Origin of the sequence: Sulfurimonas sp., from assembly GCF_041563495.1 — a bacterium.
In the GTDB taxonomy this organism is placed as follows: Bacteria; Campylobacterota; Campylobacteria; order Campylobacterales; family Sulfurimonadaceae; genus Sulfurimonas.
Genome location: NZ_JBFFMZ010000007.1, coordinates 56,489 through 113,746, shown reverse-complemented (window position 1 = coordinate 113,746; position 57,258 = coordinate 56,489). Strand labels below are relative to the sequence as shown.

At 35.8% G+C, this 57,258-nt stretch carries 60 protein-coding genes and 1 pseudogene (2 of these 61 only partly in view); 42 read left to right on the top strand and 19 right to left on the bottom strand.

Features of this window, described 5'->3' with window-relative positions; genetic code table 11:
- The 6 genes from glmM to def all read left to right on the top strand — a co-directional run.
- A protein-coding gene (glmM, locus tag ABYK18_RS08855) for a phosphoglucosamine mutase (protein ID WP_373036309.1) crosses the window boundary here: on the top strand, positions 1-1,296 show its 3' portion. The gene continues 45 nt to the left of window position 1, outside the view; 1,296 of the gene's 1,341 nt are visible here — the last part of the coding sequence; its start codon lies off the left edge, out of view; its stop codon occupies positions 1,294-1,296.
- Complete coding sequence (lspA, locus tag ABYK18_RS08850) at positions 1,289-1,744, top strand: signal peptidase II (protein ID WP_373036308.1); 456 nt, start codon at positions 1,289-1,291, stop codon at positions 1,742-1,744. Before glmM ends, lspA begins: the two co-directional genes overlap by 8 nt.
- A 75-nt stretch (positions 1,745-1,819) precedes the next feature.
- Positions 1,820-3,121, top strand: a complete 1,302-nt coding sequence (gene tig, locus ABYK18_RS08845; RefSeq protein WP_373036307.1) for a trigger factor — start codon at positions 1,820-1,822, stop codon at positions 3,119-3,121.
- Between the two features lie 2 nt (positions 3,122-3,123).
- A complete protein-coding gene (gene clpP, locus ABYK18_RS08840; protein WP_373036306.1) occupies positions 3,124-3,714 on the top strand; it encodes an ATP-dependent Clp endopeptidase proteolytic subunit ClpP in 591 nt (196 codons plus the stop codon).
- Between the two features lie 9 nt (positions 3,715-3,723).
- The gene (locus ABYK18_RS08835) at positions 3,724-4,791 is read left to right on the top strand and encodes a GGDEF domain-containing protein (protein ID WP_373036305.1); all 1,068 of its coding nucleotides are present in this window, start codon (positions 3,724-3,726) and stop codon (positions 4,789-4,791) included.
- A 10-nt stretch (positions 4,792-4,801) separates the two neighbouring features.
- The gene (gene def, locus ABYK18_RS08830) at positions 4,802-5,326 is read left to right on the top strand and encodes a peptide deformylase (RefSeq protein WP_373036304.1); all 525 of its coding nucleotides are present in this window, start codon (positions 4,802-4,804) and stop codon (positions 5,324-5,326) included.
- Between the two features lie 8 nt (positions 5,327-5,334).
- On the opposite strand, the gene ABYK18_RS08825 is transcribed toward def, so the two are convergent.
- From ABYK18_RS08825 to ABYK18_RS08815, 3 genes are all read right to left on the bottom strand, one after another.
- Positions 5,335-6,243, bottom strand: coding sequence for an HU family DNA-binding protein (locus ABYK18_RS08825; RefSeq protein ID WP_373036303.1), 909 nt, complete (start codon positions 6,241-6,243; stop codon positions 5,335-5,337).
- A complete protein-coding gene (locus ABYK18_RS08820; RefSeq protein WP_373036302.1) occupies positions 6,240-6,545 on the bottom strand; it encodes an HU family DNA-binding protein in 306 nt (101 codons plus the stop codon). Before ABYK18_RS08820 ends, ABYK18_RS08825 begins: the two co-directional genes overlap by 4 nt.
- Before the next feature lie 160 nt (positions 6,546-6,705).
- Positions 6,706-6,915, bottom strand: a complete 210-nt coding sequence (locus ABYK18_RS08815) for a penicillin-binding transpeptidase domain-containing protein (protein WP_373036301.1) — start codon at positions 6,913-6,915, stop codon at positions 6,706-6,708.
- A gap of 166 nt (positions 6,916-7,081) precedes the next feature.
- On the opposite strand from ABYK18_RS08815, the gene proB reads away from it, so the two are divergent.
- Positions 7,082-7,846, top strand: coding sequence for a glutamate 5-kinase (gene proB, locus ABYK18_RS08810; protein ID WP_373036300.1), 765 nt, complete (start codon positions 7,082-7,084; stop codon positions 7,844-7,846).
- A 31-nt stretch (positions 7,847-7,877) separates the two neighbouring features.
- Here proB and ABYK18_RS08805 read toward each other — a convergent pair whose 3' ends face one another.
- Together ABYK18_RS08805 and ABYK18_RS08800 are read right to left on the bottom strand one after the other, a co-directional pair.
- On the bottom strand, positions 7,878-8,555 hold the full coding sequence (locus ABYK18_RS08805; protein ID WP_373036298.1) for an isoprenylcysteine carboxylmethyltransferase family protein: 678 nt from the start codon (positions 8,553-8,555) through the stop codon (positions 7,878-7,880).
- 27 nt (positions 8,556-8,582) lie between these two features.
- On the bottom strand, positions 8,583-8,972 hold the full coding sequence (locus ABYK18_RS08800; protein WP_373036297.1) for a hypothetical protein: 390 nt from the start codon (positions 8,970-8,972) through the stop codon (positions 8,583-8,585).
- Positions 8,973-9,044: 72 nt separating this feature from the next.
- On the opposite strand from ABYK18_RS08800, the pseudogene ABYK18_RS08795 reads away from it, so the two are divergent.
- A pseudogene (locus tag ABYK18_RS08795) lies at positions 9,045-9,377 on the top strand (DUF2986 domain-containing protein); the annotation flags it as partial.
- Here the strand turns inward: ABYK18_RS08795 and ABYK18_RS08790 are convergent.
- Together ABYK18_RS08790 and ABYK18_RS08785 are read right to left on the bottom strand one after the other, a co-directional pair.
- The gene (locus ABYK18_RS08790; protein WP_373036296.1) at positions 9,297-9,635 is read right to left on the bottom strand and encodes a hypothetical protein; all 339 of its coding nucleotides are present in this window, start codon (positions 9,633-9,635) and stop codon (positions 9,297-9,299) included. The pseudogene ABYK18_RS08795 and the gene ABYK18_RS08790 overlap by 81 nt on opposite strands.
- Positions 9,632-9,823 (bottom strand): hypothetical protein, encoded by a 192-nt coding sequence (locus ABYK18_RS08785; RefSeq protein ID WP_373036295.1) that lies wholly within the window; start codon positions 9,821-9,823, stop codon positions 9,632-9,634. The genes ABYK18_RS08790 and ABYK18_RS08785 overlap by 4 nt, the downstream gene beginning before the upstream one ends.
- Before the next feature lie 206 nt (positions 9,824-10,029).
- On the opposite strand from ABYK18_RS08785, the gene ABYK18_RS08780 reads away from it, so the two are divergent.
- Positions 10,030-11,538 (top strand): YifB family Mg chelatase-like AAA ATPase, encoded by a 1,509-nt coding sequence (locus ABYK18_RS08780; protein WP_373036294.1) that lies wholly within the window; start codon positions 10,030-10,032, stop codon positions 11,536-11,538.
- 91 nt (positions 11,539-11,629) lie between these two features.
- Here the strand turns inward: ABYK18_RS08780 and metH are convergent, their stop codons facing one another.
- Complete coding sequence (gene metH / locus ABYK18_RS08775; protein ID WP_373036293.1) at positions 11,630-15,121, bottom strand: methionine synthase; 3,492 nt, start codon at positions 15,119-15,121, stop codon at positions 11,630-11,632.
- A 214-nt stretch (positions 15,122-15,335) separates the two neighbouring features.
- On the opposite strand from metH, the gene ABYK18_RS08770 reads away from it, so the two are divergent.
- The 4 genes from ABYK18_RS08770 (at position 15,336) to ABYK18_RS08755 (ending at position 23,866) form a co-directional block, all read left to right on the top strand.
- Positions 15,336-17,498 carry a nitrate- and nitrite sensing domain-containing protein gene (locus ABYK18_RS08770; RefSeq protein WP_373036292.1) on the top strand — a complete coding sequence of 721 codons (2,163 nt, stop codon included), beginning with the start codon at positions 15,336-15,338 and terminating at the stop codon, positions 17,496-17,498.
- A gap of 150 nt (positions 17,499-17,648) precedes the next feature.
- Complete coding sequence (gene ccoG, locus ABYK18_RS08765) at positions 17,649-19,082, top strand: cytochrome c oxidase accessory protein CcoG (protein ID WP_373036291.1); 1,434 nt, start codon at positions 17,649-17,651, stop codon at positions 19,080-19,082.
- Positions 19,083-19,158: 76 nt separating this feature from the next.
- On the top strand, positions 19,159-22,743 hold the full coding sequence (locus ABYK18_RS08760; protein ID WP_373036290.1) for a DUF748 domain-containing protein: 3,585 nt from the start codon (positions 19,159-19,161) through the stop codon (positions 22,741-22,743).
- A 58-nt stretch (positions 22,744-22,801) separates the two neighbouring features.
- On the top strand, positions 22,802-23,866 hold the full coding sequence (locus tag ABYK18_RS08755; protein ID WP_373036289.1) for a YeiH family protein: 1,065 nt from the start codon (positions 22,802-22,804) through the stop codon (positions 23,864-23,866).
- Here ABYK18_RS08755 and ABYK18_RS08750 read toward each other — a convergent pair.
- Together ABYK18_RS08750 and ABYK18_RS08745 are read right to left on the bottom strand one after the other, a co-directional pair.
- Positions 23,856-24,374, bottom strand: coding sequence for a cyclic nucleotide-binding domain-containing protein (locus tag ABYK18_RS08750; RefSeq protein ID WP_373036288.1), 519 nt, complete (start codon positions 24,372-24,374; stop codon positions 23,856-23,858). The two genes, ABYK18_RS08755 and ABYK18_RS08750, sit on opposite strands and share 11 nt — an antisense overlap.
- Complete coding sequence (locus tag ABYK18_RS08745; RefSeq protein WP_373036287.1) at positions 24,371-25,078, bottom strand: hypothetical protein; 708 nt, start codon at positions 25,076-25,078, stop codon at positions 24,371-24,373. The genes ABYK18_RS08750 and ABYK18_RS08745 overlap by 4 nt, the downstream gene beginning before the upstream one ends.
- 95 nt (positions 25,079-25,173) lie before the next feature.
- Between ABYK18_RS08745 and ABYK18_RS08740 the strand changes: the two genes are divergently transcribed.
- Genes ABYK18_RS08740 through aroC form a run of 5 tightly spaced genes read left to right on the top strand, consistent with a single transcriptional unit; the run spans position 25,174 to position 28,863 of the window.
- Entirely contained in the window at positions 25,174-25,641 is a 468-nt protein-coding gene (locus ABYK18_RS08740) for a hypothetical protein (RefSeq protein WP_373036286.1), read from the top strand.
- Between the two features lie 3 nt (positions 25,642-25,644).
- A complete protein-coding gene (locus ABYK18_RS08735) occupies positions 25,645-26,691 on the top strand; it encodes a tetratricopeptide repeat protein (protein ID WP_373036285.1) in 1,047 nt (348 codons plus the stop codon).
- Positions 26,666-27,097 (top strand): ribonuclease HI, encoded by a 432-nt coding sequence (gene rnhA, locus ABYK18_RS08730; RefSeq protein ID WP_373036284.1) that lies wholly within the window; start codon positions 26,666-26,668, stop codon positions 27,095-27,097. Before ABYK18_RS08735 ends, rnhA begins: the two co-directional genes overlap by 26 nt.
- An 11-nt stretch (positions 27,098-27,108) precedes the next feature.
- Complete coding sequence (gene rnc, locus ABYK18_RS08725; protein WP_373036311.1) at positions 27,109-27,789, top strand: ribonuclease III; 681 nt, start codon at positions 27,109-27,111, stop codon at positions 27,787-27,789.
- A complete protein-coding gene (aroC, locus tag ABYK18_RS08720) occupies positions 27,790-28,863 on the top strand; it encodes a chorismate synthase (protein WP_373036283.1) in 1,074 nt (357 codons plus the stop codon).
- A gap of 76 nt (positions 28,864-28,939) precedes the next feature.
- On the opposite strand, the gene ABYK18_RS08715 is transcribed toward aroC, so the two are convergent.
- A complete protein-coding gene (locus ABYK18_RS08715; RefSeq protein WP_373036282.1) occupies positions 28,940-29,305 on the bottom strand; it encodes a cytochrome c in 366 nt (121 codons plus the stop codon).
- Between the two features lie 571 nt (positions 29,306-29,876).
- Between ABYK18_RS08715 and ABYK18_RS08710 the strand changes: the two genes are divergently transcribed.
- The 15 genes from ABYK18_RS08710 (at position 29,877) to ABYK18_RS08640 (ending at position 44,560) form a co-directional block, all read left to right on the top strand.
- The gene (locus ABYK18_RS08710) at positions 29,877-30,479 is read left to right on the top strand and encodes a DUF2231 domain-containing protein (protein WP_373036281.1); all 603 of its coding nucleotides are present in this window, start codon (positions 29,877-29,879) and stop codon (positions 30,477-30,479) included.
- Between the two features lie 100 nt (positions 30,480-30,579).
- On the top strand, positions 30,580-30,849 hold the full coding sequence (locus ABYK18_RS08705) for a hypothetical protein (RefSeq protein ID WP_373036280.1): 270 nt from the start codon (positions 30,580-30,582) through the stop codon (positions 30,847-30,849).
- 179 nt (positions 30,850-31,028) lie between these two features.
- Positions 31,029-32,504 carry an NAD(P)/FAD-dependent oxidoreductase gene (locus ABYK18_RS08700; protein WP_373036279.1) on the top strand — a complete coding sequence of 492 codons (1,476 nt, stop codon included), beginning with the start codon at positions 31,029-31,031 and terminating at the stop codon, positions 32,502-32,504.
- Positions 32,505-32,625: 121 nt separating this feature from the next.
- The gene (locus tag ABYK18_RS08695; RefSeq protein WP_373036278.1) at positions 32,626-33,081 is read left to right on the top strand and encodes a hypothetical protein; all 456 of its coding nucleotides are present in this window, start codon (positions 32,626-32,628) and stop codon (positions 33,079-33,081) included.
- 1 nt (position 33,082) lies between these two features.
- Positions 33,083-33,328, top strand: a complete 246-nt coding sequence (locus ABYK18_RS08690) for a hypothetical protein (RefSeq protein ID WP_373036277.1) — start codon at positions 33,083-33,085, stop codon at positions 33,326-33,328.
- A gap of 262 nt (positions 33,329-33,590) precedes the next feature.
- Positions 33,591-34,892 carry a sulfite dehydrogenase gene (gene soxC, locus ABYK18_RS08685; protein WP_373036276.1) on the top strand — a complete coding sequence of 434 codons (1,302 nt, stop codon included), beginning with the start codon at positions 33,591-33,593 and terminating at the stop codon, positions 34,890-34,892.
- The gene (locus tag ABYK18_RS08680; protein ID WP_373036275.1) at positions 34,873-36,111 is read left to right on the top strand and encodes a c-type cytochrome; all 1,239 of its coding nucleotides are present in this window, start codon (positions 34,873-34,875) and stop codon (positions 36,109-36,111) included. The genes soxC and ABYK18_RS08680 overlap by 20 nt, the downstream gene beginning before the upstream one ends.
- A 21-nt stretch (positions 36,112-36,132) precedes the next feature.
- On the top strand, positions 36,133-36,591 hold the full coding sequence (locus tag ABYK18_RS08675; RefSeq protein ID WP_373036274.1) for a thiosulfate oxidation carrier protein SoxY: 459 nt from the start codon (positions 36,133-36,135) through the stop codon (positions 36,589-36,591).
- 62 nt (positions 36,592-36,653) lie between these two features.
- Complete coding sequence (soxZ, locus tag ABYK18_RS08670; RefSeq protein WP_373036273.1) at positions 36,654-36,956, top strand: thiosulfate oxidation carrier complex protein SoxZ; 303 nt, start codon at positions 36,654-36,656, stop codon at positions 36,954-36,956.
- An 8-nt stretch (positions 36,957-36,964) separates the two neighbouring features.
- Entirely contained in the window at positions 36,965-38,029 is a 1,065-nt protein-coding gene (locus ABYK18_RS08665) for an MBL fold metallo-hydrolase (RefSeq protein ID WP_373036272.1), read from the top strand.
- A 199-nt stretch (positions 38,030-38,228) separates the two neighbouring features.
- Positions 38,229-38,666, top strand: a complete 438-nt coding sequence (locus ABYK18_RS08660) for an MOSC domain-containing protein (protein ID WP_373036271.1) — start codon at positions 38,229-38,231, stop codon at positions 38,664-38,666.
- A 38-nt stretch (positions 38,667-38,704) separates the two neighbouring features.
- On the top strand, positions 38,705-39,643 hold the full coding sequence (locus tag ABYK18_RS08655; protein ID WP_373036270.1) for a DUF302 domain-containing protein: 939 nt from the start codon (positions 38,705-38,707) through the stop codon (positions 39,641-39,643).
- A 28-nt stretch (positions 39,644-39,671) separates the two neighbouring features.
- Positions 39,672-41,015, top strand: a complete 1,344-nt coding sequence (locus ABYK18_RS08650) for an FAD-dependent oxidoreductase (protein ID WP_373036269.1) — start codon at positions 39,672-39,674, stop codon at positions 41,013-41,015.
- Between the two features lie 52 nt (positions 41,016-41,067).
- Complete coding sequence (locus ABYK18_RS08645; RefSeq protein ID WP_373036268.1) at positions 41,068-41,658, top strand: DUF302 domain-containing protein; 591 nt, start codon at positions 41,068-41,070, stop codon at positions 41,656-41,658.
- A 115-nt stretch (positions 41,659-41,773) separates the two neighbouring features.
- Complete coding sequence (locus ABYK18_RS08640) at positions 41,774-44,560, top strand: EAL domain-containing protein (protein ID WP_373036267.1); 2,787 nt, start codon at positions 41,774-41,776, stop codon at positions 44,558-44,560.
- Between the two features lie 6 nt (positions 44,561-44,566).
- Here ABYK18_RS08640 and ABYK18_RS08635 read toward each other — a convergent pair whose 3' ends face one another.
- Genes ABYK18_RS08635 through ABYK18_RS08610 form a run of 6 tightly spaced genes read right to left on the bottom strand, consistent with a single transcriptional unit; the run spans position 44,567 to position 48,740 of the window.
- Complete coding sequence (locus ABYK18_RS08635) at positions 44,567-45,622, bottom strand: DUF6781 family protein (protein WP_373036266.1); 1,056 nt, start codon at positions 45,620-45,622, stop codon at positions 44,567-44,569.
- A gap of 22 nt (positions 45,623-45,644) precedes the next feature.
- Complete coding sequence (locus tag ABYK18_RS08630) at positions 45,645-45,914, bottom strand: YbeD family protein (protein WP_373036265.1); 270 nt, start codon at positions 45,912-45,914, stop codon at positions 45,645-45,647.
- Positions 45,895-46,365 carry a cyclic pyranopterin monophosphate synthase MoaC gene (gene moaC, locus ABYK18_RS08625; RefSeq protein ID WP_373036264.1) on the bottom strand — a complete coding sequence of 157 codons (471 nt, stop codon included), beginning with the start codon at positions 46,363-46,365 and terminating at the stop codon, positions 45,895-45,897. The genes ABYK18_RS08630 and moaC overlap by 20 nt, the downstream gene beginning before the upstream one ends.
- A 54-nt stretch (positions 46,366-46,419) precedes the next feature.
- Entirely contained in the window at positions 46,420-46,848 is a 429-nt protein-coding gene (locus tag ABYK18_RS08620; RefSeq protein WP_373036263.1) for a hypothetical protein, read from the bottom strand.
- Between the two features lie 58 nt (positions 46,849-46,906).
- Positions 46,907-47,479 carry a molybdenum cofactor guanylyltransferase MobA gene (gene mobA, locus ABYK18_RS08615; RefSeq protein WP_373036262.1) on the bottom strand — a complete coding sequence of 191 codons (573 nt, stop codon included), beginning with the start codon at positions 47,477-47,479 and terminating at the stop codon, positions 46,907-46,909.
- Between the two features lies 1 nt (position 47,480).
- Positions 47,481-48,740, bottom strand: coding sequence for a 3-isopropylmalate dehydratase large subunit (locus ABYK18_RS08610; protein WP_373036261.1), 1,260 nt, complete (start codon positions 48,738-48,740; stop codon positions 47,481-47,483).
- Positions 48,741-48,900: 160 nt separating this feature from the next.
- Here ABYK18_RS08610 and ABYK18_RS08605 point away from each other — a divergent pair, with 160 nt between their 5' ends.
- Entirely contained in the window at positions 48,901-49,734 is an 834-nt protein-coding gene (locus tag ABYK18_RS08605; RefSeq protein WP_373036260.1) for an AraC family transcriptional regulator, read from the top strand.
- 4 nt (positions 49,735-49,738) lie between these two features.
- Positions 49,739-50,482: a GGDEF domain-containing protein gene (locus tag ABYK18_RS08600; RefSeq protein ID WP_373036259.1), complete on the top strand. Its 744-nt coding sequence runs from the start codon at positions 49,739-49,741 to the stop codon at positions 50,480-50,482.
- On the opposite strand, the gene ABYK18_RS08595 is transcribed toward ABYK18_RS08600, so the two are convergent.
- Positions 50,479-50,928, bottom strand: a complete 450-nt coding sequence (locus tag ABYK18_RS08595) for a hypothetical protein (protein ID WP_373036258.1) — start codon at positions 50,926-50,928, stop codon at positions 50,479-50,481. The two genes, ABYK18_RS08600 and ABYK18_RS08595, sit on opposite strands and share 4 nt — an antisense overlap.
- 204 nt (positions 50,929-51,132) lie before the next feature.
- On the opposite strand from ABYK18_RS08595, the gene ABYK18_RS08590 reads away from it, so the two are divergent.
- From ABYK18_RS08590 to ABYK18_RS08580, 3 genes are all read left to right on the top strand, one after another.
- Complete coding sequence (locus ABYK18_RS08590; RefSeq protein ID WP_373036257.1) at positions 51,133-52,347, top strand: NifS family cysteine desulfurase; 1,215 nt, start codon at positions 51,133-51,135, stop codon at positions 52,345-52,347.
- 23 nt (positions 52,348-52,370) lie between these two features.
- Positions 52,371-53,345 carry an iron-sulfur cluster assembly scaffold protein gene (locus tag ABYK18_RS08585; RefSeq protein ID WP_373036256.1) on the top strand — a complete coding sequence of 325 codons (975 nt, stop codon included), beginning with the start codon at positions 52,371-52,373 and terminating at the stop codon, positions 53,343-53,345.
- A gap of 111 nt (positions 53,346-53,456) precedes the next feature.
- Entirely contained in the window at positions 53,457-54,053 is a 597-nt protein-coding gene (locus tag ABYK18_RS08580) for a 2OG-Fe(II) oxygenase (protein WP_373036254.1), read from the top strand.
- Here ABYK18_RS08580 and ABYK18_RS08575 read toward each other — a convergent pair whose 3' ends face one another.
- Positions 54,054-54,623 (bottom strand): cytochrome b/b6 domain-containing protein, encoded by a 570-nt coding sequence (locus ABYK18_RS08575; protein ID WP_373036253.1) that lies wholly within the window; start codon positions 54,621-54,623, stop codon positions 54,054-54,056.
- A gap of 32 nt (positions 54,624-54,655) precedes the next feature.
- Here ABYK18_RS08575 and ABYK18_RS08570 point away from each other — a divergent pair, with 32 nt between their 5' ends.
- The 4 genes in view from ABYK18_RS08570 to dbpA are tightly spaced (at most 56 nt apart) and all read left to right on the top strand, a layout consistent with a single transcriptional unit that may run on beyond the window.
- A complete protein-coding gene (locus ABYK18_RS08570; RefSeq protein WP_373036252.1) occupies positions 54,656-55,435 on the top strand; it encodes a TrmH family RNA methyltransferase in 780 nt (259 codons plus the stop codon).
- Positions 55,436-55,491: 56 nt separating this feature from the next.
- Positions 55,492-56,736, top strand: a complete 1,245-nt coding sequence (locus tag ABYK18_RS08565) for an EAL and HDOD domain-containing protein (protein ID WP_373036251.1) — start codon at positions 55,492-55,494, stop codon at positions 56,734-56,736.
- A gap of 44 nt (positions 56,737-56,780) precedes the next feature.
- Positions 56,781-56,972 (top strand): YwbE family protein, encoded by a 192-nt coding sequence (locus tag ABYK18_RS08560; RefSeq protein WP_373036250.1) that lies wholly within the window; start codon positions 56,781-56,783, stop codon positions 56,970-56,972.
- Positions 56,972-57,258: the beginning of an ATP-dependent RNA helicase DbpA gene (gene dbpA, locus ABYK18_RS08555; protein WP_373036249.1), read on the top strand. Its footprint extends 1,075 nt past the window's final position; only the first 287 of its 1,362 coding nucleotides appear in the window; its start codon is at positions 56,972-56,974; its stop codon lies beyond the right edge, outside the window. Before ABYK18_RS08560 ends, dbpA begins: the two co-directional genes overlap by 1 nt.

The following is a 57,258-nucleotide window of genomic DNA, read 5'->3' as shown; positions in this document are numbered from 1 at the left end:
TTTTTAAGTGCACCCTTGGCAATGAAAGTGGCGATGGCTGCCGGAATATATTTTAAAGCTCATTCAACAACAAATAGAATTTTAATAGGTAAAGATACACGCAGAAGCGGTTACATGATAGAAAATGCGATTGTAAGTGGTCTTACCGCAATCGGTTATGATGTAATAGAGATCGGTCCAATGCCGACTCCTGCAATAGCTTTTATTACGGAAAATATGAGATGCGATGCCGGTATTATGATCAGCGCATCTCACAATTCATATGAAGATAACGGGATTAAATTTTTTGATGGACACGGAGATAAGCTTTCTCATGAAGTAGAAGCTGAGATAGAAGCTATCTATGCAGACGATGAAAGATTGCAAGAGGCTCAGGTGACCGCTAAAAAAATAGGAAAAGCAAAAAGAATAGATGATGTGATAGGCCGATATATCGTTGCTCTTAAAAATTCTTTTCCAAGAGAACTTTCTCTCAGCGGTATGAGAATAGTTCTGGATGCGGCAAACGGAGCAGGTTATATAGTAGGACCGACGGTACTTGAAGAGCTTGGCGCAGAAGTTGTCGTTTTACATAATAAACCTGATGGATTTAACATTAATGAAGGATGCGGAGCACTTCATACAAAAGACCTTTGTGAGAGTGTCGTAAAGTATAGAGCAGATTTGGGAATTGCTTTAGATGGAGATGCTGACAGGCTTGTCGTGGTTGATGAAAACGGAGAGATTGTAGACGGAGACCAACTTTTAGGGGCTTTGGGTTCATACATGAATGACAGAGGTAAGTTAAAAGGTGGTGCAATAGTATCAACCGTTATGAGTAACAAAGCTTTAGAGGATTATATGATCTCTAAAGGTTTGAAGCTGTTTCGCTCGAACGTGGGTGATAAAAATGTTCTAGAGGTTATGAAAAAAGAAGGCATTAATTTTGGTGGAGAACAAAGCGGACATGTTATAGTAAGTGATTTTGCTAAAACAGGAGATGGACTCGTAACAGCTCTTCAAACTTTAGCACTTCTGATAAACACAAAAACTAAAGCATCAACCGCCCTTCGTCCGTTTACTCTTTATCCTCAAAAATTAGTAAACATAAACATTAAAAATAAATTGCCACTAAATAAGATTGACGGTCTGGAAGCAAAACTAAAAGAGTTGGATAAAAAAGATATTCGTCACCTAATAAGATACTCAGGAACAGAAAACAAACTAAGGGTCCTGCTAGAATGTAAAGATGCAAAAGAGATGAACTCAAATATGGATAATCTGTTAGAGTTTTTTCAAAAAGCTTTAAATGCCTAATACATTTCTAAGACTAAATGCCATTTTATTTCTTACAATGGCCGGAATATTTATAATTGACCAGAATATTAAGACTCTGTTTGTGGAAGGTTTTCGTTACTATACGGAATGTATAGATTTGATTTTGGTATACAATAAAGGTGTCGCATTTTCTATGCTCGCCTTTTTAGAAGAGTGGCTTAAGTATATTCAACTGGTTTTAGTAACAGGAATCTTAATCTATATAATAAGCCTTAAAAAAGTTTGTTTTGCTTTCCCGGCAGGGCTGATGCTCGGCGGTGCTTTTTCAAATGTTTATGACAGGTTTATTCATGGCGGTGTTGTAGATATGGTCTATTGGCACTGCGGGTTTGACTTTGCGGTGTTTAACTTTGCTGATGTGATGATAGATGTAGCTGTTGTCTGGTTTTTGGTTTTAAATTTTAAGCCTAAACTGTGCAAAAGCTAACTAAAAGCAGATTTTAGGTATTATTGCTCAAAATAATAGTTAAAAATGTAACTAAAGACATAAAAAAGGAAATTGATGGAAATCAAATCAAATAAAATCGATAGCGCTAATGCTGTTATAGAAGCGACAATTTTAAAAGAAGTTATTGATTCTAACTTAGAAAAAATTGCTAAAGAATTAGCAAAGACTGCTAGTATTCAAGGTTTTCGTAAAGGTAAAGTACCTGTTGCAATCGTTAAAAAACAATATGGTGAAAAACTTGTTCAAGATGCTGAAGCGGAAGCTCTTCGTGAAGTGTTAAACAAAGGTTTAGAAGAGTTAAGTATTGACAACAGTGCTTTAATCGGTGAACCAAATATTTCTAAATTTGAAAAATCTGATGATAAAATCGAAGTAGCCGTAAAAGTTGCTATGAGACCGGAAATCGAACTTGGTGATTATGCTTCAATGATTAAAGAGTTTGACAAGCCTGTCGTATCTGATGCAGATGTTGAGAAAAGAATCAAAGAGATTGCAGAATCACAAGCGCCACTGACAGATATCAAAAGAAATCGTAAAATGAAAGAGGGCGATACTGCTGTTATTGACTTTGAAGGTTTTGTTGACGGTGAAGCATTTGAAGGCGGTAAAGCGGAGAATTTTGAACTGCGTTTAGGTTCAGGTCAGTTTATTCCTGGTTTTGAAGACCAGCTTATCGGCGTTAAAAGAGATGAAGAAGTTGAGATAAACGTAACTTTCCCCGCGGAATATCAAGCTAAAAATCTTGCAGGTAAAGATGCAATGTTTAAAGTAAAAGTTAACGGCATCAAAGTTAAAGATGAAGTGGCAATTGATGACGAGTTAGCTAAAAAATTGCTTCCAGGTCAAGAAGATGCAACTTTAGAAGAACTTCAAAAACAAGTTAAAATTCAAATCGAAAATGAAGAGTTAGCTAAGCTTTATAATGATGATTTAAAACCGGAGTTATTAGAGGCTTTTGTTGAAGGTATTAAATTTGACTTACCTGAGTTTGTTGTAGATCAAGAGATTGATATGGCACTGAACAAAAAAGCTCAAAGCATGAGTGAAGAAGAGATTCAAGAACTTCGTGATAACGCAGATAAGCTCAACGAGCTTCGCGACACTTTTCGTGAAGAAGCGCAAAGAAGTGTAAAAGCTACATTTATCATAGATGCACTTGCTGCTGCTGAAAATGTAAAAGTAGAAGAGCAAGAAGTTATGCAAACTATATATTACGAAGCAATGCAAATGGGTCAAGATCCTCAAAAAGCTTATGAGCAGTATAAAGATTCAGGTTACTTACCGGCAATTCAGATGTCAATGGTAGAAGACAAAGTTCTTAGCCAACTTCTTAACTCAAAGATAAAAGAAGCGTAATCATGAGCTATATTCCTTATGTTGTAGAAAAAACAGGTCGTGGCGAACGTTCTTATGATATCTACTCTCGTCTTTTAAAAGATAGAATAATTATGCTAAGCGGAGAGGTCAACGATGCAGTTGCCTCTTCTATAGTTGCACAAATGCTATTTCTTGAAGCAGAAGATCCAGAGAAAGACATCTATTTCTACATAAACTCTCCCGGTGGAGTTGTTACTGCGGGAATGGCTATTTTTGATACAATGAACTATATTCGTCCGCATATTACGACTATATGTATAGGACAAGCTGCATCTATGGGTGCATTTTTACTTTCATCAGGTGAGAAGGGCAAAAGATATGCTCTTCCTCATGCTCGTATCATGATACACCAACCTTTAGGCGGTGCTCAGGGACAAGCAACAGATATAGCGATTCAAGCAGAAGAGATTCTTCGTATGAAAGCGGAATTAAATGCGATACTGGCAAAAAATACCGGGCAAAGCATTAAGAGAGTAGAAAAAGATACCGATCGTGACAACTTTATGAGTGCCAAAGAAGCACAAGAGTATGGAATGATTGATGAGGTTTTACTTAAAAAAGAAAAAGAGTAGGGGGATAATATGGCAGGATCTTTAAGAAGTAGAAATCGTCGCGATGCTACTAGTGCACCCAAAGAACCGACTATCGGTGCATTGGATATGGATGAACCTACAAGTGATTTAGAGATATACTCTAAGGAAGTTTTGAGCGCGCTTATTACAGACAATCTGCCGCCAACCCCAAATAACTTTTCACTCTATTTTGACAGGTTACTCGAAGACAAGAGTGAAAATCTTCGTAAGCAGATACAATCAATGCTTGAGCTTGAAGAGAGCAATGATGATGAAAATACAATCATGCTTGAACAAAGTCTCAAACAAGGTTTTACATCTGTAAAAAGTATTTTAAGCGTTACTGCCAACCTTTACAAAAACATGGCATTAATGACAAAAATACTAGACAAAAGAAAAAAAGAATTAGAAGAAAATACAGAGATTCAAGCTGCAGCCGCTATTGCCGCTTCTTTAGAAAATGATGTTGCAAAGCTAAACAGCATTCTCAAAAAGCAAAGTACACAGATGAAAGCTTTGTATGATGATACTGCTAAAATCGTTAAAAATGTAGAGAATGAAACTATTTTTGATAACAAGTTTGGTGTTTATAACAAGCGCTATCTGATGACAAAAATAGAGCAAGAAGTAGAGTTAATAACTGAGTTTAAACACAAAAGTTCTCTAATAATGATAGAACTCTCTCGTGAACTTACATCAAGTGTGAACAACGAAAAAGCCATAACATTAATGACAAGAACTATTGCTAGACTTCTTCTAAAAACTTCAAGAAGAAGCGATACTGTAGCACATTACGGTAACGGTGTATTTGCGATGTTATTAAAACATACGGATATACCAAGCGCACAAAAAGCAAGTGAGAGACTTTGTGAATTAGTCTCTAACTCTAACTTTTTCCTAGCTGACCGTGAAATACAACTAAAGATATCTATAGGTATTACAGACATTGCAACACTCTATAGTGTTGAAGAGATTGTAGTAAGTGCAATGGATGGAATCGAAAAAGCGTATGCTGACAAAAAAATGGATTACGCCGTTTCGCTAAGAAGACAAGATGCAGAGTCGGTAGAAGAGTAAAAATATATAGATGAATTTAAGTATAGTAGAATATCCGGATAAAAGATTAAGACAAATATCAAAAAAAATTGAAAAGTTTGATAAGGATTTACATAATCTTTTAGATGCTATGTATCCGATTATGATGGGGACAAACGGTATCGGGTTGGCCGCTATACAGGTCGCTCACCCCGTTCAGGCTCTTATCTTGAACATCCCCGAAGAAGACGGTGAACAGCCGATAGAAAATCTTATAGAGATGATAAATCCCATTATTACCAAAAAAGACGGTGAGATTATCTACCAGGAAGGCTGTCTTAGCGTTCCCAGTTTTTACGAAGATATAACTCGTTTTGAAAACATAACCGTCAACTACCAAGACAGAGACTCTAATACAAAAGTATTGGAAGCGGATGGACTCTTAAGTGTGGCAATTCAGCACGAAATAGATCACTTAAACGGCATACTCTTCATAGACAAGCTATCATACTCAAGAAGAAAAAAGTTTGAAAAAGAGTATAAGAGAATGCAAAAAGAGAAAAAAGGCTCTAAGTAACTACCCCTTTATTTGTTAAATCCTCGTGTAGCAACCATCTCATACTCTTTAGCTCGTGGATTGTCGAGTCTCCGGTAATCGTCGGCGACGATTCGGTATGCATCTGCTTTTAGCTGGAGGTCTGCGGCCTTTGGGTTGTTCACGCTACCGACTAGAGTTGGTATCTGCAGTGTGATTCCGACATCAATAAGATCAGGGTTTTGATGGGATAGCTCTGATCTGTTTTGTGCATAGATAACCGGCCACCAAAAAGGATCTCCCCATGTGGTTGCAGCAATCGTCCACAGTGTATCGCCGGAGGACACGGTAACCACTGTCTCTGTAGCTTTTGTCATTGTAACCTTTGTCGTGGCAGGAGGTAACTCTGCGGGAACACTGGTTAGAGTAGCTGGTACATTGGCATCTTTAACGGGAGCTTCGTGAACTGGGCGTGTCAGTTTTACTTCACTTGGGGGCTGTTCTGGTTGCACCAAGGATGCCTTTTGAGTTGATAACCGACTTTTTATATCGATGCCAAATAAGATAAGCAACACTATAAGTATCGCCAGCAAGATTAAGGCAGCTGTTCTTACACGCCATGCAGTTTTGTCTTCAGTGAGTTCTTTTATTCGCAACTGACGAAAGGGCGCATTGACAGCGAAACGCAGTGCGCTGTATGGGCGAAAGTGGACACGCGTGTGCTCTGGGATTGTTAAGGGCTCGCCAGAGTTTGGGTTGTGTCCCATCTGTTCACTGACATGGGTCGTATGAAAACGCCCAAAGTGATACAGATGAATGTAACTATCTTTCTCTAGCTCCTCACTCATAGTAAGTGCTAGTTGGTGAATATAGGCATCTGCCTCTACACGACTAACCCCGGCACGCTTTGCTACTAATTCTGTAAAAGCGTGAAATGTGATTTTATTATTGTCGCTCATGTCTGTGTACCATCTTCGTCCGATTCGATATTGTAAACATCTTCACGGAGCAGTGTTCCTGTGCGAAACACGGGGACACGTCGTTTTGGAAAAAGTGCAAAATTATTGCTACTAGGCAAATAACCGCGGTGTTCATCGTATGTTGCCGTGTCAAAGGTGCCCAAGTGAGGCAGGGTTACAGCATGTCCGACTCTAAGTAGGTCTCGAATTTCCCGTAGTGTTGCTTTAAGCAATCGTTTCGACTCGGCATTTGAGATATCCAACTCTTTTGCAACGTTTTCAATAAGTTCAGTTTGGTCCATAAGTGCTCCTTAGCTGGTGCATTTTCTATAAACAAATCTCTCTCAATCCCATCTGATGTTAACTGCCGCAGATAGCATAACTATGTAATTAACAACCATTCTATCGTAAAAAATTAAAAAATAACATATTAAATTAAATTTATTGTTTCTGTTAAATAGACTATATTAACCCTAAGAGTTTCAAACTTGCTTTTCCCAGTTTGGTGCGTTCAGTGGAATCTGAAGGCTTATTGATATCGATGTTTAAAGCAAAAACATAGAAGCGTCCTTCTTTTTCTACCCATCCGATCCACCAGCCGATGCCCTTGTTTGGTGCATTTTGCCAGCCGGTTTTACCGTAGAGTTTCCAGTCTTTTCCATGCTCAAGCAAAACAATTTCTCGCCGACTTCTTGGTTGCCGTAATGTAATGTGGCGAGTCCTTTGCGCATACGTTTTAGGTAGATTCACTCACATGGGTGGTAACTTTAGCTTTATTAATAAGAGAAGGCATTACACATGTTATAATGGGTGGTATACCCGTTTAAAGGAATTTTATATGAAGCGTATAGTTATTAAAGTTGGTAGTAGCGTTTTAATTGATGATGGTCATATTGCAAATGAGAGGATGTTGAACCTTGTCTCTCTTATTGTAGACTTGCGAAAAAAGCATGAAGTTATTTTAGTCACATCTGGAGCTGTCGCAGCTGGATTTACCGCGGTGAAACTCAATAAACTTGTTCCAACAAGTAAAAAAGTGTTGGCTTCATTGGGACAGCCTATTCTTATGAGTTCATATAAGAACCTGTTTGATATTTTTGACGTTACAATCTCTCAGATTCTTATGACAGAAGATGATTTCAATTCAAGACCACATACAGAAATTTTTCAAGACATCATAGAAAGAATATTTAAAAATGACATATTAGCCATTGTTAACGAAAATGACATCTCTACGACACCGGAGCAGCTTTTTGGGGATAATGACCAACTTTCAGCTCATGTTACCCACTATGCAAGAGCAGATATGCTTGTGATATTAAGTGACATCGATGGTTATTATGATTCAAATCCAAAAGATAATCCAAAAGCGAAATTACGAAAGCAAGTAAACGAGTTAACCGAAGAGGAGCTAAACCAAGAGTTCACACCGAATTCTAAATTTGCATCGGGCGGTATAGTAACAAAACTAAAGGCAGCTCAATATATAATAGAAAACAATCTAGAAATGTTTTTATGTAATGGTTTTGATCTAACTTCAGTGAGAAGTTACCTACTAGATGATGTTCATGAACAAGGTACGCTCTTTACAAGTAAAAAGTAAAAGTGACTACCTGAGCTAATAGTTTTTTAAATTAATATATTCCGGGAATCAATCTATATCGTACCTGTTGTACATACTCTTTGTATCCCCTCAACTCTTCTTGTAGTGTCCTGTCTTCTAGTTCCGTTCTTATCACGGCAATTATTATGGCTATGAGTACAGGAATCAATGTCCACACTGAACCTAAGGCAAGAACAATTCCCGGAAGTGCAAAAATATTTCCTGCGTAGCCCGGATGCCGCACGATTTTGTAAGGACCACTACTGCACACTTCATGTCCTCTCTCTTTTTGGATACGCACAAAAGTTGAAAAGAAACGGTTCTCTATCAGTGCCCATGAGGCGAAAGTGTATCCAAATGCAATGAGAACAAATCCGAGTAAATTCATCCAGATAGGCAAAAGAGGAGACCATGCAAAACGGTGATCTAGACCTGCTACTATGGCAAGCGGAAATGATAGGCTTATTGCCATCAACGGGGCAGTGATTTTATCCCAAGACTTTACATTTTGAGCCTTAATATTAAACCGTTCAGCCAGAATACCGGGATGTCTATGTTCTGCCCATATGCGCCCACCAATGCCGGCCGCAACGATGAGCACAAAAAAGACCCACGCTTGCCACCAACTGAGATCCCATCCGCAAACCAACAGAGTTACGGGTATGGAAATGTAAGTTATGATTGTACTGAGCCATTGTTTAACTATCATACATACCTCATTTTTCTATGCAGTAAATTATATCTCAAAATGTGCAAATGCACCTTCTACGCTTAATACATTTTTATAGCTGGTATTTGTAATTCTTACATTTTTTGTAGTTAAGTCACATACTGCGATGCGAAAGTTTTGACCCATATGTGGCTCAACAATGCAAATGATTTTATCCTCGATCTGTCTTGTTGCGTGGATGATTCCTTTTAGAGTGTGAAAAAAATACTTCGGGTAACTAAGCGGTGTAATCTCAATAACATCTGCAGTTCTTTTTTTGTCAAGACTTTGTGCAACAATATTAGCATCTTCAAAGCTGTCAAACTGAACACACCAGTCATCAAACTCTTTATTAAAGCGTTTTAAATCTTCATCTAAAAAGCCACCCGCAGGTGATTGTAGGGCAAATATACTCACTTGTTAAACCTCGTATGTATGTTCATAATTATATTTTACCATTTTTATTTGAACGTATAAAAGAAGAATGATAAACATCTCCGTGCAAAGTTAAAGAATTTTTCTAAGGAACGTTATGTATCAAAGGCAGATAGAGCGAAAACGGAATCAGAAAACTACGCAGTAGAGTCTAATGCTGAAAAAAGTGAATCACTTTTGGCGGCTGAGCAGGAGTATCAGAAATTCTGTGTTGGTTTGATAACGACTGTCTTGAGAAATACTCACCCGCGCTTTGGGTTCGTATTTCTCTCCAAGTTCTTGTTATGTACTTTTTATAGTTATCTGTTACTTGACTTTAATAACAGTGTCTGCATCTTTTTCAAGCGCTTGAGCAGTGCCACCTTGTTTTACACATTTAAAATGTAATTCAGTAGAACCAAGTCTTCCTGGTGCAGCAGGAATGAGTGTTTCTCTTAATGTCATTACTTCAAGACCTTTTTTTATACAAAAAGCATTTGCTTCTTGATAAACTTCTGCTTTATTACTTAGCGATACTCCAATTCCAGGATAGCCATCTTTTTTACCAATAAAGTATGAGTCTTGACTCATAGGAATAACCCCCGTACTTGAGCAACTAATAAGTAAGAGGCTTAAAGCAATTGTTAAAATTATTTTTTTCTTCATAATGTTCCTGTGGCTTTATACAAATTATTTAAATATGTCGTTAAATTTGTTTGATGTTGTGGTTGATTTGCTTGAGTGACTACACTATTTAATGCTGTTATGACATTTTGAAAATGAGTTACTGTCTTTAATTTAGAGTTTTCTTCCACTAAATCTTTTGCTAGTTTATGTATGGTCTCTACATTCATTCATATTCTTTGTATTTTGTATAACTATTTATTCAACATCATTGTATATAAAATAACCTTAATTAATATAAATAATCATCAAGTTAAATGATCGTTAAAAATGAAAATTTATTAAAAAATATGACAAAATGCAATTGTTTTTGCTTTTTTATCAAATACGTCATATTATTCTTAAAGAAAAGATGAGTGTTAAAAGGAAAAACATCATGAAAAAAGTCTCCTGTGCTACATACGAAGGTATAGATGCTAAAGTTGTGCATGTTGAGTCTACGCTTACGAAAGGTTTACCATCTTTCTCCATAGTTGGCATCGCATCTGCATCTATTACTGAAGCGAAAGAGCGTGTGAAGTCTGCACTTTTAAGTAACGAGTTTTCTTTTCCTCCAAAACGCATCACGATAAATCTTGCTCCGAGCGACGTTAAAAAAGAGGGCAGTCAGTTTGACCTTAGCATCGCACTTTTGGTTGCACTTGACTACCTCGAAGATGATTTGAGTGAGTGGTTTGTTTTTGGTGAGCTTGGCCTTGATGGAAGTGTGAAGGAAAACATCCAACTCTATCCGCTTATGTTATCTTTGGCAAACCAAAAAGTAATCTCTAAAGCTATCGTTCCATATGAGAGTCTGCAAAAACTCTCTAAGATTCCAGGTGTAGAATTTTACGGCGTGAAGAATCTGCAAGATGCGATAGAAGTGCTTAAAAACCAAGAGAGCATAACTCCAAATATAGAACAGACAGATATTGCATATCCGCATTATGAGATAAAAGGAGAGAAGTATTACTACGTAAATGATTATGATGAAGATTTCAGCGATGTAAAGGGGCAAGAGGTCGCAAAGAGAGCTGCGTTAATATCAGCAGTCGGCTTTCACAACATTCTCTTTGAAGGCTCTCCAGGCTGCGGTAAAAGTATGATAGCAAAAAGGCTTAGATATATCTTGCCGCCCATGAAATCAGACGAGATACTCGATGTAGCGAAACTTCAAGCTTTAGAGTTAGTAGAACCAGAGTTTAAACCTCATAGGAACATGCGTTCACCTCACCACTCGTCCACCCTTGCCAGCGTGTTTGGAGGCGGTTCACATAAAGCTATGATAGGTGAAGTAGGTTTGGCACATCGGGGTATTTTATTTTTCGATGAACTGCCTCACTTTTCCAAAAACATACTTGAAGCTCTAAGAGAACCGATGCAAGATAACCGCATCAGAATCTCCAGAGTAAACTCAAAAGTAGAGTATCCAAGTGATTTTCTATTCATCGGGGCAATGAACCCGTGTCCGTGCGGAAATCTTTTAAACGAGCATCTCGAATGCAGATGCAATGAGATGGAAATACAAAGATATAAAAACAGACTATCAGACCCGTTTTTAGACAGAATAGATATGAATGTAGTTATGCAAAACGTCAAGGCAGATGACAAGCCGAGCTTTACGTCAAAAGAGCTGCATCGCAAAGTGGTTGAAGCTCATATCTTTTCAAAAAAAAGAGGACAAGAGAGTTTCAATGCAAAACTAAGCGATGCGGATGTTGAGAAGTTTTGCATCTTAGAGAGTGAAGCACAAGATGTTTTGGATATGGCGGTGAGCAGATTTTCACTCACGTTTAGAAGCATAAAAAAGATTCAAAAAGTAGGGCGTACTATTGCTGACTTAGATGCAAGCGAGATAGTAAAAAAAGAACATATTTTAGAAGCACTTAGTTATAGAAGAAGATAGAATCAATTTTTACATTTTTTTCACATTATTCATAAGTAGAATATCCCATTAAAAGAGATATTCAAGCCCGAGACACTTGAACTATCTCTTTTTATACATTGTAATATGTGGCGTTTGGATGGTAAACAACCAAGGCGCTTGTTGATTGTTCTGGATGAATTTGAAAAGTTTCACTCAGTTCAATCCCAAATTCCTCAGGTCTTAAAAGATCAAAAAGAGGGCGGTTAAGTTCCAAATCAGGACAAGCCGCATAACCAAACGAGTATCTGCTTCCCTGATATTTATTCATCTGAACATCACTAAGTTTACTGCCTTCACCTTCTGAAATATTCAAATCAAGTCTGATTTGTTTGTGAGCTATTTCTGCTAACGCTTCAGCTAACTCGACTCCAAGACCATGAAACTGATAATACTCCGTATAGTCGCCTCTGTCGTATATCTCACGCTCTGCATCACTTAGTTTTGCACCTGCACTAACACATGTTAGCGCTATAACGTCATGTCTGTCGTGATGGAAAAAGTCACTCAGTGCACGATGAGGCGCTTTAGACTGTCTTGGAAAGGTAAATTGTTTGATTGCTCTTCCCATAACATGTTCCAGATGCTCGGTGTTGATTTCGTCATCGGAGTTATAACCTTCACTCTCATCAAAGATAAGAAGAGTGTTATCGTCTGAACGACATGGCCAGTAACCGTAGATGATAGTAGGTTCAAACAGTTTTTCATCCAGAAACTGAGCTTTTAGTTTTTCATAAGCAGGCATGATTACTTCATCAACCTGTTTTTGGTACTGCTCTTTTGTCATACCTTTTGAGCTGTAACCCCAGCGGGATTTGAAAAGTATCTTGTGGTTTATCCACTCAAATGCCATCTCAATCTGCGCAGGTGTAAGTTTCATCTCACGTCTTCCCCAAAACGGAGGAGTCGGGACTTTAACATCACGAGATGGCATCTTTAGTTCTTCAAACGGCGGGATGACAATCTCTTTTTTCTTTTTAACAACTTTTTCCTCAGAATCTTTACCGTGAAGGTCTGTATCAAAATTACCTGCTTCGATGCGGCTCATAGCAGTCACACCGTCAAAAGCATCTTTACAGTAAAAGATAGGGCCTCCGTAAAAAGGACGGCAGAAGTCATCTATGAAAGAACGGGTAAGAGCTGCCCCTCCAAGAAGTATGGGAATATCGATGCCGTTTGCTTTTAATGTCTCCAAGTTTTCTTTCATGACCTGTGTAGATTTAACCAAAAGTCCGCTCATACCGAATGCACTTATATGTCCGTCTTTCATAGCCTGTATAAAGTCGTCAAGTTCGACTTTGATACCGAGGTTTACAACTTTAAAGCCGTTGTTTGAGAGGATGATATCTACAAGGTTTTTACCGACATCGTGAACATCGCCTTTTACCGTTCCGAGTGCTAAAGTAGTATCTACTGTTTTTTCTACTTTTGGAAGGTAAGGGTTTAGATAATCGACCGTCTTTTTCATAGTCTCTGCACTTTGAAGAACAAACGGAAGCTGCATCTGACCCGAACCGAAAAGCTCACCGACAATCTTCATGGCATCTATAAGGATCTCATTTACGATTTTCTCAGGTGCTATTGTCTTTCTAGCTTCTTCAACAAGAGGAATCATTCTCTCTTTGTCACCATCCATAAGAAGTTTTGCAATCTTTTCTTCATCACTCATCGCAAGATAGCTGGCATCTTCTGCATCCGTGTCTATTGCTTCTTTTGTGCTGAAGTGCTCGATGAATTCAAACAGAGCCGCAGCTTCGGGTTTTTTGTTGAAGATGAGATTATTACAGATTTCTTGGTCTTCTTCACTTATCTTGTTGATAGGGATGATGTGCTTGACATTGATGATAACCGATGTCAGTCCTGCTTCGATGCAGTAGTGCAGAAACATTGAGTTTAGGTATGGTCTTGCATCTTTATCAAGTCCGAATGAGATGTTTGAAAGACCAAGCGTCGCTCCGACTTCGGGATGACGTCTGCGCAGTTCACGAATCGCTTCTATGGTGTTAATACCTGCATCTAGGTACTCTTCATCACCTGAACCGAGTGTAAATGTGAGAAGGTCGAAAACCAAATCTTCAGGTTTAATGCCGTGCTTTTTAGTAGCTAACTCATAGATGCGCTCGGCAACTTCAAGTTTTCTCTCAACTGTCTTAGCCATTCCGATTTCATCGATAGTAAGACAGACAAGAGCGGCACCGTATTTCTTAGCAAGCTGACAGACAGTATCAAACTTCTCTATGCCGTCTTCAAGGTTTACGGAGTTGATGATAGGTTTACCGCCGATGCACTTTAGTGCTGTCTCAAGTGCTGTTGTCTGGGTAGAGTCTGGCATAAGAGGAAGAGATATCTTTTGAGCATACATGCTCATGACCTCTTGCATGTCTTTAGTCTCGTCACGTCCAGCAAAACCGACACTGACATCTACTACGTGAGCTCCTGCGCGAACTTGTTGCTGACCCACGCTTAGAGTTCCTTCGTAGTCTTCGGCTAAAAGAAGCTCACGGAATGCTTTTGAACCTGTAGCGTTTGAGCGCTCTCCTATTAGAAGCGGAGCAGGCTCTTGCATCAGAGGCACTGTTGAAAACAGAGATGCCAAAGAGTTTTCATGGCTTCCGGATGCTGGTTTTGGAGTCGTGTTTTGAACTCTGTTGACAAGTGCACGGATGTGTTGAGGAGTAGTTCCACAACATCCGCCCAGAAAACTTACACCGTCAAGATCTAAAAATGCTTCTTGTTTGTCCGCAAACTCATCAGGTCCCATAGGGTAGTGAGTATAGCCTCCGCGGTTTTGCGGAAGACCTGCATTTGCGTGAACACTTATCGGCTTGTGCCAAACTTCACTTAGAGTCTTTACATGTTTTAAGACCTGTTCAGGTCCGGTTCCGCAGTTAAAACCAAGAGATATGATGTCAAAAGGTTCCAAGATTGTAGCGATTGTACTTGCATCTGTACCTATGAGCATAGTTCCGCTTAGTTCTATTGTTACAGATACCATTATAGGGATTTCTACATCTTTTTGACGGCAAGCTTCTTGGCAAGCGTGAAGAGCAGCTTTTATCTGAAGCGGGTCCTGAGCAGTTTCAAGTAAGAATATATCTACTCCGCCGTCAATCAGAGCTAAACAAAACTCTGTATAACCTGCGTACATTTCATCATAAGTTATGTGACCGAGTGATGGAAGTTTTGTACCGGGTCCTATAGAACCCAGACAAAAGCGCGGATGCTCTGGAGTCGAGAACTTTTGGCACTCTTGTTTTACAAGCTCTGCTCCGGATTTTGTCAGTTCATAAGCACGATTTCCTATCTGGTACTCATCTAAGACCCATGAAAATGAGCCAAAAGTATTTGTAGTGATAAGGTCGGCGCCCGCTGTAAGGTAGGCATGAAAAATCTCGCTTAGGACTTCTGGAGCCGTAACGTTTAGAAGTTCATTACAACCCTCGTTACCTTCCCAAGCTTCTTTAGAGATTTTGTCATCACGTTGCTGAAGTTGAGTTCCCATTGCACCGTCAATAATTAGTGGACGTTTTTTGATAGTGCTTAAAATATAATCTTTTGTTGTCATGATAAAAAAATCTTTTATATTAAAATATTGATGTGCATTTTACCAAACTAGAACCTAAAAAAGCCTTTTGTTTATATCTGAAACATTAGACTAAGCAAAGTGCATAAAAGTTGTCCAAATCTGAGGACAATTGATTTGGGACAAATAATATATTCTTATTTAATGATATATTAGTACACATAGAATAGGCGATTACAACAAGGGGGAAATAATCATGTTAAATAATATGTCAATAAAATTAAAGATGCTTTTGATGGTAGCAATACCAACCATCATAATATTCATACTACTTAGTTTAGCTACCATTAAAAGCTACAATCAAGTATCTGAGCTTGAGAAGATAGAAGAGGCGACGATTCTTGCAACTAAAATAAGTGCTATGATACACAACACTCAAAAAGAGCGTGGTGCATCGGCAGGTTTTATCGGTTCAGAAGGTAAAAAGTTTGTAACGGAACTGCCTAACATAAGAAAAGACACAGATGCTACTCGTGCAGAGATGGAAGCATTTTATAAGACTATGGATTTTTCTAAATATCCTCAAGAGATGCAAAAGCAGATGTCAGATGCCATGAGCAGATTGGCCGTAATAGAAGAAAAAAGAGCAAAAATCAGTGCTTTAGAATATAAAATATCTGATGCCGTAGGTTATTACACTCCTATGAACTCGGCTTTTTTAGACACAATCGCATATATTGCAAAGATGAGTTCAGACCAAAAGATGAGTACATCTCTGAATGCTTTTGCAAATTATCTTTACTCTAAAGAGAGAGCCGGGATAGAGAGAGCTGTAATGACTGGAACGTTTGCAAGAGACTCTTTTCCTCCAGGTTTTTATGCTAAGTTTATTAAGCTTATGAGTGAGCAAGACGTTTACATGAGAAGATATATGTTTTTAGCTTCAAAGGAAAACGCTGATTTTTGCGATGCTACATTAGTGGGTAAACCTATAGAAGAAGTAAAACGAATGAGAGCTATTGGTGTGGCAAACATGAATGGCGGTTTCGGAGTTGATTCATCATATTGGTTTAATACCATAACACAAAAAATAAACTTACTAAAAAAAGTCGAAAATCACTTAGCGCAAGGGATATTAAAAGAAGTAGACAGACTTAAGAGTGCTGCAACATGGAGTATGAACTTAAGCATAATCGAGAATATCGTAGTAGTTATTTTTGTCATAGGTTTTGGCGGTGTTGTCGCTAACGGTTTAACAAAAAGAGTCTCAAAGTTTAAAGAAGAACTAGATGATATTATTTCTTCAAAAGATTTTTCTCAAGTTATTACAACAAGCGGCAATGATGAGATTGCTTCTATCCAAGCAGCAGCAAACCATACCTTGCAAACGGCTCACGAAGCAATATTGAATGCAAATGAAAGCCTGCAAGCCTCTGAAAAACACGCTCAAGAAAGCAACATACAATTAGAGAAAAACAGATTGACACTAGCTCTTACCGATCTTCTCAGCGAAGGTGCGACTATAGGTGTAAAAGAGGTTCAAGAGGGCCTTTTAAGAAACATGGAATCTCTTCAGCAAATCAATGAGAAGAATGCAAACACTGAACATACCGTAGATGACGTAAAAGAATCAACAGCTCAAATGGGAGAGTCTTTGGAAAATATTTCTCATAAAATGCATGAGAGTAGAGAAAACTCTGATCAGCTTAACACGAGCGTCGGTGAGATTACAAGTGTTATCTCTTTAATCAAAGATATCTCTGACCAGACAAACCTGCTCGCTCTTAATGCTGCCATAGAAGCTGCCCGTGCAGGTGAGCACGGTCGTGGTTTTGCCGTTGTTGCCGATGAAGTTCGTAAACTTGCCGAGCGCACACAAAAAGCTACAAGTGAAGTAGAAGTCAATATCAATCTGCTTAAACAAAATTCTGCAGCAATGCAAGAATTTTCTGAAGTTATGGACGGCGAAGTTTCTACATCTTTGGAAAAACTAAATACTTTCAATGAGAGTCTACACGCTTTAGTTGACGGTGCGCATGATATTCAATACTCTAATAAAAAAATATCCAATGAGATGTTTGTAAATCTTGCAAAACTAGATCACATCGTATTTAAACTTGGCGGTTATGAGTCAGTCTTTAAAAATGATAGCACTCATACTTTCTCTCAACATACAACTTGTAGATTTGGTAAATGGTATACAGGTGCAGGAAAAGATGTCTTCTCAGGTACTCCTTCATATTCTAAAATAGACACGCCTCACAAAGCGGTACATGAAAATGTAAGAAATGTACCTGAACTAATTGCATCAGGATTGGTTGAAAATGCGGAGAAAATTATTAATGCATTCTCAAACGCTGAGAAGAATTCAAAAGAACTATTTAATCACCTAGATAACATGGTGGATGAGGTAAGCTAAACGCTTACTTTCTCACCATTTGCTATTATTATAATAGTTATAATAATAAATTAATTTAAAACTCAACTATTATTTGATATAATTTGACAAAATTATGACAAGTTTGAAGTAATGCTAAGATGCGATTACTTACAAATATTGGGAGTTCATATGAGTAAAGAGACTAGCGGTATAGAAATACCGATGCCGTGGAGAATTAAACGCTATTATCTATATATTATAGTTACCGTAATAGCTTTAGTTTTACCGTGGATAACAGTAGATGGAAATCATTTCTTTTTGCTAAGTTTTGATAAGTTGAAGTTACACCTTGCTTTTATACAGTTTGATATGCAAGAATTATATCTGATGCCGTTTTTACTGATGCTTATGTTTTTAGGAATATTTGGCATGACGGTTGTCGGCGGTCGTGTATTTTGTGGCTGGGTATGTCCTCAGACTGTTTTTCGTGTTATATACAGAGATTTGATAGAGACGAAGATTTTGGGTCTTCGCAAACGTATAAAGAACAAACAGCTTGAACCTGATATGACAAAACCGGAAAATAAGGTTAAGAAAGTAGTCGCTGTTTTACTATGGACTGCTCTTGCTGTTATAGCAGCGGCTGATTTCATGTGGTTTTTTGTTCCACCGGAAGATTTTTTTACTTATCTGGCTAATCCTACTGAGCACTGGACTCTGTTTGGTACAATTATCGGGATTACACTTTTCTTGGTATATGATATAGTCTTTTTAAAAGAAGACTTCTGTGTTTATGTTTGTCCTTATTCTAGAATTCAGTCAGTTTTATATGATGATCATACAGTTATGGCACTTTATAATATGCATAGAGGCGGTCATATTTATGATGAGCATCACAATAAACTTTTTACAAAACAAAAAGATATTCAGGTAAAAGAACCTCATGCAGAGTGTACAGCTTGTGAGAGTTGTGTAACAGTTTGTCCTACTCACATTGATATCCGTAAAGGTCTTCAGCTAGAGTGTATAAACTGTTTAGAGTGTGTAGATGCTTGTACAACGGTAATGGGTAAACTAGGACGTCCGTCTCTGGTTACTTGGTCAAGTGATTATGAAATTGTAGATCAAAAAGGTAAAACTCAATATTTCCGTGCAAAAGTCTTGGCTTACGGTGCTCTGCTTGTAGCTATTATGGTTATCCTTGGGATGATGGGAAGCACGAAAGAACATATGCTTTTAAATATCAACAAAGAGACTAGACTTTACTCTGTTCATAAGATGCCAGACGGTAAAGTCAGAGTTGACAATGCATATGAGTTCTTACTTCAAAATACCCAGAGTGAAAAGATGAAATTTTATTTTGACGTTATTCCTCCAAAAGGTATGGAAGGTAAGATTACCATTGCCAAACCTACTAGAGAGTTTACGGCTGTTCCTGGAATAAAAAAGAAAAAGATAGTTGTCCTTAGAACTGAAGAGATGCTCGTAGATAATGATAGAAAAGATACGGTTATTCCTATTACTATCCGTGCATACGCAACGAAACATAAAGATAAGATAATGGTACTTAGAAAATCTACTTTTGTATTCCCAAGAGCAGATATTGTTAAAGGTGCTAAATAAAATTATGCTAAACACGTAATTTTAGTTTAAAGTGCAATAAGATAGACTTTAAGAAGATAACTTCTTGGAGTCTGTCATGTTAAAAAAAATTCAGAAGATAGTAATCTATTTACTCTCGGCCTATGCTATATTAGGCTTTATCGTTCTCCCTTTAGTATTAAAATCACAGCTTGTAGAGATAGTTCAAAAAGAGACAAACGCAAAAATATCTCTTGAGAGTGTTTTCTTCAATCCTTTTATATTTAGTCTGGAACTAAATAAGATAAAACTGACAGATGCAAGAGATTCTCATCTAATCTCGCTAAAATCAATCATAATAAATCTAGAACCTCATTCTCTGTTTCGTCAAGCCATACATATAAAAAACATTGCTTTAGAAGAGCCGGAGATAACTTTAATCTACAAAAAAGATAAATCAATAAATTTAGCGTCTATAGTTAAAGAAACAGATAAAGAAGTTAAAAAAGAGAGTGATTCAAAGTTTAAAATGCCAAGAGTTATACTAGATAGAGTAGCTATAATAAATGGGAAGATTAAGTATGAAGACTTCACACATGAAACACCCTTTGACTTATCATTTAATCGAATAGGTTTTGAACTAAAAGATATAGATACAAAAGATTTTAACTCCAGTGATGCGACTTTTAGATTTTATACCTCATTAGGTAACGGCGGTTTTTTTGATATTAAAAGTGAAATTATAGGTTTTAAACCTTTCAAAGTTAAAGGCAGTATAGATTTTGAGGCGAGTAAATTATATACTGAGTGGAAGTATATGCAGGATGCATTAAATCTGGAAGTGGCAGATGGCAAAATTGGCTTTAGCGCGCAATATTATTTTAATCTTGATGATTTAGACTCAACAACGATAGATGTGTTGAGTCTATCTGTTGATAATCTAAGGATAAAACCAAAACAAAAATATAAAGATGTTCTTAATCTTGAGCATTTGTTAGTTATGGATGTTAGTGTTAAACCTATGAGGCAGGATGTTCATATAGCAAAGGCGGCTCTTAATTCTCTGGATGTAAAAGTAAAACGGGATGAAGCTAAAAATATAGACTGGATGGAGTATATTAAAACAAACTTTGCAAAACAGGAAGGGGGTGCATCTGAACAAGAAAACAAGACAGAAGAAGCCGCTAAACCTTGGAACGTTGTTGTAGATGATATTGCGCTTGAGAAGATTAAAGTCAGTTTTGATGATAACGGCGTAAAACCAAGCGTAACCACAAGGCTAAATGATTTTAACCTATATCTGAAAAATGTTACTTTAGCAGGTGAAGAGCCGCTTAGTTATAAGATGAATTTGAGGTTGAATGAAGAGTTCGTATGTAACTCTAGCGGTGATATAAAACATGACATTTTAAACATAAAGAGCTATACAAAATGTAGCGATTTGGATCTTGTCAGATTCCGTCCCTATATAGATGAGGCAGCAAGAGATGCACTAAGTGTTTATGATATAAAATTAAAACGAGCCAGAGCTGATTTTGAAGCTAACGTTAGTGTTTTATCCTTAGAAAACAAGATGCAAGTAAATGTAAGCGACGCTAATCTCAATCTCGGCAAACTTGCTATAGATAAGAGAAGTACGGGAGAAAGAATTGTATATTTTACAAACCTTGGTGTGAGCGGCTTAAATCTCGATACAAAGTCAAAAAGAGTCAATATTGAAAAAACAGCACTTAGCGGTCTAAACATAAAAACAGGGCTCTACAGAGATGGAAAACTTAATGTAGATAATCTTGTTGTTGCTAAAAAGACGAACAGTAGAAGTAAAAAGAAATCTACTAAGCAAACAACAAATGAACCAGATTACAGAGTTTTGCTAAAACATTTTGCTCTTGAGTCTGCCCAAGTCGGTTTCAATGACAAAACTCTCAAACCTACTCTAAGAAGCAAGCTTGACAGAATCAATTTTAATGCTTACAACATAGACTCAAAAGAAAAAACCTGGTTTAACTATAAGTTCTCTGCGAGACTTAATTCTAAAGGTTATGTAAAAGCAAAGGGTAAAGTCAGACATACCCCGCTTAAACAAAAAGGTACATTTGAGCTAAAGAAAATCTCTTTAAAAGAGTTTAGTCCATACATAGAAAAATCTCTCTATCTAAAACTAAACGACGGTAATGTAAATCTAAAGACAAAGATTGAGTATACAAAAAGTTCTAAAGAGGCTGATTTAAAAGTTCACGGTCGTCTGGATATTGATGAATTTTTCTTAAATGATTCAAGAGACAACTCAACGCTTCTGTCTTTTAACAATATGGCTCTTAAGTCTTTTGATTATGAGATGTTTCCGGATAGAGCATTTGTAAATGAGATGGATGTAAATGGTTTTTATGTAAATGCTCTTATAGATAAAAGTAAGACTATGAATTTTGCAACTTTATCAAAAGCACCAAAAGTTCAAAGTGACGCAGATACGACAAAAGTAGCGAAAAGTGAAGATGATAATGCTACAAAATTTCCGTTTAAGATAATGAAGCTGAATGTAGCATCCGGAAGTGCCAAGTTTGCCGACCTCTCTCTTCCTCTTGAGTTTAGAACTGATATACATGACTTAAACGGTGTTGTTTATTCTATTTCCTCTCAACCGGGTGAAGTGAGTTATGTTGATATTGTAGGAGAGATAGACAAGTATGGTTCGACCAAACTCTTGGGCTCCATTGACAGCTCTAATCCAAAACTCTATACGGACCTCAATTTTAATTTTAGAAATTTGGATCTTAACTCTTTAAGCGGATATAGTGCTAGTTTTGCAGGCTATAAGATTGACAGCGGAAAATTGTTCTTAGATCTAGGATATAAGATACTTGATTCTGAACTTTTAGGTAAGAACTCGATAATAGTTAAAAATATAGAGTTGGGAGATGAGTTAAAGGATGAAAACACGACTTCCTTACCTCTTGGTTTTGCTATTGCTCTCTTAGAAGACAGTGATGGAATAATAGATATCAATATGCCAGTGGAAGGAAATGTAGATGCTCCTGACTTTAAGTATGGTGCTCTTGTATGGAAAACCTTTGCCAATTTGATAGTAAAAGCAGTGGCATCTCCGTTTAAATTTTTGGGTGCTATTATGGGATTAGACGGTGAGCAATTGGAGTTTGTAGAGTTTGAACCGGGACAGATGCTAATCCTTCCACCTGAAAAAGAAAAACTTGATAATATCTCAAAACTTATGATAAAAAGACCAAGAATATCTTTAAAAATAATTCCGCAATATGATGAAGCACAAGATGCCTGGGCGCTAAAACAACAAAAGTTGATTCAAGCAGTGATGAAAAAAAGTGGAGTTAAAAATAAAAAAGAGCAGCAAAACTCTATGAATATAGATTTACTTGAAGATATATATAAAGAACTAGCTCCAAAGAAAAAAGTCAGTGATATAGAAAAAGCTCTTGAAAAGACTTACAAAGGGGATGCGTTAAAAAGAGCATATCAAAATACTTTAATCAAAGAGATAACACAGATGCAAGTGGTAGTCCTTCAGGAACTTGAAATTTTAGCCAGTAAAAGGGCAGAACTTTTAAAAGAGTATCTAGTCAGTTTAAAAAATATATCTGCAAACAGGATTATGATTCAAAGTGCGCAAAATGTTGAAAAGGAGAAAGAAAGCTGGGTTAGAACCAAGATGGAAGTAGTCATTAAGTAAATAAAGGCAAATAAGTTTTAGCTATAATTGCCTTTTTAAAATCATGATAGGGATTTGAATGGCATTTTCAAAACAAAATAGAAAAGGCACTGTCTCTGGAATCATATTTGTTGCTATTTTTGCGGCGGCAGCAACTATGATTGCAGATATTTCCGCCGTAAAAGCATTGGGTATTTCACCTCTTGTTATAGGTATTGTTATGGGGATTTTTTATGCAAACACACTGCATAACAATGTTCCGAGTGAGTGGGGTACAGGTATAACGTTTTCAGGCAAAAAGATACTTCGTTTTGCCATAGTGTTTTACGGATTTCGTATAACATTTCAGCAAATTGCAGATGTTGGTATGAGCGGGTTTATGGTTTCACTCATCATGCTCAGTACTACATTCATCTTAGGCTCATATCTTGGATATAAGATTTTTAAAATGGAAAAAGATACGGCGATGCTTACTGCCAGCGGTGCTTCTGTTTGTGGTGCAGCTGCAGTCTTAGCAACTGAACCGGTTTTAAAGGCAGAAGGACACAAAACAGCGGTGGCTGTCTCTATGGTCGTTCTTTTTGGTACTATCTCAATGTTCTTATATCCGGTTCTTTATGCTTCAATAATAGAACCGGCGACTGGATTTTTACATATGACACCTCAAGAGTTTGGTATCTATGTAGGTGGAACAATCCATGAGGTTGCTCAGGTTGTTGCAGTTCCCGCATCTGTTGTAGGCGCTCCTGCTGAGATGGCAAATTCGGCAGTTATTGTTAAGATGACTAGAGTTATTATGATTGCACCAATGCTTATTGCTCTTGGGATTTATCTCTCAATGCAAGCTAAAAAAACGGGTGATGCAACAGGTGCCGTAAAACTTGTGATTCCATGGTTTGCTGTTTATTTCATAGGTATGGCAGGGTTTAATTCGCTACAGCTTGTACCTCAAAACATAGTTAGTGTTATAAATGAAATAGATACATTTTTATTAACAATGGCTATGACCGCCCTTGGTATGGGAACTATTTTTTCAAAATTTAAAGGGTTAGGTCTTGCACCGCTTTATACTGCAGGTGCTATGTTTGTTTGGTTGGTTATAGGCGGTTTTGTTGTTACAAAAGTAGTAACGGCTATTTTTTAATAAATTCGAAATTTATCTCTTCAAGCTTAGCATTTATCTCAGATGCTAAGTTTTTGTATAGTGTAGCTAATGCCGGCGCACAAAATTCCATATTGTTATCATCTATACAAAAAGACAATAGTGTAGCTTCTTTGGAAGCACAGACAACACTTGCATTCCTGTTTGATTTAAAGATGGCTCCTGCCTCACCAAAAATTTCACCTGCTCTGAGTCCGCCTACTTTTTTCTTGTTATGAAAGACTTGACACTCTCCGTCGATGATAAAAAATATTTCTTCACTTACATCATTTTGTTCTACGATATAATCTTTAAATTTAAATTTTACAAATTTTAAATTGTATACTATAGCTTTGAGTTCATCAGGTTCAATTCCTCTGAAGATTGATATTTTATTTTGTACACTAAGAAGTTTTCTCAGGCTTTTGCTTTGTTCTTCATTCTCTGCATCTTTGTTTATTTGCAGAAATTTTTCTATATCATCAACAGTATAATTAGAAGTTTGACTCATTTATAAATCCTCAGACAAGATTGTAAGTACCTGTATTCTTTGGTGTACGGCCGCATAAGACCGGTTGTGTAGAGAAGGTAGTCTCTAGTATTAAGTTTGTTTTTGATTTTAAGCACTTGAAAATGTTTTGTTATAACCATGGAGGCAGAAGCTTCACTCCATAGCAATTTATCAAGATAGTATATTTTTGAGTTAAGACAGAGCATTAAAGATTCTAAAAAATATTTTTTGTCATCTTTAAAAATCTCTTGAAAAGTTTTGTAATATACCTCTTTTAACTCTAAAAGCAGTGCAGATACTCTCTTTTTCTCTTTTCTATCTTCATCCGTTGGGTTTCTGATATTTTGAACTTTTATAATTTCTTTGGCAAAATTGGAAAAAGAAGCAGATGAGGAAATAAATTCTGATTCAAAAATATCTTTGATATTCCTAGAATCTTCTATGGTCACATCATATAGAGTTTTGAGATATTTTACGTCTGAGTTTATTTTTTTTAGAGTTTGACTCATAAATGTTGAGTCTAAGATTCGAAAATTCCTTAGTGTATTGCTTAGAAACTCACCGACTATCGTATAGTTTTCTTTAGGCGTATGAAGATAATTTTGTTCAATAAAGTCTAAACACTCTTCAGTAGTATATGAGATTTCAGAAAAAAATTCTCTGTTAAATTTATATACCTCTTCTTCAATAATTGTTAAATTCATAAAAATTATTATATCATTAAAACTCTACCTTTAATAAAACTATTTAAGAAAAAATTATATAATAAAGAAAATCCTACTCTTAAGGAGTCAAAAAGATGTCGCATTTACCAAATACACTCAACTCTTTTTGGCTCTGGAGAGAGGTCTCCTCAAAGCTTGGAGTTTCAAATCCGGCCTATAAATACTGGAGAGATACCCCAAATATTAAACTAAACAACAAGTATATTTTCATTCAAAAAAACACTCTTCCTAAAAAACATGAGTACGTAGAAAACATATTGACAGATCTCTCAGGATATCTTCCAATCAAGTATGCATCGGATAGACTTCATGTAAATGAACATATTTTTTCTTACGAAAAGATGAAGCTCTATAAGGAGTTTGAATATAAGTTTGTACAGGATGTAAAGTTTGTAAACATCAAAAAGTTTTTTACAGAGTTTGGCATCAAGGTAAGCAAAAATTCCATTGTACAACTCGGGAAGATAAAAGACCTTGATTTTAGTGCAAATTCAACATTTTACAATCTTAAGAACGACTACGGAATAGTCGTTTATGAGTAGTTGATGAATACCTTTTTCATAGAGTTTCGTGATCCGCTTTTTGGCATAATCATATTTTTTGTACTGGTTTTTATAATTGCATTTTTTTCTTACTGGCTGGCGAGATTCAGAGCAAAAGAAGACTATAGACACCTAGACAGATTTTTAAGACAGTTTCGTTCTCTACCGTCAAAAAGTGAGCTTAAGGTCCTTATTACAAAAGGTGAGTTGTCTGAGAAATCATGGATGCTTCTTGCTCACTCTTACTTTAAAAACGGTGATTATGAAAAGAGCATAGAAATTTATAATGAACTTTTAAAAGTAGGAGATAAAGAGAACTATAGAGATACACTTTTTCTGCTTGGTCGTACTTACTTTAAGGCCGGTTTTCTTGAACGTGCAAAAGAGATATTTTTAAAAATATTGCAAAATAATCCAAGGACGCCGCAGGCACTTCATTATCTGCTTTTAGTTTATGAGCATATGAGAGAGTATGGTCTTGCCCTTGATGTTTTAGAACCTCTTGATGAGTTGCATAAAGATATAAAAAGAGATAGTTCTTATCTCAAACTTTTGGCTCTTTTGAATGATGCGGATATACCTGCAGATGAAAAAGTAGATAAAATCATTGAGACATATAAAAAAGATCATCAACTTACATATATGGTTTTTGAGTATCTGTTCAGTGTCAGCCCAAAAAAAGCATGGGAAAACTTTGACAGCTCAAAGAGTGAGATACTCACAGATATATTATGGCATGTAGATAAAAAAGATTTGAATTTAGATATAATTACACAAAATGGCTACTTAAGGGAGCTATATACTGCCCGCGGTGACGTTAAGATGGCAGCAAACAGTTCTATTTTCGAACTGGACGTTCTGATAAACCTAAAGAAAAATACAAACGCAACTCTAAGCTTTGAATATATATGTGACAACTGCAAAGTAGTTTATCCGTTTGCTTTTAACAGATGCAGCAGTTGCCATGCTATTGATACATCACGAATAGAGCTTAGCTTGAGTAAAGATTATCATAGGGATTTTAGTGAAGAAAATAACTCTTTTCAGTGACGGAAGTGCTTTAGGAAATCCTGGACCGGGTGGTTACGGGGTAATTCTCAGATACGGTGATAAAGAGAAGGAAATAGTAGGCTCTGAAGTTCATACTACCAATAACAGAATGGAGCTACTCGCTGTTATCCAAGGTCTTAGGGCTTTAAATGAGAAGTGTGAAGTAGATATCATATCAGATTCATCATATGTTGTAAAAGGTATAAATGAGTGGCTGGTAAACTGGATTAAAAGAGATTTTAAAAAGGTTAAAAACCCAGATCTCTGGAAAGAGTACATAGAAGCTTCACAGGGACATAAGATAAACGCTATATGGGTTAGAGGACATGATGGACATGAAGAAAATGAGAGATGTGACCAACTTGCAAGAGATGAGGCACAAAAAGTAAAAGATTCATTAGAATGAATGAGGAAAATATGGATAAGAATATAGAAAGTTTAGAAAAAACTTTAGGATACACATTCAAAGATAAAAAGCTCATTATCGAAGCGCTGACACATAAAAGTTATAAACAGCCCTACGATAATGAGCGATTGGAATTTTTAGGTGATGCTGTTTTAGACCTTATTGTAGGGGAGTATCTTTTTAACAAGTTCAAAAACTCTGATGAGGGAAAACTCTCAAAGATAAGAGCATCTCTGGTTAATGAAACAGGTTTTGACAAACTTGCAAGATCTTTAAACTTGGGAGAGTATATATTTCTTTCAAATGCAGAACAGAACAACGGAGGAAGGGAGAAGTCATCCCTTCTTTCAAATGCTTTTGAGGCTGTGATAGGAGCCATCTATCTTGAAGCCGGACTGAGCGTTGTTCAAGAGATAGCAATTGATCTTATAGAAAAGAATCATAAAGAGATATCTCTAGATTCACTCTTTAGAGATTTTAAAACGACTCTTCAAGAGCTGACGCAAGCCAGATTCGGTATAACACCGGAGTATAAAGTTGTAGCCAGTCGCGGACCTGACCATAAGAAAGAGTTTGAAGTAGCGGTTATGATAGAAGATAAAGAGTATGCCAGGGGTTCTGGTAAAAGTAAAAAAATTGCTCAACAAGAGTCTGCAAAGAAAGCTGTTGAGATGTTGAAGAAGGAAAAATAATTGAATAGTTTTGGGATGAAATTGCGTTATAGTACCTTTGGTGAGTCGCATGGAAAAGCAATCGGCTGTCTGCTTGATGGTGTTCCTGCCGGTTTAGATATTGATGAAGAGTACATACAGAGTGAGTTAGACCGTAGAAAACCGGGAAAGAGCGAGTTTGAGACAGCAAGAAAAGAAGCAGATGCAGTAGAGATTTTAAGTGGTGTATTTGAAGGTAAAAGCACAGGCACACCGATTGCAATGGTTATTTACAACACAAACCAAAAGTCAAAAGATTATACAAATATTAAAGATGTGTTTCGTCCTGGACATGCTGACTTTACATATTTCCACAAGTATGGCATCAGAGATTACAGAGGCGGTGGCAGATCTTCTGCCAGAGAGACAGCTGCAAGAGTTGCAGCAGGCGCAGTTGCAAAACTGATGTTAAAAGAGTTGGGCATTGAAGTTCTAAGCGGTATCAGTGAAGTAGCAGGTATCAAAGCTGAAGCCTTTGATTATGAAAAAGCAAAGAACAGTATTATTTATGCTTTGGATTCAAACAAAGAAGAAGAGCAAAAAGAAGCGATTTTAAAAGCTAAGAACGATCATGATTCTGTAGGCGGTGTATCAAGAGTTGTAATAAAAGGTGCTCCCGTTGGATTGGGTCAGCCTCTTTATTATAAACTTGACGGAGTTTTAGCAGATGCTATGATGGGACTAAATGCTGTTAAAGCCGTTGAAATTGGAGACGGTGTCCTTAGTGCTTCATCTCTAGGTTCTGAGAATAATGATGAGATTAGGGCAAACGGCTTTGAATCTAATCATTCAGGCGGAATACTCGGTGGAATATCTAACGGTGAAGATATAGTTATGAATGTATATTTTAAACCGACTCCATCTATCTTTAAGACTCAGCATACTGTTACGACTGTAAATGAAGAGGTTGATTTCTCACTTAAAGGCAGACATGACCCATGCGTTGCCATAAGAGGAACGGTAGTTTGTGAGGCAATGGCCGCACTTGTTATTGCGGATATGTTACTTTTAAATATGGGTTCTACTATGAGCGGAGTAAGCAAGTACTATCTTTAAAAAAGAAGAAGATTAGGTGTTAGTTTGTTGTAAAGAAGAAAGATATATGCTGAGAGATTCAGCATATATACTTAAACTATTTTAGACCGTGAACGTACTCAGCAACAGCGTCAATCTCATCCCAAGAAAGATCAGCAGTTACACTTTTCATAAGAGCACCATACCCATACTTGTCAAGGCTTCCGTATCTGTAGTCTTTTAAATCTTTTGCTACTTTAGCAGTATCCATGCCAGCGATTGCCGGGGAAATTTTGCCGCCTACTGATGCTGCTTGTTTGAAAGCACTTTTTTCACCTTGTTCACCATGGCATGAAGCGCATTCTTGTTTATAGATTGCTGGACCGTTTGGTGGTAGTAAAAGACCTGGTCTATAGTTCGCTGCACTATCTGCTGCAAATAAAGTAATACTTGCTAGTAATACAGAAAGAATGATTTTTTTCATTTTGAAACCTCAAATAATTAAATTTATGTGATTATTATAAACAGAGAAATCTTAAATTAACTGAAAAACATCTTTGTAATAGTCAATTTGACATAAAACGTTACTTTATAGCTTACAAAGTGAGTAGCCTTGCAGTCTAATGAAAAATTATACTTATAATTATAATAAATACTTTTATAATAGACTCCATATTTGATGCAGTTGTGATTAATAGAATTTATAATTCAAATACAAATATGACTAGGTTTACATCGAAAATAGTCCATAATTAAGGGAATATAATAGATTTATATGAAATAAAACTACACCTGAATCAATCTAATTTTGCAAAAGTTTTAGGCAAATAAATAATTTGAAAATCAAATGAAAAGTATAATACAGAATAATAAAAATTATTTATTTTACACTCTTAATAAAAACTATATATAGGTCATCACAAAAATATCACTTTATATTATTTGTTTTTTGTTAAAACCAAGAATATATTATTACAATTGTAAATAAATATTTAAAAAAACTTTTTGAATTGGATGTTATAATGTGATAATTTTATGATACACAAGGAGTTATTATGATGCTACATCCGGCTACGGTTCACTTTGCAATGGTTTTACCATTAGTTGCTTCAGTTTTTGGGGTTATTTATCTTTTTACAAGAACTGAAGGAATGTCTAAAATTTCATCTCGTGTTACGCTTATAGCGGCACTAGCGATGATCGGTGTTTGGTATACCGGGAATGAAGCAGGACCGTTAATATACAATTATTTAAGCGAGCAGGGCAAACATGAATTATTAGAACACAAGACTTTAGGGCTTTATCTGGCAATAGCAATGGGCATCGTTGCTATTTTAAGCATAGTCGGTTGTAAGATGAAAAAATTTGCTCTTGAGGCACTTGCCGTAATTTTACTTATCGCTGTAACAGGAACAACTTTTCTTCAAGGTAAAATGGGTGGTGAAATCGTTTATAATTACGGTATGCCGTTTAAAGCATATAAAATACAAAAGACATTGAAAAAAGCTTCTCTTAGTGCAGAAGATGCAGAAGAATCTGATGAAAAAGTAGAGATATACGAAGATGCTATGGATCAAATTAATTCACTTTCTCAAAAAGTAGATAAAATCTACGGAAACCCATTAAAAGAAGAAACAGAAAAAAAGGACGAGGAATAACATTCCTCATTAAAACATGCAGAATATAAAACTACAGTTACATAAAGAATTAGATAATTACATTGATAATAAGGGTGAATTTTCACCCTATTATCCCGGAATGAATATACTATATTCAAATCTCTATAAAGAGCAACTAAAAGAGACTTTAAGAGTTTTAAAAGAAGAAGACGAAGCCAATGCGAGAAGTTTTGAACTCTATCTTGATACAATCATAGTCAATATGCACACTAAGGTTAAGAAGTATAAACAATCCATCTATTTTGGTGATGAAAATATAAAAGACATAGAAAATCAGGGGTATACAATACCATTTTATATTGATGAAAAAAAGAATGTTTATGTTCTTTTGGGGCTAATAAAGTCTTAAGCACTACATAGTAATATCTAATAAATAATATTGTTACGATTCTACACTATAGTGAATTAATGTAACAATTTTATCACAATTTAGTATTTTTTTTTAAAATACTTTTATTTAAGTCCGAAATTTAAAAATATTACGATAATGTACAGTTAATTATAAGTTAAAAGAATAAAAGGATAAGTATGGATTATAAATATCTTAATAATATGTTATCGGAGATGGACAAGGATTTATCTTCAAAAGGGATGAGCAGAAGAGACGCTATGAAATTAGCCGGTATTTCAGGTGCAGGGTTTATTTTTGGCGGCACTAGCAGCCTTGAAGCTGCAACTGAAGAGAAGAAAGTTAGTTCTGCTGCAAAAGGCAAAATATTAATCGTTGGTGGTGGACTTGCTGGTATGTCTACTGCTGCAAGATTAACATTGAATCTTAAAGATCCTGATATTACGGTTATTGAACCTGAAAAATTAGCAGTATCATACCAACCGGGACAGACACTAATCGGTGCCGGTATCTGGGATGAGAGTGATATCGCTTACAACAGAGATGATTTTGTACCTTCCGGTGTAAAACTAATCGAAGATAAAGTTATAGGTTTTACTCCTCAAAAGAACTTTGTAACTACTGCTAAAGGCCAGAAAGTTGAATATGATTATCTGATTATTGCGACTGGTGTACAACTTGACTGGGAGAGCATTGAAGGTTTAGAGGCAGTAGGTCGTGGCTATTCAACTGGTGATAATTCAAAACTTTTAAAGCATTTAGGCGATAGCGGTGTATGTTCTATATATACCGCAGAAGGTGCTACTAAAACTTGGGAACAAATGCAAAAGTATGTTGCACAGGCAAAATCCGGTAAAAAAACAAAATTTATTTTTACGCATCCAAGTACACCGATTAAATGTGGTGGTGCTCCAAAGAAAATCATGTACTTAACAAATTCTAGACTTAAAGAAGCCGGTGCAAGAGAAAATGCAGAGCTTACATTTTATCCTAACGGTGGAGCAATGTTCGGTGTTCCTGAATATCATGACGCTATTATAGAACAGTTTAAAAGAGAAGATTTTAAATGGCATTATAGACATAACCTTGTAGGTGTTGAGCTTGAGAACAAAATGGCTATCTTTGATTCTAAATGGCAAGAAAAAGGTGAGTGGGATCCAGTTTTAAAAGAATATGAAGTTATTGCAAAACACGAAAGAATAAAAGTTCCATACGACTTTTTACACATTTCTCCTCCAATGGTTGCTCCAAGAGAAGTAAGAGAGTCTGATTTAGGTTCGGCTGCCGGATATGTACCTGTAAATAAAGAAACTCTTCAACACGTTCAATACAAAAACATATTTGCTCTTGGTGATATTGCAGCTGTTCCAATGGGTAAAACAGGTGGTTCTGTAAGAAAACAATATAAAGTTCTTGTAGATAATCTAATAGCTAAGATGGAAGGAAGACAGTTAAAGTCTAAATATGAAGGATACACGGTTTGTCCACTGATTACAGATATCGGTACGGTTATGTTAGCTGAGTTCGACTGGACTGTTAAACCTACACCTTCATTTCCACTTGATCCATTAGTTGAGAGATGGGTGTTCTGGTTAATGAAAGTATATGCTCTTAAACCTATGACAATGTACGGAATGCTTTCTGGTAAAGCATAATAAATAAGAGAAGGAACCTCCTCCTTCTCTCTCTTTATATCCTTTCACAAAATAAGAGAATCACTTTTTACCTTAACAAAAATGTTTCTTTAAATAATATTTTAAATAATCAGGATTTTATATGCAATTGAAATTAGAGTTTGTAATTTACAATGAATCTTTAGATAGATTTGAGTTAGATGAGAATGAGCATCTGTTTGAATTAGATGATGAGCAGACACAAACACATAATCTTTTAAAAGATGGAGATTTATATTTATACAACTGGCTTAAAGAGTCGGACTTTTTTCTAAACTGGATAAAAGAAGAAGTATATCAAGACAGTATCGGCAAAAAGATAGCGATACGCTCTGTAAACGATATAGACTATACGAGATTTTATTTCTTTAAAGTTACAAGCGGTGATATTCACTATGAATATTTCAAAAAACTTTTCAATATATATCATGAGATTGAGTGGCAAGACAGGGAAGAAATAGGAGCGGAGATCTTAGAGCATCTCAAGGTTAAGCGTAAAGAACTTATAATCGAGTTGAAAGAAGATGCTGCCCAAGAGGCTGATTTAAAAGGGGAGTAAAATGGTAGAAAAATTTAGACATGCAATAAAAAAAGAAATTCTTTACTATTTGCTAATACTGTTAATTTTGGCTCTGGTAATGCATAGCGATTTGTTAAATGATCCGGTTGCCAGACTGCAAACTATGAGTGAAAAAGGAAATTATACCCATCCTTTTTTGTATGCCTTTGCCATATATGCCACAATTTTGATTTTTAGAAAAATAATTGATTTTGTAGTGGGTATATTTGAAAAAAAGAGTAATTAGAGTTATTGGCTTATAAATAAGTATTTTTTATAAGCCATATAAATAAAAACAATACATGAAGTTTCGCTTTTTAAAGCCATGTTCCTATAAGTAACAGAAATTGAGTAAATGCCTTTTTATCTCAAATTTTTGATTTTATAGTAGCATTTAAGCGTTGTAAAAATGTATAATCGTGTTTTGTGCCAACTTTGTGATAAAATCATAAAGGGTTACACAGATTAATATATTATAAAAATAATAAGTAAATTAAAAAGGGGAAGATGTGGATAAAACATTTGAAACAGAAAAATCAACATCTGTTAGTAGAAGAGATTTCTTCAAAAGAACAGCATCTGTAAGTGCTGTTGCTGCTGCAAGTATTCTAGCACCAGGCACTCTACTCGCAGATGATGAAAATATCATTCATCATACTGAGTGGGGAACTACTTTAGGAGATGAGTGTAACTATAATCCATACGGATTACCATCAAAATATGAGCATAATGTTGTAAGAAGAACATCAGCCCTAATGTCATCAGCCGGTGACATGCACGCTGCGATTTCTATGACACCGTTACATGAGCTAAGCGGAATTATTGTACCAAACGGTTTACACTTTACTCGTACTCACAATGGTGTAGCTCACATTGATCCGAATAAGTATAGACTTATGATACACGGTCTTGTTGAAAAACCAATTGTTCTTACATTAGATGAACTTAAAAGATATCCGAGTGAGAGTAGAATTTTATTCTTAGAGTGTCCGTCAAACAGTGCTGCTGAGTGGAAAGGTCCACAGTTCGGTTCTTTACAGTTTGTTAAAGGTATGATGAGCTGTTCAGAGTGGACAGGTGTTCGTTTGAGTACTATACTTGATGATCTTGGTCTTAAGCCGGAAGCTAAATGGATGTTAGCAGAAGGTAGTGACGGTTCTGAGATGAGTAGAACATTGCCTGTTGAGAAAGTTCTTGATGATGTAATGATAGTTTATGCACAAAATGGTGAAGCTTTACGTGATGAGCAGGGTTATCCTGTACGTTTAATGGCTCCGGGCTGGGAAGCTAACCTATGTGTTAAGTGGCTAAAAAGATTAGAATTTGGTGACAAACCATGGTATGCAAAAGAAGAAACTTCTAAGTACACTGCATTAACTGCAAGTGGAAAAGCTATTCAGCATTTCTATGCAAACGAAGTAAACTCTATTATTACATCACCATGTCCTGAAAAACCGTGGACTGATCTTAAAGTAGGTGATCTAGTTGAGATACAAGGTCTTGCGTGGAGTGGACACGGAACTATCAGAGGGGTTGATATCAGCTTTGACGGCGGTAAAAACTGGACAGAAGCAAGCCTAAAAGGTTTAGTCCTTCCAAAAGCTTGGACAAGATTCTCATATATGTACAGATATGAAGGTAAACCGTTATTACTACAAAGTCGTTCTTATGATGACTCTGATAATGTTCAACCTACTGTTAATCAAGAGAAAAAAGTAGTCGGTGTAGAGGGTGTTTACCATAGAAACGCTATCTGTACATGGGCTGTTGATGCTAAAGGAGGGGTGACAAATGTTCAAGTTAGATCGTAAATCAATTTTAATAGGAGCATCGGTATTTGCTAGTTCGGCTCTTCTTTTTACAGGATGTTTGCCTTCATCTGCAAATACGAATGAAAAAACTTCTGCAAAAGCTGAAGCTACTGTAAGTGCTCCAAGCAAAATCGGTAGTTATGCAATAAAAAATAAGACTGCTATTGATGGTGGTGTAACTTATGTAAGAGCAAACGGTGTAGAGACTGCGTATGCTTACAATCAGCAAAGCACTAAAGGCGTCAGCTTCGGTAGACGTGCAACACCAAATGAAATAAAAGCATGGGACGTTGATGCATTACCGGATGGTACAGGTTTACCGGAAGGTGAGGGTTCTGTTGAAGAGGGTGATGAGCTTTATGAGGCTCAATGTGCTTCTTGTCACGGTGAGTTCGGAGCAGGCGGTAAAGGTTATCCTCAATTAACTGGTGGAAATCAGTCAAAAGATGAAAACGGAGTTGTAAAAACTCTTAAGAATCAAAGGGTTTACGGTAAAACAGATGCACCAAAAAGAACTATCGGTACATATTGGCCAAAAGCTACTACGCTGTTTACATATATAAGAGATGCTATGCCGTATGCACATCCAAAAAGTTTAACAAGCAATGAAACGTATGCTATTACTGCTTATTTATTAGCTCAAAACGGCATAAAAATTGACGGTGAAACAATGGGTGAAGAGTATGTTTTAGATAAAGAAAAACTTATAAAAGTGGTTCTGCCAAACAACAATGGTTTTTATCCGAATATTGATGGCCCTGAAGGTCCTGAAAATGTAAGAGCATTTTTTGCTGATCGTGCTAAAAACATTGGTGCTGGTGTAAGATGTATGAGTGATTGTAAAGATCCTGGTGGTCAAGACGGTAAAACAGAAGCAACGGTAGTGAAAATTAAGTACGAGATGAGCGACGTTGTACCTCCGTACTCAACTGTTAGAGAATTACCGCCTGAGGTAGAAGATAAAACTATATCTAAAGCCGAAAAGATGTACAATGTATCTTGTAAGCTTTGCCATGCAACTGACACAATGGGTGCTCCGGCAGTTGGAGATGTAGATGCATGGAAAGATGTACTTGCTAAAGGTTTTGACAAGGTTGTGATCAATGCAATCACTGGTATGGGTGGTATGCCTCCAAAAGGTGGCAATGAAGACTTAACAAACACAGACGTAAAATTAATAGTTGAATTTATGGTAGATTCAAGTAAACAAAAACACTAAACTAAACAAAAGGAAAACAAAATGGATAGAAGAAAATTTTTAGGCGTAGGTCTTGCAGCTTTTGCTGCGATCGTTGCACCGGGAACAAACTTAAGAGCAATGGACTTTAGAGCTGAAAAGCCTAAAGCATGGGAAGCAGAAAAATCAGTTGACGCTATTAAAGAGTTATACGGTTCTGCAGGATTGAAAAAAAGTGATAAAATCAAACTTACTGCACCTAAACTTGCAGAAAACGGTGGATCAATTCCAATTAATATTAAATCTAAGTTAGACCTTGAGTCTGTTGCAATCTTCCAAGATGCAAATCCAAGAAGTTTAACTGCTGTATTTACAATTCCAGAAGGTGCAATCATTGATTATGATTTCAGAATCAAGATGAGACAAACTGCATTAGTTACAATCGTAGGTAAAGGCAGAGACGGTACGCTTTATACAACTGGTAAAGAGATAGATGTTTCTATCGGTGGATGTGGAGGTTGATTCAACCCCACTTCTCATATATAATAAGTAAAAAATAAAAATAAAAAATAAAGGTAAAAAAAATGGCAAAGATGAAAATTAAAGCAAAAGAAAAAGGCGGCGTTGTTAAAGTAAAAGCAATGTTTACGAGCTTAATGGCAGATAAAGAAGAAGCAGAAAAAAAGAAAATCAAAGTAGAGTATATTAGACAAATTGTTGCTACTATTAACGGAAAAGTAGTGTTTGAAGTAACAACAAGTGGATTCATGTCTGAAAACCCTCTTATTAAGTTTAAAACTAAGGGTGGTAAAAAAGGTGATAAAATCGAATTTACTACAACTGACAACAATGGGAAAACAGAAACGGCTTCTAAAAAAATTAAATAAGGACACTTATGAAAACTAAAATAATTATTTTATTATCGATAATAGCGTTTGTTGTCGCATCGCCGTTTATCTTTAATAAAAGAGTTACTATTACAGACCCGCATACACTTGATGCTGATGGTAACTTTATTCTTTATGAATGGGTTGAGCCTCGTGACGGTCAAGGTCCTGATTGGGATTATAACTTAACGCCGGTACAAGTTAGTGATAGAGTTTGGTGTTTCTTTGGCGCAATGGAAATGCCAACTAAAGAGAATGCCGGAAATATGTCAAATAGTTGTTACATCAAAGGTAATGACAGTTGGATAGCATGGGATAGCGGTCCTTCGTTTGTATTTGCTAAACAAGCTTATGAAGCAATGAGTAAGATTGCAAAGCTTCCTGTTAGTACAGTTATAGTTAGTCATGAACATGATGATCACTGGCTGGGAAATAACTACTACAAAGAAGTTCACGGCGCTACAATTATGGGTCCGGAATCTATAAATGTAAATTACCATAAGGGCGATCAAACAAGAATGATTAAAGCATTGTATCAAAATGCTATTAGAGGCACAGAGCTTGTACCTGTTGATAAATATTTTGATGAAACAAGTGAATTCAAAATTTCTGGTGTAGATTTTGAATATGTTAAAGTTGGATATGCACACTCTGAAGAGGATTGGTTCTTATATTTACCAAAAGACAAAGTTGTTTTGGTTGCTGACGTTGTTATGAACGGAAGAGTCACTTCAAACAGAGACGGTATTATTGTAGGTCAACTTAACGCACTTAAAGCCATAAAAGCTAGAGATTGGAATCATTTAGTTCCAGGTCATGGTTTTATAACTGATAAAACAGCGGCAGATGAAGCTGTTCTCTATTTTACTCTAATTAAAGATCAGGTTTTAGAAGGAATAGAAGAGGGGATCAGTCCTGATGATATTACTAAAGTTGTTACTTTAGAAGAGTTTAGAAAGAAAGACTTATACTACACTCTTAGTTCAGGAAATGTATATAGAGCTTATGAAGAGCTTGAGATGTACGATGGTGATGAAGAAGAAGACGAAGAGGACGAAGAAGAGGAAGAATAGTCTTATAATATAGATTATTAGCCCCTTTACATTGTTTACCATTAGTGGTACTTATAACATTAAAGATAGTTTCAATTTTGCATTGACTTGATTGCAGCTATCTAGAAAAATAATATATGTTGTACTGCCTAATGGATAAACAGCACAAAAAATCAAAAAAACTTATAGAAAATTTTAAACAAAGAGAGAGTAGTACTATATGTCATTACATCAAGCTGGGAAAATATTAGAACTATTTTATTCTACTAACAACGGTAGAGTAAATACAACTGAGTTAGCTCTTGATGATAAGGGTGTTATAGAAGATAAGTATTATAATAAAGACATACAAAGATCTGTTTTAATAACTTCATTAGAGAGTTATAAACTGGCTTCCAGTCACGGTATAGATGCACCATATAGCGCATTAGGGGAAAATATACTCATAGATTATAATCCCTACCATTTAAGACCGGGAGCAAGACTAGCAATCGGTGATCTTGAATTAGAGATCAGTCAAAACTGTACACTTTGTAAAAGTTTAGCAAAAGTAGATGCTAGATTACCTAAATTACTTAAAGATGATAGAGGTGTTTTTGCAAAAGTTATTAGCAGTGGAACCATCCGTAAGGGTGATAATATTTATCTTCTAAAATAGATAGTCAAAACTTCACAACATTAAAAAAAGGAAAAGAAATGAAATCAATGATAAAAGGGTTGGTTGCAGCACTAATGCTAGTAACTGGAGTTGCAGCAAGTGCAGCACAAGATATTCAGATATATACTGCTGATAATTCAAATGGGAAGATAACAGGAGCTTCTATAGAGAAAGCTTTTGCAGATGCAGGATTTTTAATCTCTGGCAATAACGATATGAATGTAGCATTCAAATCAAAATTTCAAAAAACTAACCATAAAATGTATTATCTTTTTACTCTTTATAAAAAAGATTTGGTTTTGGAGTTAGTTAAAGTGTCTCCAAAAGCCGCACTGTTTGCACCATTGAGTATGTCTATATATATGAAAAAAGGCTCAAATGATATCTCTATTTCGTCATTGTCAATAGACGGCATGGCAAAAGTTACCGGTATACCTGCTACAAATAAGCATATGATAGAATACGCTAAACTGGTTAGAGCTACTCTAGCTAAGGCTTTACCAAAAGGTCATTTTGAAAAAATACCATACAAACCTCTAAAAGCTAAAGGTGAGTTAGTAACTTCATTTACTGCTGAAATGGAAGCACAAGGTGATGATGTTGAAGACGAATTGGAAGGTTTTCAGACAGAGCTTGAAGGTTCTTTAGAGACTGTTGGATTTGTAATTGCAGGTTTCAATAAGTTGGGCAATGAGTTTGAGGAAGCGGGATATGATAAATATGACTTTTTTGATGCATACTCTATTTGTAAACTACCGGTTATTTTTGAGGTAGCTAAAACTCATCCGGAAGCCGGTGCATTTGCTCCATGTACATTTTATATGTACAAAGAAAAAGGTTCAACTGTTGTTAATATGGCATATCCGTCAGTATACAACTGGTTAAGCTCTTTAGCTATAGAAGATGAACCATCTTTAAAAGTGTTAGAAGATGCTCAAAAACTTATGATTAAAGTAGTAAAAGAAGTTACTGAGTAATAAAAGAATTTAATGATAGGATGTCCCAATGGCTATATCAAGAAGAAAAGCTTTACAGTTTTCAGGTGTATTTGTAGCATCAACAGCAATAAACGCATCTACTAAAATTGATGACATAAAAACGAGTAAAGCATCTAAGACCAAAACAGAATATAAAGCTCCATTACCGCCTGCAAAAGGTCCAAGAGTTGTTATAGTCGGCGGCGGCTGGTCAGGACTCTCTATCGCAAAATATACAAAGATATTTGCTCCAAATGCAGATGTTGTTTTGGTTGAGCAGAGACATGAGTTTGTATCGTGTCCTCTTAGCAATTTATGGTTGGTCGATAAAATAAAATTAGAATTTTTAACTCATGATTATCTTCAGGCTGCAAGAGAAAACAATTATACATATTTTCATGCAACAGCAACTGATCTTGACAGAGAAAATCGTATTTTGAAGACTAGCAACGGTGATATTAGTTTTGATTACTTGATTTTTGCGCCGGGGATAGATTATGATTACTCACGTTGGACAAGCGATATTGCATTTGAGACAAGACTTAGACAGGAATATCCGGCCGGGTTTATTCCGGGATCTGAGCACATAACTTTACGCAACAAAGTTTTAAACTTTAAGGGCGGAAATTTTATATTAACAGTTCCAAGCGGAAACTACAGATGTTTGCCTGCTCCATATGAGAGAGCTTGTGTTATAGCAGATTATTTTAAGCAAAAAAAACTAAAAGCCAAAGTCATATTATTAGATGAAAACAATACTATCACTATTAAGAAAAAAGGTTTTCAATCTGCCTTTGATGAGCTTTATGCTGATTATATTGAGTATCATCCAAATACAACTATTAAAAATATAGACCTTGATAATAAAATAGTTGAAACAGAGTTTGATGAAATCAGCTTTGAAGAAGCCGCTTTTTACCCGCATGTAAGAGGGGCTAAGATTTTAGAGAGAGTCGGGATTGCCAAAGATGCTAAAAACATGCTTGAAGGCGATATTAACACATTGACATATGAAGTTAAAGGCGAAAAAAACATATATGTTACGGGTGATTCAAGACCGATGGGCTTTTCAAAATCAGGTAATACTTCAAACTCTGAAGGTCATCATGTAGCTAGACTAATTGCACAAAAAATCAATAAAGACAAAAAAATAATATGGGAACCGCCTACAACTACTTGTTTCTCTGCAGTATCGATTGCACCTGAGAGAGCAATATATATTTATACTCAGTATGCATATAATAAGACAGATGAAACATTTGATTTTGCGTCAACAAGCAGCAGTGAAAATTGGCTCAAAGATGGAGCTGTTAACGCAAGCTCAATATATGACTGGGCTACCGCTTTATATGCAGATATGTTCGGAAAATAATTAATCAAATATATTTAGATAACATTTTTAAGTAATAAAAAAAAGGTAGAGAATGAATATTTTAAAAAATATTTTAAGCGTTATCGGCGCTATTATAATTGTAGGCATGCTTGTAGCATTTGTCAAGTTTGACTTGGGAGATAAGATGAATAAAGTCTCAAAGTTGGACCCAAGAGCTATGGGTGCTTATATGGAGATGTTTAACGGTGTGCTTGAATCAGGCAGATCAGCAGATGCAATGGTTAGACGTGTAAAGATAAACCCTGACGTTTCCACTGATGAAGTTGTTGAATCTATGAAGAGCATAGCAACAGATGCCAATATGGTTCAAGTCGGTGATTCACGTATGGCTGAAGAATATGACCATGAAGGTAAAAGACAAAGATACATCAGAATCCTTCACTACTGCAGCCCTAACATAGCAAAAACTTTTATTGACTATTCAGTAGCATATGGTGCCTTTATGCCATGTAGAATCCTTATTGTTGAAGATGATAAAGGTGACAGATGGCTAGTTACGATGGCTATGGAACTTATGTTGTTTGGCGGGCATCCACTGCCTCCTGAAATGATGAAAAAAGCTGAACACGTTAGAGATACAATGTACAAAATGATGGATTTAGGTTCTCAGGGAGATTTTTAAAACTTCTTCTTATACAACGTAAAGGCTATAAAATCTGGTAAAAATAGATTTTATAACCTTTAAATATCTTAAAGCTTTAGTTAATACTTCAAAATCTTACACTATAATAGTCTTTATGAAATTATTAAATTGCAATTTTGAAGATTTAAAAAAGCTAGACTCTTTTATAGATGATAATATATCAAAAGATTCAAACTTACTTATCCAGCTTTTAAGTGGTGAGACAAATACTTCAAAACTAAAACCTATTTTAGAACTGCTATCAAATAAACTTCCAAATGCAAAGATAATCGGTGCTTCAACGGCAGGAGAGATTGTTAATGGCAAGATTCATAGAAATACTATTCAAATATCATTTTCAATTTTTAAAAATACTAACATTGAGACTTATTACTATCCTGAATCCAATTTTGATTTTGGAGTAAAAGCTGCTAAAGATTCTATTAAAGAAGACACTCGGGCTGTGATTGCTTTTAGTGAAGCCTTAAAAGGTGATTCGGAGTCCTTTTTAAATGGCTTCACATCAGTTAATCATGACGTAATTATTGCCGGTGGGAATGCCGGCGATAATTTTGAGTTTAAAACAACATTTATAATAAAAGACAAAGAAATATATTTTGATGGAATAGTATTAGCCACATTAAATAGTGACACTCTCTATGTTTCTAATCATTACTCTCTTGAATGGACACCAATCGGTAGAGATATGATAGTTACCAAATCAGATAAAAACATCATATATGAAATTGACAACAAGCCTGTAAAGGATATATTTTCGCATTATTTGGGAGAAGAAATTATCTCTAATCTGCCAGCCAGTGCAATAGAATTTCCTTTAGTAAGAGTTGAGAATGATATTGTCATTGCCAGATCAATGGTTGGAGTCACATCAGAGAACGGATTTGTGTTTGCAGGTCATTTTAATGATGGAGACAGAGTAAGGTTTGCTATTGGTAACATAGAAGAAATACTCAACAATGCTTCTAAGATTCAAAGTAAAATAGCACAAAAACCGGTAGAGGCCACTTACATATATTCGTGCTCTGTGAGAGACCTTTTTTTAAAAGAACAACTTAATTATGAGTTTGGTCTTGTTGAAGAGATAGCTCCTACAATTGGCATGTTCACATACGGAGAATTTTTTCACTCTTGTGAAGATACCAAGCTGCTAAATATAACGACTACTACGCTTTCTATTTCAGAAACAAACAATAAGTCCGCTCATGAAGATATAGCTAATAATGAGCATAAACAGACCATGCTAAAATCACTGACTCATCTGGTAAATGTTTCTCAAGACGAACTTGACGACAGCATAAGTATATTGAACCAATATAAAAGAATACTTGATGAGAGTTCAATTGTTTCAAAAACAGACACCAAAGGCATCATCACATATGTAAATGATGCTTTTTGCGCGGTATCAGGCTATTCCAGAGAAGAGTTAATTGGTAAAAACCACAATATTATCAAGCATGATGAAAATGATTTGAAAATATTTAAAGATATGTGGAAGACAATCAAAAATAAGCAGATATGGCGCGGTACAATTAAAAATATCTCTAAAAAAGGATATATTTATTATGTTAAGTCTGTAATAATGCCAATTTTGGACGATGATGGTGAGATAGTTGAATTCATAGCAGCAAGAACAGACGTTACAGAGTTAATAGAAAAAGATAAAATCATAAAAAAACAATTTACGGATGAATTGACGGGTCTTCAAAACAGGGGAGCACTACTTAGAGATTTAGCTTTATCAAATAAGAAGAGTACATTAGCTCTAATAAATATAGACAGATTCTCGGATATAAATGATTATTTTGGATACAAGATTGGAGATAAGGTTCTTAAGGAACTTGGTAAAATAATCAAAAATAATATAATCAGAGAAGGACAGGCATATAGATTGAGCAGCGATGAATTTGCAGTGTTGTATTCTAATCAGGAGCTATGCAGTGAAATAAAAGTTAGTATCCAAGAATTGATTGAGCGTATAGAAAATACTAATCTGGAGATTGACGGATATAATATTGCACCTATTATATCTTGCGGTGTGTCGACTGGTAAAAAACAAGAAGTATATAAGCTTTCTCATATTGCCATCAAAGAGAGTAAAGTTAATAATAAAAAAATTATTATCTATGATGAGAATGAATACTTGAAAACACAGATGAAGAATAATATAGAAGTAATAGACACTATCAAACTAGGCATTAAAGAAGATAGGTTCGTGCCGTTTTATCAAGGTATAGTGGACAATAAAACTAAAAAGATTATAAAGTATGAAGCTCTTATCAGACTAAAGCGTGCAGATGGTTCTATAGTACCCCCGTATTTCTTTTTGGAACATGCAAAAAAGGCAAAACTATATGATAAATTGACCCGCATAATGATTGAAAAAGCATTTAAGAAGTTTTCAAAACTTAAGTATGATTTTTCAATCAATCTGTGCCTTCAAGATATACTTTCAAAAGAGACCATAGAAGTATTGATAAAAAACCTTAAGAAGTACAAATGCGGTAATAGAGTAGTTTTGGAGATTGTGGAATCTGAGGGTATTGAAAACTTCAACGAGTTGGATCTTTTTATAAAAGAAATTAAAAAGTACGGTTGTAAAATAGCTATTGATGACTTTGGCACAGGTTATTCCAACTTCAGCTATTTGACTAGACTCAATATTGACTATATAAAAATAGACGGTTCTTTGATAAATAACATTGATAAAGACTTAACTCAAAGAATCACGGTTGAGAGTATTTTGCTCTTTGCAAAAAATATGAATATCCAAACAATCGCAGAGTTTGTAGAGACAGAGAATATTTATAATACGTTAGTAGAAATAGGCGTAGATTATTCACAAGGTTATCTTTTTTCAAAACCTTGTGAAGATTTAGAATAAAGATTTTTATCTATCTTTATCTATTGCACCTTTAGCAGTTTTAATTGCACTCCCTAGAGCAGTCTTAGCTACTACCCAGGCTTGTTTACCCATTCGCTTAGCTTCTTGTGCTGCTTCAGACTTTAGAGCCGTATCGGCTTTCTTAACAGCTGTTTTTGCAAATGAAGAAAATCTCTCTCTCATAATATCAGCCGTCTCTTTAGATATATGAACAAGTTCTTCTAGATCGTAATGCATATCTTTATTGATATCAATAAGCAGTTTTCTTATGATTTGAGTGTTTTCACTTGCTTGAGTTTGAATAACCTGTGAAAAAAGAGTATCAGTCTGATTCAGATCTTCCATAATAGTGTCATAATCTTCTATAAGGATGTGTTTTGCCTCAATAGGCATAAAAGCTAAACGCTTTTTAAACCTGTCTATAGAACGTACAAGACCGCTTCTCATACCATGAAGAGTCGCATATAAAATATCTTCAGCTTTCGTAGGCGTAGCTTCTGCTATATCTACTGCTGATTGCAAGATAGTAGCTAGTATCTTTCTTATTCTGATTGTATTTAGTGAACCTTCTTTGATAGCTTCAAAAGTTATATCTTTGATTACTTCTTGGATAGTCTCTCTGATATCTCCGTCTGTGTCTTTTTCAAGTGCCGTAATAATGGCCGATTCAACCGTTTCACTTAGAAAATCGTAAAGATCAATGGATTGTAATTTAACTTGATGAAGTTTGTAAAGAGCTTCTTTTTCACCATCTATATGAGCTTCAATCGCATTAAAGACATCATATTTTGATTCTTGAAGTTGTTCGGATTTTTTTTCTAAACTTCTCTCGATAATCTCTTTTTGTGCCAAAAGTGATTCAACATCATCCTTTAAACTATGAGTTTCAATATCTAAAATAGTTGTAGCAATAGTCTTAATCTCATGCAGATTCAAATCGTTTATTTTGATGTTTAAATCATCACTAAGATGGTTCATTGCATGTGCGACTCTTTTGTCAACACTCTTGAATCTACGGTTATACGAGTCATTTAAATCACTTGTTAATTTATCTAAATCCATCATGAATCCTTAATTTTATTTTCTATAGTACCATTTTTATATTTTGATGAGCCTTTAGGGCTTCATATATAAAATTTCTGTCATCTTCGTTGTGCACAAGCAGATCAAGATTCATGCTTACATATTTTCCGCCTTTGGAATTTTTTGAGTGAGTAAGCTTATGCTCTCTTTCATCAATAACATCATGTATAGCCTTCTCAAGAGCCTCTTTTTCGCCGGCGATAAGTTTATATGACCAAGAACATGGATAGGTAAGTTCTAATTTCTCAGTTCTATCGTTTAAAATCTCCACTTTTCCCTCCTGATTTTTCTTCTAGTTGCACGTTTCTTATAATCATGCCCTTATCTATCGCTTTAACCATATCATATATAGTCAAAAGACCGATGCTCGTTCCTGTTAAAGCTTCCATCTCAACACCGGTTTGACCTGTGAGTTTTGCAGTTACAGTCAGTTTGAAGCCTGGAAGCTGAGGTAGTTCTTCTACGTCACAGTTGATACCGCTTAGATTTAGCGGATGACACATAGGGATAAGGTCACTTGTCTTTTTCACGCCCATTATTGCAGCGATAACCGCGGTTTGAAGAACAGGACCTTTTTTAGTCTTTTCGCTTACTATTGCATCGTAAGCGTCTTGGCTCATCTCTATGACTCCAGATGCTACGGCAACTCTTGTAGTTTGATTTTTATCAGATACGTCGACCATTTTCGGTCTTTGATTTTCATCTAAGTGTGTTAACTTCATTGCTATTCTTTAAATTGTATTTTTATTATTATAGCAGAAGAAAAGTAAGCTATCTTATTGATTCTCTTTTTGTTTTCTAAAGAGGTGGTATCTGGATTTTTTGAAAGCTCTTTTCATAAGATTTTCCGGGCATTCATCTACATTTCTCCAGATACCTGAAGGGCATTGAATTTCTAGCATTCCCTTTTCTTTATATTTTAATATTTGTTTTTCTGAAGGGACTTTATGAGGAGGTTGAATATCTACATCACTTAACTCTATGTCTTCTAAATAAAAAACTGTTTGACATCCTCCATAAAGAGGGGACCAGTTTGGCAGACCATCTAATGTGTAGTGTACTAATTGTCCATTTTCATATTCAGCAGCAAAAACGTAGAAACCCTCAAGTCTATGTTTTTTGGGCAAGGCAAAAACAACTTTCCCCTTTCCGTATATGAGACTAAAAACCTCTTGTTCAAGCTTCACCTTACTAAAGTAGTGCATTTAACTTCCTTTGTTTGCACAAATGATATTCAAGTTTGATTACAATATAACTACAAGGTTAGATGAGGCTTAGTGCTTCTTTGTATTCGTGAGGGTGGTTGAGGTTTAGAAATGGTTTTTCATCATCGAAGTTTACAAAGGTAGTGTTTGAGTTTTTCAGTAAAAACCCCAGTTTATGGCTGTCAGTTTGAAGCATCTGTTTAAACTCTTTTTGAAGAGAACGATGATAGATGCCACACATTGGCTGAACTCCAAATTCTGTTTTTGCTATAGTTGCATCTGAGTCCTTTATATCTGCATCTATGATCTTTTTTATCTCTTCTGCACCTACAAAGGGAGCGTCTACACTAAGCGCAAAAAAAGCATCTTCTTTTAGTTCATTATAAATAGCAACAAATCCGGCAGTTGGAGCAAATGCCTGTGTCGTCTTAACATCTTCAATAAAATCTGCTTCAAAGTCAAACTTGCTTTTATCTTTGCACGAGATATATACTGTTTTAAATATTTTACTTAGACGTGAGAATTGAAACTCGGTGAGTGTATTAAAACCTGCAAAAGGAAGAAGAGACTTGTCTTCTCCCATTCTGCTGCTTTTGCCACCTGCAAAGATGACGCAGGGGATATTAAACATATTATCTAGGGTCTGTTATGTAGCCGGTAATAGCGGAGATTGCAGCGACAGCAGAGTTTGCAAGATATACTTTTGAGCTTCTTGAACCCATACGGCCTACGAAGTTACGGTTGGTTGTTGAGACTGCGACTTCATCGTCTCCCAAAATCCCCATATACCCGCCAAGACATGCTCCACATGTAGGGTTGGAAACAACTCCGCCTGCATCTATAATGATGTCCATATAACCAAGCTTATATGCTTCTTTTAGGATTTTTTGAGTTCCGGGAGTTACGATAAGGCGAACATCCTCGTGAACTTTCTTGCCTTTTAAAATCTCGGCAGCAGTCTTTAGGTCACCTAAACGCCCGTTTGTACAACTTCCTATAAATGCCTGATCTATTTTAATCTTATCTTTCACCGCTTGAGTGATAGAGTGACCGTTTGACGGCAAGAATGGGTAAGCGATAACAGGCTCCAGTTCTGCAACATTTATATCTAAGACTTGGACATAAGAAGCATTAGCATCTGAGTAATGAATCTTAGGCTCACGAGCCAGATCTTTATCTGCTAAAAACTCTTTAGTTACATCATCATAAGCAACAATGCCACTTTTTGCTCCTGCTTCAATAGCCATGTTACACATAGAGAATCTGTCATCCATGCTTAAATGCTCGATTGTACTGCCTGTAAATTCTAAAGTTTTGTATAGAGCGCCGTCAACACCTATCATGCGGATGATTTCTAGAATGATATCTTTGCCTGTAGTGTATTTGCCCGGTTTACCGCTAAGGTTTACTTTGATCGATTCAGGAACTTTAAACCAGTTTCCGCCTGTAATCATCGCAAATGCCAAGTCAGTAGAGCCCATACCTGTTGAGAATGCTCCAAGTGCGCCGTGAGTACAAGTATGCGAATCTGCACCGATGATCACATCACCAGGAACTACAAGACCTTTTTCCGGTAAAAGCGCATGTTCGATTCCCATGTCTTTTTCATCAAAAAAGTTTTTTAGATTATGTTTTTTAGCAAAGTCACGAGAGATTCTAGCCTGATTAGCAGATGCTATGTCTTTTGCAGGGATAAAGTGGTCAAGAACAATAGAAAATCCATCAGGATTGGCAAGTTTCTCTGCACCGCTAAGATTAAAAGCACTAATTGAGATAGGAGTAGTAATATCGTTTCCAATAACCATATCGATGTTACAGCGGATGATTTCTCCGGCAAACACTTCTCTTCCAACATGCTCTGAAAATATTTTTTCTGTTATAGTTTGAGCCATAATGAACCTTTATAATAAGTAATAATGTTGCGATTATACCATTTAAGATTTAAAATCAGAGTGAAACTAAGTTCATTGACGATTTAACACAACTTGAAAATAAAATAATTGAGTACAATGTAAGTACAATGTTTACAAACAAAAATAATGGTTATATTTAATGATTTATGATATTTTCTCCACGTCACAAGAATTAGCAAGCACGATTAAACAGTATGTAGTTATTAACTCGTTTGAAGGTGTAGAAAAGCTGCTTTTTTTGCCGAATGGATCTAATTTTATAGTTTTTAACAGAGGGATAGAAGGGTATACAAAAATATACAATGAAGAAAACAAGTTTTCTATTCCTCAAAGATACTCTGTAAGTGTAAAAACTAACAAAGTTGAAAGCTTTGTTTTAAGTGAAGAAAGTGATTCTGCTAATATCACATTTCCGATTATATTAGCGGAACTTACCCCTGTTGGTTACTATCAGTTATTTAATAAAGAAGCCGCTTCTTTAAACAGTAATTATGAAGAATTGGAACAGGATGTAGTAGATAAGTATTTCAAAGATTTATATTTGCATAAGAGCATAGAAGAAGAGATTCAATATTTGAACACTTCTTTTGCTTTATTGCAATCTTTACAAGAAAGTACGCATTTACCGATTTTTGATGTTATTGATAAAATAGCAAACTCATATCATTATGAAGTAACAGTAGAAAATCTTACAAAAGAATTTGGTTGTAGTAGAAGCACCATGGAAAGACAATTTAAAAAAGTTGTCGGTTTGACTCCAAAAAATTTCATCTTTGTTTCAAAATTTTGCAAAACAGTATTGTCGTATATCGAAGATGGGCATACTTTTAAGGAACTTGAATACTTGTACAGTGACAGTTCACATATGAATGCTGTTTTTAAAAAATTTCTGGGTGTCAGTCCAAGTGTTATACTTAAAGAAGTTGCAAATAAGAATATACAGATATATCAGATGCATAAGCCCAAAGAGTGAGTAGATGATTAGTGTTAAAGAGAAAAAACAGTTAATTTACAAGATATTTATAATTATGTTTTCTTCATTGGCACTGCTATCTTTTATTCGAGTGTTGTTGTTTCATTACGACTCAATGCATAACTATGAAATATATATACTTGTCATAAAGGAACTGTTTTTTTCTATTTTATCAGCAGGTTTTATAATCGCTATATTGTACTTTTTTATAAAAAAAGAAGTTTTGCGGGTAAATGAAAAAGCTATGAATTATGCATTTACGGATGCATTGACAGGATTATATAATCGTCATTACTTGAACGATTTTATAAAAAATTTTACTTCCATGAACAAAGAAGATGCAAGTTTTGCCATAATATTTATAGATATAGACAGGTTCAAAGATGTAAACGACACTCTTGGTCATTCAACCGGAGATTGCATATTAAAAAATCTTGCTTTAAGTTTACAGTCTTTGATTAGACCCAGCGATATACTTTGTCGTTATGGTGGAGAAGAGTTTGTGATTATATTTACCGATATTTTCAAAGAAAATGCTTTAAAAAAAGTAGAGCTTATCAGGTCTAGTATAGAAAATAGAACTTTTGATTGCAAAGAACAAAAAATTACAATTTCTGCAGGTATAAGTTTTGGCAACAGTAATGATAACATTCATAAGGTTATAGAAGAGTCTGATAAAGCACTTTATATGGCAAAAGAAGCGGGAAGAAATTGCGTTAGAGTTTTTACGCAGCAGTATGAAAATTAAATTTCATACTTTAAAGCTTTTTTAGCATACTCTACTGAACAAAAGAACATTGCTGCAAAAATAGGATTTATCTTTACGTAGTCGTCCTCTATGGTCTCAAAGATTTTAAAGTTAAAGCCTTCTCCCTTTTCTGTATTAAGAGGGGTAATAGTAAATTCTATCGGAGCTAAAGTCTTAATCATATTTAAGATTTTCTTTTTTTTCTTCTCACTGTCGCTTTGTAATATGTTAAAATCCTGATCTTCAGAACTTTTATGAGAACGTATAATCTCTTCTAAGATATCGAACTTATCTTTGAAAACTATTTTGTTCCATGTAATGCTTGCTTCTTTAGAGTCTATTCTGCAGCCGTTGAACATGAGTGCATTGGGCCTTTTTTCTTTCATAGCTTCAAGCAATCCTAAAAGGAAGTTTGAGCCGCCTAGGGCATCAGCACATTTTTTCATAAATAGATGTATTAATGCTTTCGTATTTTCGTTTTGTTTGTTAAAATTACACATAGTAAACCTTTAAATGGAATTATACCTTAAATAAAGTAGTAAGTCAGTTTCGTTTAAGCATATCGTAATAACAAACCTATTATCATATCAAAAGTAAAAGAAGACAAAAATTGTCTTAATTAAAAATAATCCTATTTCATGAGGTAAAACATGCAAGTTTATTTAGATAACAATGCTACAACGATGGTAGACCCACAAGTTGTAGAAGTAATGCAGCCATTTTTCAGTGAGTTATACGGTAATCCAAATTCACTTCATAAATTTGGAACGGCTACGCATCCTGCTTTAAGCAAAGCAATAGATCAAGTCTATACAGCATTAAATGCAAGCGATAATGACGATATAGTATTTACGTCTTGTGCAACAGAATCAAATAACTGGGTTCTTCAGTCCATATTTATGGATCTCATCGTAAACGGGGACAAGAATCATATTGTAACGACTGAGGTTGAACATCCGTCGGTACTTTCAACATGTAAGTTTTTAGAGGAACAAGGTGTTAAAGTTACTTACCTTCCTGTAAATGACCAAGGTGTTGTTGAAGCGCACACTGTTAAGAGTTTTATTACAGATAAGACGGCTTTAGTATCTGTTATGTGGGCTTCAAATGAGACAGGGATGATTTTTCCTATTAAAGAGATAGGAGATATCTGTAAAGAAAAAGGTGTTCTTTTTCATTCAGACGGTGTACAGGCGATAGGAAAAATACCTGTGGATTTACAATCATTGCATGTTGATTTTGTTTCCATGTCTGCACATAAATTTCATGGACCTAAGGGTGTAGGTGCTCTTTATATTAGAAATTCTCAAAAACTTACTCCACTCTTACACGGTGGAGAACATATGGGTGGCCGTCGTTCGGGTACACTAAATGTCCCGTATATTGTCGGAATGGGTAAAGCTATTGAACTTGCAACTCAAAATATTGAAGAGACAGGAAAAAAGATTAGAGAAAAAAGAGATCGTCTTGAAGATGCTATCTTAGAACTTAGCGATACATTTGTAGTCGGTGACAGAGAAAACCGTACGCCAAATACAATCCTTATATCTATTAGAGGTGTTGAGGGTGAAGGTATGCTTTGGGATTTAAACAACGGTCAAATAAGTGCATCTACCGGTTCAGCCTGTGCAAGTGAAGACCTTGAGGCAAACACGGTAATGCTTGCTATCGGTGCCGATAATGAACTTGCACATACGGGTATCAGACTAAGTCTTAGCCGTTTTACTACAGATGCTGAGATTGATTATACTATCAGTCATTTTAAAGCTGCCGTTGCTAGGCTTCGTGCAATTTCAAGTTCATTTGCAATTCAAAAACCAACAGCAGGCGGGGAAGTTCAAGAATGTGAACTTCATCACCACTAAAAAATAAGATATAGGAAAATATTATGGCAAAAGCAGATATGTTAGGCGAGTCTCTTTGGGACGCGTATTCAAATAAAGTAACAACGTTAATGAATAACCCTCAACACCAAGGTGAAATCTTTGAAGCAGATGCAGAGTCTCGCGGTCACAAACTTATAGTTGCTGACTTTGGTGCTGAGAGTTGTGGTGACGCTGTTCGTCTGTATTGGGAAATAGATCCTGAAACAGACAAGATAGTAGATTCAAAGTTTAAAAGTTTCGGCTGTGGTACGGCTATAGCATCTTCGGATGTTATGACAGAACTTTGTATAGGTAAAACAGTTGATGAAGCAGTAAAAATTACAAATATTGATGTTGAATTTGCTCTTAGAGACGACCCGGATACTCCGGCAGTTCCACCTCAAAAAATGCACTGTTCGGTTATGGCTTATGATGTTATAAAAAAAGCGGCAGGACTTTACAAAGGTGTAGATGCAGATAGTTTTGAAGAAGAGATTATTGTTTGTGAATGTGCTCGTGTTAGTTTAAACACTATCAGAGAGGTAATCAAACTTAATGATTTAACAACTATTGAGCAGATTACTGATTATACAAAAGCCGGAGGTTTTTGTAAGTCTTGTATCAAACCTGGCGGTCATGAAGCCAGAGAGTGGTATTTAGTTGATATTCTAAGAGATACTCGTAAAGAGATGGATGAAGAGAAGATGAAAGCTGCTGCAGATGCAGGAGCGTCCGGAGATTTTGCAAGCATGACTCTGGTTCAGCAGATAAAAGCGGTTGATGCCGTAATCGATGAGAGTGTCCGTCAATTCTTAGTTATGGACGGTGGAGACATGGAAGTCATTGACATTAAAAAAGGTGATGAGTATATCGATATTTATATCCGTTACTTAGGTGCTTGTAATGGTTGTGCTTCTTCTTCAACAGGTACGCTTTACGCAATCGAATCAACTCTTAAAGAGAAACTTTCTAAAAATATCCGCGTTCTTCCGATTTAATATTTAACACTCTTTTGGAGTGTTAGGTAAAATACTTTTAATAAAACAGCATCTTTATACTCAAAAAACAAAAAAACTGATTACAATGCGATACTAACATTAGGTATGCATATGAATCAGTCTATATATTCTAAAATAACAGATGCTTTAGTCGATGATGGGTATATAGTAATACAAAATGCTATCAGCCGAAATCTTTCCCGCTCACTTTTAAAAGATGCAAAAATTGAGACCAAGTTTAAAAGAGCCGGTATCTCAAGCTTTCCTGCTTTGCGCATAGATACCAACAGAAGAAGAGATAAAATCCATTGGTTAGATGATGACGGTTCGGTACGAAGTGAGTTCTTAGCTTTTGCCGATGGGCTCAAAGAGTATCTAAATAAAACACTTTTTTTGGTTTTAACATATTACGAGAGCCACTACTCCATTTATAACAACGGAGATTTTTATGAGACTCATGTAGATGCTTTTAAAAACTCAGTAAACCGCGTCGTGACTACCGTTTATTATCTAAATGAAGGGTGGAGAGAGGGAGATGGAGGAGAGTTGGTAATATATGACGAACATAGTAATTTTTTAAAAAAAGTGCCTCCAATAGCGAATACCCTAGTTGTATTTTTAAGCGAGAAGTTTCCGCATGAAGTATTGCCGGCTAAGAAAAAAAGATACTCTATAGCCGGCTGGTTCAGAATAGACAAGGTAGCGTAATTACTCTTTACCGTTTATCATTGTCGAAATCAGGCCTTTTTCATCTTGGTTCTCTGCGACAATAACACCGGCTATATGAAGCGGTACAAAGTAGAGAATAACATTATATACAAGCTCGTGAATCTCTTTTATATCATGAGCAGTATCTTTTAATAGTCCTAAATCTTGGTAGAAGTGAATCACTAGGCCGGTAACACTCATAAAAAGCAGAGTCGCATAAACAATATAGTATGAAATATGAACGGCTTTTTTATGCGGTGTCAGAGAGTTAAAAGCCTCTTTTTTTGATGAGTCTTTAAAGAATAAAAATATCCTAAAAAGAATTAAAAAGGCAAGAGCATAACCGAGTATGATATGCCACTCCCACATACCTGCGCGGACAGCTTTTGCTAACACTTTTGCTTGTTCAATGCTTATCTCTATGTCCATGTCAAAGAGTTTGTTCATAAGTATTTCAGAGTTGGTTCTCCAACTCAAAAATGTCTTTCGTAAAAATACGGTTGCAAGCAGTCCTAAGACTACGATTGCGTTTAGCCAGTGCCAGATGCGAAAAGATATTGAGTATTTCATTTGAACTCCTTTGTTATGCTATTATAGCAAATATGAATTATATAAAAATAGAAAATATAAATATACCGGAACTTGAAATATACAAAAAGCTGAGAGACAACGCTTTTACAGAAGATAACAGCTTTGTAGCCGATAGCCCAAAAGTAGTGAATATGCTTTTAGAAAGTGACCTTGAAATTAAAAGTATTTTGGCGACTAAAGAGTATTATGATGAGTTTGCGGATCTGATAAGCTCAAAAAAAATCGCAAAACTTTTTCTTGCAGACAAAGAAGAGATGCAGGGTATTGTCGGTCACAAGATTCATCACAACTGTATGATGCACGGTACTCGTCCTGATGAAACACCACTGAAAGCTCTTGGAGATAATATTTTGATGTTAGATGCCATAACATCAACAGAGAATGTCGGCTCTATAGCAAGAAGTGCCGCTGCTCTTGGAGTGGGTTCATATCTTCTGCCTCGTCAATCGCCGCATCCTTACGGCAGACGTGCTTTGCGTGTTTCCATGGGTTATACGGCCAAGTTAAAAGTGCATATATATGAAGATATATTTCAAACAATTAAAGAACTTAAAAAAAACGGCTACAGAATATTTGCGGCTGAAATAACTCCAGATGCCACACCTTTATCACAAGTAAAAGCTCCAAAAAAATGGGTTCTTTTGATGGGGCACGAGGGAAAAGGAATATCGCAAGAAGTACTTAGTGTATGTGATGAAGTCTTAAGTATAGAGATGGCCCAAGGCGTAAAGAGTTTCAATGTAGGAGTAGCTGCATCTATTATGATGTATAAATTAAAGCATTCGTACTAAATATTCTGATATATTTTTTCTGTTACAATATATAAACTTAAACAAAAAGGATTGCAATGGAAAATGTATATTTGGGACGCCAGCCAATTCTTGATGCCAAAGGTGACCTTGTCGCGTATGAGATTTTATACAGGGATAGTACAAAATCCAGCCATATAAGTAATGACCGTTTTGCCAGTGCCTCTGTTATAAGTAATATTTTAAATAAGTTTGGAACAAATACTCTTCTTGGTAATCGCAGGGCTTTTGTAAAAGTTGATGAGAAATTTTTACTTCATGACATAATCTTTTCTATACCAAAAGAGTTTTTTATCTTCTCGCTTTTTGAAGATGTAAAGGTGAATGAGAGGGTAGTTGAGAGACTGCAGCAGCTTCACGCCAAAGGTTACAAGCTCGCTATAAATAATATGATTTTGAATACTGAAAATATGCAGGAGTATGCCAAAGTATTTAAAGAACTTTCTTATGTGAAAATAGACCTTGATAAAGGTCTTGACCCTGAAATAAAAGATATGATTAGTGAACTAAAAGCCAATAACATAAAAGTGGTCGGTTCCAAGATTGAAGACAATGCACAATACCTGCTGGCTAAGGATTTTGGCTGCGAGATGTTCCAAGGATACTTTTTTGCAAAGCCGAATATAATTGAAAATGCAAAGTATGAACCTTCACAGTTAAACGTACTAAAACTTTACAATATGCTCATAAACGACACAAACATAGATGAGATTACATCAGAGTTTGAAAATAATTATGAGATTACGGTGCAACTGCTTCGTTTTATAAACTCATGTGCATTTCACTTTAGAAATAGGATCTCTTCCATCCATCACATCCTGACTCTTGTTGGAAGACAGCCTCTTGCTAAATGGCTGATGCTGATGATATACTCAAAATCCGTCAGTAAAACATCCAGACATTCCCCTTTGATGCTGATGATCAAACATCGAACAGAGCTTATGGAAAATATCTTAAAAGCCGTAAATCCAGATGTACAAAGCAACGCTTTGGGAGAGGCGTATTTTGTAGGTGTCTTGTCTCTTATAGACACTCTTTTTAGTGTTAAACTGGAGAGAATTTTGCAGGATTTACACATTTCTGATGAGGTTTCAGATGCTCTTTTAAAAGATAAAGGATTACTTGGAGAGATTTATTCTCTTATAAGAGATATAGAAAATTTTGATACAAAATCAATACATATATTTACCTCAAAATACAATTTAGGAACTCATCAAATAGAAGATATAGTCCTTAAAAGTATGGAAGATGTGAATAGTTTTGAGGATGCAATAATAGCTTAGAAGAATATAGCTATAATTGCACACTTAAAATAAAAGGTACGCTTATGGACGGCACTCAAAGAAAAAACATCAAACATGGCAAAAGCGTGGCAATTGTGCTTAAACAAGACCAAGATACCGGACTTCTTACAGACGGCATAGTCCGTGATATACTTACCAAATCCCCGTCTCATCCTCATGGCATCAAAGTGCGTCTAATGAGCGGTGAAGTCGGTCGTGTGAAAGAGATATATTAATGAAATTTTCTACATTAGCACTTTCAAAAGAGATGCTTCTTAACCTTGATACAATGGGTTACACACAGATGACTCCTATTCAGGCAGAATCTCTTGTGCATATACTTGAAGGAAAAGATGTAATCGCTCAGGCAAAAACTGGAAGCGGTAAAACTGCCGCTTTTGGAATAGGGCTGCTTAGTAAACTGCAGGTAAAAAAGTTCAGAGTTCAGTCTCTTGTACTTTGTCCTACACGTGAGCTTTCAGATCAAGTAGCAAAAGAACTTCGTCTTCTTGCAAGAGGCAC

Bases quoted from the DNA above. Each gene is read 5' to 3' on its own strand.
- ABYK18_RS08755 (WP_373036289.1), top strand. From the start codon at position 22,802: ATGGCATTTTCAAAACAAAATAGAAAAGGCACTGTCTCTGGAATCATA.
- ccoG (WP_373036291.1), top strand. From the start codon at position 17,649: ATGAGTAAAGAGACTAGCGGTATAGAAATACCGATGCCGTGGAGAATT.
- ABYK18_RS08620 (WP_373036263.1), bottom strand. From the start codon at position 46,848: ATGCACTACTTTAGTAAGGTGAAGCTTGAACAAGAGGTTTTTAGTCTC.
- ABYK18_RS08705 (WP_373036280.1), top strand. From the start codon at position 30,580: ATGAATATACTATATTCAAATCTCTATAAAGAGCAACTAAAAGAGACT.
- ABYK18_RS08735 (WP_373036285.1), top strand. From the start codon at position 25,645: ATGAATACCTTTTTCATAGAGTTTCGTGATCCGCTTTTTGGCATAATC.
- ABYK18_RS08695 (WP_373036278.1), top strand. From the start codon at position 32,626: ATGCAATTGAAATTAGAGTTTGTAATTTACAATGAATCTTTAGATAGA.
- ABYK18_RS08605 (WP_373036260.1), top strand. From the start codon at position 48,901: ATGATTTATGATATTTTCTCCACGTCACAAGAATTAGCAAGCACGATT.
- ABYK18_RS08635 (WP_373036266.1), bottom strand. From the start codon at position 45,622: ATGGATTTAGATAAATTAACAAGTGATTTAAATGACTCGTATAACCGT.
- proB (WP_373036300.1), top strand. From the start codon at position 7,082: ATGAAGCGTATAGTTATTAAAGTTGGTAGTAGCGTTTTAATTGATGAT.
- ABYK18_RS08825 (WP_373036303.1), bottom strand. From the start codon at position 6,243: ATGAGCGACAATAATAAAATCACATTTCACGCTTTTACAGAATTAGTA.
- ABYK18_RS08790 (WP_373036296.1), bottom strand. From the start codon at position 9,635: ATGAAGAAAAAAATAATTTTAACAATTGCTTTAAGCCTCTTACTTATT.
- ABYK18_RS08740 (WP_373036286.1), top strand. From the start codon at position 25,174: ATGTCGCATTTACCAAATACACTCAACTCTTTTTGGCTCTGGAGAGAG.
- ABYK18_RS08760 (WP_373036290.1), top strand. From the start codon at position 19,159: ATGTTAAAAAAAATTCAGAAGATAGTAATCTATTTACTCTCGGCCTAT.
- rnc (WP_373036311.1), top strand. From the start codon at position 27,109: ATGGATAAGAATATAGAAAGTTTAGAAAAAACTTTAGGATACACATTC.
- ABYK18_RS08700 (WP_373036279.1), top strand. From the start codon at position 31,029: ATGGATTATAAATATCTTAATAATATGTTATCGGAGATGGACAAGGAT.
- tig (WP_373036307.1), top strand. From the start codon at position 1,820: ATGGAAATCAAATCAAATAAAATCGATAGCGCTAATGCTGTTATAGAA.
- lspA (WP_373036308.1), top strand. From the start codon at position 1,289: ATGCCTAATACATTTCTAAGACTAAATGCCATTTTATTTCTTACAATG.
- ABYK18_RS08805 (WP_373036298.1), bottom strand. From the start codon at position 8,555: ATGATAGTTAAACAATGGCTCAGTACAATCATAACTTACATTTCCATA.
- mobA (WP_373036262.1), bottom strand. From the start codon at position 47,479: ATGTTTAATATCCCCTGCGTCATCTTTGCAGGTGGCAAAAGCAGCAGA.
- ABYK18_RS08715 (WP_373036282.1), bottom strand. From the start codon at position 29,305: ATGAAAAAAATCATTCTTTCTGTATTACTAGCAAGTATTACTTTATTT.
- ABYK18_RS08590 (WP_373036257.1), top strand. From the start codon at position 51,133: ATGCAAGTTTATTTAGATAACAATGCTACAACGATGGTAGACCCACAA.
- soxZ (WP_373036273.1), top strand. From the start codon at position 36,654: ATGGCAAAGATGAAAATTAAAGCAAAAGAAAAAGGCGGCGTTGTTAAA.
- ABYK18_RS08710 (WP_373036281.1), top strand. From the start codon at position 29,877: ATGATGCTACATCCGGCTACGGTTCACTTTGCAATGGTTTTACCATTA.
- moaC (WP_373036264.1), bottom strand. From the start codon at position 46,365: ATGAAGTTAACACACTTAGATGAAAATCAAAGACCGAAAATGGTCGAC.
- ABYK18_RS08560 (WP_373036250.1), top strand. From the start codon at position 56,781: ATGGACGGCACTCAAAGAAAAAACATCAAACATGGCAAAAGCGTGGCA.
- ABYK18_RS08660 (WP_373036271.1), top strand. From the start codon at position 38,229: ATGTCATTACATCAAGCTGGGAAAATATTAGAACTATTTTATTCTACT.
- ABYK18_RS08570 (WP_373036252.1), top strand. From the start codon at position 54,656: ATGAATTATATAAAAATAGAAAATATAAATATACCGGAACTTGAAATA.
- ABYK18_RS08645 (WP_373036268.1), top strand. From the start codon at position 41,068: ATGAATATTTTAAAAAATATTTTAAGCGTTATCGGCGCTATTATAATT.
- ABYK18_RS08690 (WP_373036277.1), top strand. From the start codon at position 33,083: ATGGTAGAAAAATTTAGACATGCAATAAAAAAAGAAATTCTTTACTAT.
- ABYK18_RS08600 (WP_373036259.1), top strand. From the start codon at position 49,739: ATGATTAGTGTTAAAGAGAAAAAACAGTTAATTTACAAGATATTTATA.
- ABYK18_RS08785 (WP_373036295.1), bottom strand. From the start codon at position 9,823: ATGAATGTAGAGACCATACATAAACTAGCAAAAGATTTAGTGGAAGAA.
- ABYK18_RS08820 (WP_373036302.1), bottom strand. From the start codon at position 6,545: ATGGACCAAACTGAACTTATTGAAAACGTTGCAAAAGAGTTGGATATC.
- ABYK18_RS08780 (WP_373036294.1), top strand. From the start codon at position 10,030: ATGAAAAAAGTCTCCTGTGCTACATACGAAGGTATAGATGCTAAAGTT.
- ABYK18_RS08675 (WP_373036274.1), top strand. From the start codon at position 36,133: ATGGATAGAAGAAAATTTTTAGGCGTAGGTCTTGCAGCTTTTGCTGCG.
- ABYK18_RS08665 (WP_373036272.1), top strand. From the start codon at position 36,965: ATGAAAACTAAAATAATTATTTTATTATCGATAATAGCGTTTGTTGTC.
- ABYK18_RS08745 (WP_373036287.1), bottom strand. From the start codon at position 25,078: ATGAATTTAACAATTATTGAAGAAGAGGTATATAAATTTAACAGAGAA.
- metH (WP_373036293.1), bottom strand. From the start codon at position 15,121: ATGACAACAAAAGATTATATTTTAAGCACTATCAAAAAACGTCCACTA.
- ABYK18_RS08585 (WP_373036256.1), top strand. From the start codon at position 52,371: ATGGCAAAAGCAGATATGTTAGGCGAGTCTCTTTGGGACGCGTATTCA.
- ABYK18_RS08750 (WP_373036288.1), bottom strand. From the start codon at position 24,374: ATGAGTCAAACTTCTAATTATACTGTTGATGATATAGAAAAATTTCTG.
- def (WP_373036304.1), top strand. From the start codon at position 4,802: ATGAATTTAAGTATAGTAGAATATCCGGATAAAAGATTAAGACAAATA.
- ABYK18_RS08580 (WP_373036254.1), top strand. From the start codon at position 53,457: ATGAATCAGTCTATATATTCTAAAATAACAGATGCTTTAGTCGATGAT.
- ABYK18_RS08770 (WP_373036292.1), top strand. From the start codon at position 15,336: ATGTTAAATAATATGTCAATAAAATTAAAGATGCTTTTGATGGTAGCA.
- ABYK18_RS08595 (WP_373036258.1), bottom strand. From the start codon at position 50,928: ATGAAAAAATGTGCTGATGCCCTAGGCGGCTCAAACTTCCTTTTAGGA.
- clpP (WP_373036306.1), top strand. From the start codon at position 3,124: ATGAGCTATATTCCTTATGTTGTAGAAAAAACAGGTCGTGGCGAACGT.
- ABYK18_RS08655 (WP_373036270.1), top strand. From the start codon at position 38,705: ATGAAATCAATGATAAAAGGGTTGGTTGCAGCACTAATGCTAGTAACT.
- ABYK18_RS08650 (WP_373036269.1), top strand. From the start codon at position 39,672: ATGGCTATATCAAGAAGAAAAGCTTTACAGTTTTCAGGTGTATTTGTA.
- ABYK18_RS08680 (WP_373036275.1), top strand. From the start codon at position 34,873: ATGTTCAAGTTAGATCGTAAATCAATTTTAATAGGAGCATCGGTATTT.
- ABYK18_RS08835 (WP_373036305.1), top strand. From the start codon at position 3,724: ATGGCAGGATCTTTAAGAAGTAGAAATCGTCGCGATGCTACTAGTGCA.
- ABYK18_RS08640 (WP_373036267.1), top strand. From the start codon at position 41,774: ATGAAATTATTAAATTGCAATTTTGAAGATTTAAAAAAGCTAGACTCT.
- ABYK18_RS08575 (WP_373036253.1), bottom strand. From the start codon at position 54,623: ATGAAATACTCAATATCTTTTCGCATCTGGCACTGGCTAAACGCAATC.
- ABYK18_RS08565 (WP_373036251.1), top strand. From the start codon at position 55,492: ATGGAAAATGTATATTTGGGACGCCAGCCAATTCTTGATGCCAAAGGT.
- ABYK18_RS08610 (WP_373036261.1), bottom strand. From the start codon at position 48,740: ATGGCTCAAACTATAACAGAAAAAATATTTTCAGAGCATGTTGGAAGA.